Annotated in this window: 51 protein-coding genes and 1 pseudogene (1 of these 52 only partly in view); 17 read left to right on the top strand and 35 right to left on the bottom strand. The window is 69.1% G+C overall.

Annotation, left to right across the window (positions count from 1 at the left end):
* Positions 1 to 996, top strand: partial view of a UbiH/UbiF family hydroxylase gene (locus tag ABLE93_RS05620; protein WP_348838542.1) — the 3' portion only. 183 nt of this gene lie to the left of the window's left edge; only the last 996 of its 1,179 coding nucleotides appear in the window; its start codon lies beyond the left edge, outside the window; the stop codon is at positions 994 to 996.
* 10 nt (positions 997 to 1,006) lie between these two features.
* Here ABLE93_RS05620 and ABLE93_RS05615 read toward each other — a convergent pair whose 3' ends face one another.
* A complete protein-coding gene (locus tag ABLE93_RS05615; RefSeq protein ID WP_348838541.1) occupies positions 1,007 to 1,966 on the bottom strand; it encodes an AEC family transporter in 960 nt (319 codons plus the stop codon).
* Between the two features lie 88 nt (positions 1,967 to 2,054).
* Positions 2,055 to 2,870, bottom strand: a complete 816-nt coding sequence (locus ABLE93_RS05610; protein ID WP_348838540.1) for a gamma-glutamylcyclotransferase family protein — start codon at positions 2,868 to 2,870, stop codon at positions 2,055 to 2,057.
* A gap of 138 nt (positions 2,871 to 3,008) precedes the next feature.
* On the opposite strand from ABLE93_RS05610, the gene ABLE93_RS05605 reads away from it, so the two are divergent.
* Both ABLE93_RS05605 and hspQ read left to right on the top strand, forming a co-directional pair.
* Complete coding sequence (locus tag ABLE93_RS05605; RefSeq protein ID WP_348838539.1) at positions 3,009 to 4,049, top strand: HpcH/HpaI aldolase/citrate lyase family protein; 1,041 nt, start codon at positions 3,009 to 3,011, stop codon at positions 4,047 to 4,049.
* Positions 4,050 to 4,237: 188 nt separating this feature from the next.
* Positions 4,238 to 4,561, top strand: coding sequence for a heat shock protein HspQ (hspQ, locus tag ABLE93_RS05600; RefSeq protein WP_348839327.1), 324 nt, complete (start codon positions 4,238 to 4,240; stop codon positions 4,559 to 4,561).
* 170 nt (positions 4,562 to 4,731) lie between these two features.
* Here hspQ and ABLE93_RS05595 read toward each other — a convergent pair whose 3' ends face one another.
* On the bottom strand, positions 4,732 to 5,553 hold the full coding sequence (locus ABLE93_RS05595) for an invasion associated locus B family protein (protein ID WP_348838538.1): 822 nt from the start codon (positions 5,551 to 5,553) through the stop codon (positions 4,732 to 4,734).
* Positions 5,554 to 5,876: 323 nt separating this feature from the next.
* Between ABLE93_RS05595 and ABLE93_RS05590 the strand changes: the two genes are divergently transcribed.
* Complete coding sequence (locus ABLE93_RS05590) at positions 5,877 to 7,703, top strand: extracellular solute-binding protein (RefSeq protein WP_510182980.1); 1,827 nt, start codon at positions 5,877 to 5,879, stop codon at positions 7,701 to 7,703.
* A 4-nt stretch (positions 7,704 to 7,707) separates the two neighbouring features.
* Here ABLE93_RS05590 and ABLE93_RS05585 read toward each other — a convergent pair whose 3' ends face one another.
* Positions 7,708 to 8,199: a hypothetical protein gene (locus tag ABLE93_RS05585; RefSeq protein WP_348838537.1), complete on the bottom strand. Its 492-nt coding sequence runs from the start codon at positions 8,197 to 8,199 to the stop codon at positions 7,708 to 7,710.
* Positions 8,200 to 8,576: 377 nt separating this feature from the next.
* Between ABLE93_RS05585 and ABLE93_RS05580 the strand changes: the two genes are divergently transcribed.
* On the top strand, positions 8,577 to 9,692 hold the full coding sequence (locus ABLE93_RS05580; RefSeq protein ID WP_348838536.1) for an SH3 domain-containing protein: 1,116 nt from the start codon (positions 8,577 to 8,579) through the stop codon (positions 9,690 to 9,692).
* A gap of 10 nt (positions 9,693 to 9,702) precedes the next feature.
* Here the strand turns inward: ABLE93_RS05580 and ABLE93_RS05575 are convergent, their stop codons facing one another.
* Both ABLE93_RS05575 and ABLE93_RS05570 read right to left on the bottom strand, forming a co-directional pair.
* Complete coding sequence (locus tag ABLE93_RS05575) at positions 9,703 to 10,989, bottom strand: DNA polymerase IV (protein ID WP_348838535.1); 1,287 nt, start codon at positions 10,987 to 10,989, stop codon at positions 9,703 to 9,705.
* A gap of 26 nt (positions 10,990 to 11,015) precedes the next feature.
* On the bottom strand, positions 11,016 to 11,342 hold the full coding sequence (locus tag ABLE93_RS05570) for a DUF3572 domain-containing protein (RefSeq protein WP_348838534.1): 327 nt from the start codon (positions 11,340 to 11,342) through the stop codon (positions 11,016 to 11,018).
* Positions 11,343 to 11,437: 95 nt separating this feature from the next.
* Between ABLE93_RS05570 and ABLE93_RS05565 the strand changes: the two genes are divergently transcribed.
* Positions 11,438 to 11,821, top strand: coding sequence for a response regulator (locus tag ABLE93_RS05565; RefSeq protein ID WP_348838532.1), 384 nt, complete (start codon positions 11,438 to 11,440; stop codon positions 11,819 to 11,821).
* A 538-nt stretch (positions 11,822 to 12,359) separates the two neighbouring features.
* Here ABLE93_RS05565 and rpmG read toward each other — a convergent pair.
* From rpmG to rnr, 5 genes are all read right to left on the bottom strand, one after another.
* Entirely contained in the window at positions 12,360 to 12,527 is a 168-nt protein-coding gene (gene rpmG, locus ABLE93_RS05560) for a 50S ribosomal protein L33 (RefSeq protein WP_203192095.1), read from the bottom strand.
* Between the two features lie 183 nt (positions 12,528 to 12,710).
* On the bottom strand, positions 12,711 to 13,886 hold the full coding sequence (locus ABLE93_RS05555) for an MFS transporter (RefSeq protein WP_510182979.1): 1,176 nt from the start codon (positions 13,884 to 13,886) through the stop codon (positions 12,711 to 12,713).
* Between the two features lie 10 nt (positions 13,887 to 13,896).
* Positions 13,897 to 14,631 carry an NUDIX hydrolase gene (locus tag ABLE93_RS05550; RefSeq protein WP_348838530.1) on the bottom strand — a complete coding sequence of 245 codons (735 nt, stop codon included), beginning with the start codon at positions 14,629 to 14,631 and terminating at the stop codon, positions 13,897 to 13,899.
* Between the two features lie 6 nt (positions 14,632 to 14,637).
* Entirely contained in the window at positions 14,638 to 15,153 is a 516-nt protein-coding gene (locus tag ABLE93_RS05545; protein ID WP_348838528.1) for a DUF983 domain-containing protein, read from the bottom strand.
* A gap of 42 nt (positions 15,154 to 15,195) precedes the next feature.
* The gene (gene rnr / locus ABLE93_RS05540; RefSeq protein ID WP_348839324.1) at positions 15,196 to 17,514 is read right to left on the bottom strand and encodes a ribonuclease R; all 2,319 of its coding nucleotides are present in this window, start codon (positions 17,512 to 17,514) and stop codon (positions 15,196 to 15,198) included.
* Positions 17,515 to 17,808: 294 nt separating this feature from the next.
* Between rnr and ABLE93_RS05535 the strand changes: the two genes are divergently transcribed.
* The gene (locus ABLE93_RS05535) at positions 17,809 to 18,762 is read left to right on the top strand and encodes a hypothetical protein (RefSeq protein WP_348838527.1); all 954 of its coding nucleotides are present in this window, start codon (positions 17,809 to 17,811) and stop codon (positions 18,760 to 18,762) included.
* Here the strand turns inward: ABLE93_RS05535 and ABLE93_RS05530 are convergent.
* Positions 18,759 to 19,112: a hypothetical protein gene (locus ABLE93_RS05530; protein ID WP_348838526.1), complete on the bottom strand. Its 354-nt coding sequence runs from the start codon at positions 19,110 to 19,112 to the stop codon at positions 18,759 to 18,761. The two genes, ABLE93_RS05535 and ABLE93_RS05530, sit on opposite strands and share 4 nt — an antisense overlap.
* 186 nt (positions 19,113 to 19,298) lie before the next feature.
* Between ABLE93_RS05530 and purB the strand changes: the two genes are divergently transcribed.
* Positions 19,299 to 20,606: an adenylosuccinate lyase gene (gene purB, locus ABLE93_RS05525; RefSeq protein WP_348838525.1), complete on the top strand. Its 1,308-nt coding sequence runs from the start codon at positions 19,299 to 19,301 to the stop codon at positions 20,604 to 20,606.
* Between the two features lie 426 nt (positions 20,607 to 21,032).
* Here purB and ABLE93_RS05520 read toward each other — a convergent pair whose 3' ends face one another.
* The 3 genes from ABLE93_RS05520 to ABLE93_RS05510 form a co-directional block, all read right to left on the bottom strand.
* On the bottom strand, positions 21,033 to 22,304 hold the full coding sequence (locus tag ABLE93_RS05520) for a lytic murein transglycosylase (protein WP_348838524.1): 1,272 nt from the start codon (positions 22,302 to 22,304) through the stop codon (positions 21,033 to 21,035).
* A gap of 16 nt (positions 22,305 to 22,320) precedes the next feature.
* The gene (murI, locus tag ABLE93_RS05515; protein WP_510182992.1) at positions 22,321 to 23,181 is read right to left on the bottom strand and encodes a glutamate racemase; all 861 of its coding nucleotides are present in this window, start codon (positions 23,179 to 23,181) and stop codon (positions 22,321 to 22,323) included.
* 246 nt (positions 23,182 to 23,427) lie between these two features.
* Positions 23,428 to 23,565 carry a hypothetical protein gene (locus tag ABLE93_RS05510; protein WP_348838523.1) on the bottom strand — a complete coding sequence of 46 codons (138 nt, stop codon included), beginning with the start codon at positions 23,563 to 23,565 and terminating at the stop codon, positions 23,428 to 23,430.
* Positions 23,566 to 23,835: 270 nt separating this feature from the next.
* On the opposite strand from ABLE93_RS05510, the gene ABLE93_RS05505 reads away from it, so the two are divergent.
* Entirely contained in the window at positions 23,836 to 24,189 is a 354-nt protein-coding gene (locus tag ABLE93_RS05505) for a winged helix-turn-helix domain-containing protein (protein WP_348838522.1), read from the top strand.
* Here the strand turns inward: ABLE93_RS05505 and ccmB are convergent, their stop codons facing one another.
* Both ccmB and ccmA read right to left on the bottom strand, forming a co-directional pair.
* On the bottom strand, positions 24,190 to 24,858 hold the full coding sequence (gene ccmB, locus ABLE93_RS05500) for a heme exporter protein CcmB (protein WP_348839322.1): 669 nt from the start codon (positions 24,856 to 24,858) through the stop codon (positions 24,190 to 24,192). It lies immediately after the preceding gene.
* A 172-nt stretch (positions 24,859 to 25,030) separates the two neighbouring features.
* Positions 25,031 to 25,645 (bottom strand): heme ABC exporter ATP-binding protein CcmA, encoded by a 615-nt coding sequence (ccmA, locus tag ABLE93_RS05495; protein ID WP_348838521.1) that lies wholly within the window; start codon positions 25,643 to 25,645, stop codon positions 25,031 to 25,033.
* Positions 25,646 to 25,821: 176 nt separating this feature from the next.
* Between ccmA and acnA the strand changes: the two genes are divergently transcribed.
* The 3 genes from acnA to ABLE93_RS05480 all read left to right on the top strand — a co-directional run bounded on the left by acnA (position 25,822) and on the right by ABLE93_RS05480 (position 30,222).
* Positions 25,822 to 28,518, top strand: coding sequence for an aconitate hydratase AcnA (gene acnA, locus ABLE93_RS05490; protein WP_348838520.1), 2,697 nt, complete (start codon positions 25,822 to 25,824; stop codon positions 28,516 to 28,518).
* 203 nt (positions 28,519 to 28,721) lie between these two features.
* Positions 28,722 to 29,453, top strand: coding sequence for a DUF1223 domain-containing protein (locus ABLE93_RS05485; protein WP_348838518.1), 732 nt, complete (start codon positions 28,722 to 28,724; stop codon positions 29,451 to 29,453).
* A 397-nt stretch (positions 29,454 to 29,850) separates the two neighbouring features.
* Complete coding sequence (locus ABLE93_RS05480; RefSeq protein ID WP_348838517.1) at positions 29,851 to 30,222, top strand: DUF2794 domain-containing protein; 372 nt, start codon at positions 29,851 to 29,853, stop codon at positions 30,220 to 30,222.
* Positions 30,223 to 30,381: 159 nt separating this feature from the next.
* Here the strand turns inward: ABLE93_RS05480 and irrA are convergent, their stop codons facing one another.
* Positions 30,382 to 30,867 carry an iron response transcriptional regulator IrrA gene (gene irrA, locus ABLE93_RS05475; protein WP_510182991.1) on the bottom strand — a complete coding sequence of 162 codons (486 nt, stop codon included), beginning with the start codon at positions 30,865 to 30,867 and terminating at the stop codon, positions 30,382 to 30,384.
* 346 nt (positions 30,868 to 31,213) lie between these two features.
* Here irrA and ABLE93_RS05470 point away from each other — a divergent pair, with 346 nt between their 5' ends.
* The gene (locus ABLE93_RS05470) at positions 31,214 to 31,702 is read left to right on the top strand and encodes a disulfide bond formation protein B (protein ID WP_348838514.1); all 489 of its coding nucleotides are present in this window, start codon (positions 31,214 to 31,216) and stop codon (positions 31,700 to 31,702) included.
* Between the two features lie 8 nt (positions 31,703 to 31,710).
* Here ABLE93_RS05470 and ABLE93_RS05465 read toward each other — a convergent pair whose 3' ends face one another.
* The 3 genes from ABLE93_RS05465 to ABLE93_RS05455 form a co-directional block, all read right to left on the bottom strand.
* A complete protein-coding gene (locus ABLE93_RS05465; RefSeq protein ID WP_348838513.1) occupies positions 31,711 to 32,292 on the bottom strand; it encodes an HNH endonuclease in 582 nt (193 codons plus the stop codon).
* Between the two features lie 129 nt (positions 32,293 to 32,421).
* Positions 32,422 to 33,123 (bottom strand): alpha/beta hydrolase, encoded by a 702-nt coding sequence (locus ABLE93_RS05460; protein WP_348838512.1) that lies wholly within the window; start codon positions 33,121 to 33,123, stop codon positions 32,422 to 32,424.
* A 17-nt stretch (positions 33,124 to 33,140) separates the two neighbouring features.
* Positions 33,141 to 33,791 (bottom strand): DNA-3-methyladenine glycosylase family protein, encoded by a 651-nt coding sequence (locus ABLE93_RS05455; RefSeq protein ID WP_348838511.1) that lies wholly within the window; start codon positions 33,789 to 33,791, stop codon positions 33,141 to 33,143.
* Between the two features lie 51 nt (positions 33,792 to 33,842).
* Here ABLE93_RS05455 and gluQRS point away from each other — a divergent pair, with 51 nt between their 5' ends.
* Positions 33,843 to 34,793: a tRNA glutamyl-Q(34) synthetase GluQRS gene (gene gluQRS / locus ABLE93_RS05450; RefSeq protein WP_348838510.1), complete on the top strand. Its 951-nt coding sequence runs from the start codon at positions 33,843 to 33,845 to the stop codon at positions 34,791 to 34,793.
* Here the strand turns inward: gluQRS and ABLE93_RS05445 are convergent.
* From ABLE93_RS05445 to rpoZ, 3 genes are all read right to left on the bottom strand, one after another.
* Positions 34,772 to 35,713 carry an AEC family transporter gene (locus ABLE93_RS05445; protein ID WP_348838509.1) on the bottom strand — a complete coding sequence of 314 codons (942 nt, stop codon included), beginning with the start codon at positions 35,711 to 35,713 and terminating at the stop codon, positions 34,772 to 34,774. The two genes, gluQRS and ABLE93_RS05445, sit on opposite strands and share 22 nt — an antisense overlap.
* A gap of 10 nt (positions 35,714 to 35,723) precedes the next feature.
* A complete protein-coding gene (locus ABLE93_RS05440) occupies positions 35,724 to 36,032 on the bottom strand; it encodes a hypothetical protein (protein WP_348838508.1) in 309 nt (102 codons plus the stop codon).
* Positions 36,033 to 36,346: 314 nt separating this feature from the next.
* Positions 36,347 to 36,736 carry a DNA-directed RNA polymerase subunit omega gene (gene rpoZ, locus ABLE93_RS05435; RefSeq protein WP_348838507.1) on the bottom strand — a complete coding sequence of 130 codons (390 nt, stop codon included), beginning with the start codon at positions 36,734 to 36,736 and terminating at the stop codon, positions 36,347 to 36,349.
* Positions 36,737 to 36,951: 215 nt separating this feature from the next.
* Between rpoZ and ABLE93_RS05430 the strand changes: the two genes are divergently transcribed.
* Both ABLE93_RS05430 and ABLE93_RS05425 read left to right on the top strand, forming a co-directional pair.
* On the top strand, positions 36,952 to 37,560 hold the full coding sequence (locus ABLE93_RS05430) for a LabA-like NYN domain-containing protein (protein WP_348838505.1): 609 nt from the start codon (positions 36,952 to 36,954) through the stop codon (positions 37,558 to 37,560).
* Between the two features lie 7 nt (positions 37,561 to 37,567).
* Positions 37,568 to 38,248 (top strand): uracil-DNA glycosylase, encoded by a 681-nt coding sequence (locus tag ABLE93_RS05425; protein WP_348838504.1) that lies wholly within the window; start codon positions 37,568 to 37,570, stop codon positions 38,246 to 38,248.
* On the opposite strand, the gene ABLE93_RS05420 is transcribed toward ABLE93_RS05425, so the two are convergent.
* From ABLE93_RS05420 to dapA, 4 genes are all read right to left on the bottom strand, one after another.
* Complete coding sequence (locus tag ABLE93_RS05420) at positions 38,230 to 38,823, bottom strand: peroxiredoxin (RefSeq protein WP_348838503.1); 594 nt, start codon at positions 38,821 to 38,823, stop codon at positions 38,230 to 38,232. The genes ABLE93_RS05425 and ABLE93_RS05420 overlap by 19 nt on opposite strands.
* A 1-nt stretch (position 38,824) precedes the next feature.
* Positions 38,825 to 39,223 carry a VOC family protein gene (locus ABLE93_RS05415; RefSeq protein WP_348838502.1) on the bottom strand — a complete coding sequence of 133 codons (399 nt, stop codon included), beginning with the start codon at positions 39,221 to 39,223 and terminating at the stop codon, positions 38,825 to 38,827.
* A 14-nt stretch (positions 39,224 to 39,237) separates the two neighbouring features.
* Positions 39,238 to 39,714: an SsrA-binding protein SmpB gene (gene smpB / locus ABLE93_RS05410; RefSeq protein ID WP_348838501.1), complete on the bottom strand. Its 477-nt coding sequence runs from the start codon at positions 39,712 to 39,714 to the stop codon at positions 39,238 to 39,240.
* Between the two features lie 315 nt (positions 39,715 to 40,029).
* Positions 40,030 to 40,929: a 4-hydroxy-tetrahydrodipicolinate synthase gene (gene dapA, locus ABLE93_RS05405; protein ID WP_510182978.1), complete on the bottom strand. Its 900-nt coding sequence runs from the start codon at positions 40,927 to 40,929 to the stop codon at positions 40,030 to 40,032.
* A gap of 377 nt (positions 40,930 to 41,306) precedes the next feature.
* Between dapA and ABLE93_RS05400 the strand changes: the two genes are divergently transcribed.
* A complete protein-coding gene (locus ABLE93_RS05400; RefSeq protein WP_348838500.1) occupies positions 41,307 to 43,616 on the top strand; it encodes a lytic transglycosylase domain-containing protein in 2,310 nt (769 codons plus the stop codon).
* Positions 43,617 to 43,890: 274 nt separating this feature from the next.
* Here ABLE93_RS05400 and ABLE93_RS05395 read toward each other — a convergent pair whose 3' ends face one another.
* The 7 genes and pseudogenes from ABLE93_RS05395 to ABLE93_RS05365 form a co-directional block, all read right to left on the bottom strand.
* Entirely contained in the window at positions 43,891 to 44,559 is a 669-nt protein-coding gene (locus ABLE93_RS05395; protein ID WP_348838499.1) for a helix-hairpin-helix domain-containing protein, read from the bottom strand.
* Between the two features lie 100 nt (positions 44,560 to 44,659).
* On the bottom strand, positions 44,660 to 46,843 hold the full coding sequence (locus ABLE93_RS05390) for an OmpA family protein (protein WP_348838498.1): 2,184 nt from the start codon (positions 46,841 to 46,843) through the stop codon (positions 44,660 to 44,662).
* A gap of 260 nt (positions 46,844 to 47,103) precedes the next feature.
* Positions 47,104 to 48,560, bottom strand: a pseudogene (locus ABLE93_RS05385) (carbohydrate porin).
* A 475-nt stretch (positions 48,561 to 49,035) separates the two neighbouring features.
* On the bottom strand, positions 49,036 to 50,502 hold the full coding sequence (locus ABLE93_RS05380) for a porin (RefSeq protein WP_348838497.1): 1,467 nt from the start codon (positions 50,500 to 50,502) through the stop codon (positions 49,036 to 49,038).
* Positions 50,503 to 51,131: 629 nt separating this feature from the next.
* Positions 51,132 to 52,757, bottom strand: a complete 1,626-nt coding sequence (locus ABLE93_RS05375; RefSeq protein WP_348838496.1) for a gamma-glutamyltransferase family protein — start codon at positions 52,755 to 52,757, stop codon at positions 51,132 to 51,134.
* 266 nt (positions 52,758 to 53,023) lie between these two features.
* On the bottom strand, positions 53,024 to 54,553 hold the full coding sequence (locus tag ABLE93_RS05370) for a class I adenylate-forming enzyme family protein (RefSeq protein ID WP_348838494.1): 1,530 nt from the start codon (positions 54,551 to 54,553) through the stop codon (positions 53,024 to 53,026).
* Positions 54,550 to 55,350, bottom strand: coding sequence for a VOC family protein (locus ABLE93_RS05365; protein ID WP_348838493.1), 801 nt, complete (start codon positions 55,348 to 55,350; stop codon positions 54,550 to 54,552). Before ABLE93_RS05365 ends, ABLE93_RS05370 begins: the two co-directional genes overlap by 4 nt.
* Between the last annotated feature and the right edge of the window lie 39 nt (positions 55,351 to 55,389).

The following is a 55,389-nucleotide window of genomic DNA, read 5'->3' as shown; positions in this document are numbered from 1 at the left end:
CTGTGGTCGCTCATCGCCGAGCGCGCCGCGCCGCTGCGCGACATGCGCATCGCCGACGCCACCCGCCGGCTGGTGCGCGCGCCCGAGGTGACGTTCCGCTCCGCCGAGATCGGCCTTGAGGCCTTCGGATACAACATCGAGAACGACGCCCTTCGCGAGAGCCTGCTCGCCGCCGCCATGGAGCAGAGCGGCCTGCATATCGCCCGCACGGCGCTGGAGCGGCTCGATCTTTCCGGCGAGGCCGCGACCCTGCACCTCGCCGACGGCCACACCCTGCGCGCCCGCCTGGTGGTCGGGGCGGACGGGCGCCAGTCCACGGTGCGCACGGCGGCGGGCATCACCATGCGCACCCGCGCCTATCCGCAGGTCGCCTTCACCGCCACCGTGCGCCACACCCGCCCGCACGAAGACACGTCCACCGAATTCCACACCGAAAGCGGCCCTTTCACACTGGTCCCCCTGCCGGGCGACCGCTCGTCCATCGTCTGCGTCGTGACCGACCGGGAGGCCGTGCGCCTCCTTGGCCTCGACGATGCCGCGCTGGCGCGGGAGCTCGAGGCGCGCGCCTCGTCCGTCCTGGGACGATTCGAGATGGTGGGCGGGCGCGGCGCCTTCCCGCTGGCGGCTGAGACGGCAGAGACTTTGGTGGGCGAGCGCGTCGCCCTGGTGAGCGAGGCCGCCCACGTGATGCCGCCCATCGGCGCCCAGGGTCTCAACCTTGGCCTGCGCGATGCCGGAGCCCTGGTGGAGATCGTGGCGGGCGCCGTCGCCGCCGGCCGCGACCCCGGCAGCGCAACGGTGCTGGAGCGCTATGCCGCCCACCGCAAGCGCGACATCTCCGGCCGGATGACGGCGGTGGACCTGCTCAACCGCTCGCTCCTGTCCGATCTCGTGCCGGTGCAGGGGGTGCGCGGCTTCGGCCTCTATCTGCTGGACCGCGTCGGCCCCCTCCGGCGCAAGCTGATGCGCCTCGGCATCGGCGAGCGGGCGGCCTGAGGCGCTTGGCTCAGGGCAGCAGCGAGAGCGGAATGAGCTGCTCGCGCAGCAGATAGAGCATCAGCGTCACCGTCACCACCGACGACAGGGTGCCGAGCAGCACCGCTGTGGAGGCCTCCTCCACGAACACATGGTACTGCCGCGCCAGCACGAAGGCGTTGAGGGCGGGCGGCAGCGCCGCCATCAGCAGCAGCGTCTGCGCCCATACGGGGGAGAAGGGCCCGAACAGCGACAGGCTGACAAGGGCGATGGCCGGGTGGACGAGGAGCTTCAGCGCGAGGAGCGGCCCGAGCTCCACCGGCACGCGGGTGAGCGGCCGCAGCGCCACCGTGACCCCCAGAGTGAAGAGCGCGCAAGGGGCGGCGGCATTCTTCAGGAAATCCAGCATGCGTGAGAGCGCGTCCGGCTCGCGGAACTCGATGGCCGCGGCCAGCACCCCCAGCAGCGTGGCGATGTTGAAGGGATGGGTCAGTACCCGCTTGGCGATGAGGCCGAACGTGTGGAGAAGGCTCTCCCCCTTGCCGCGCATGGCCATCAGCAGCGGCACCAAAGTGAAGAAGAAGACGCTGTCACAGGCGAAGATGAGGGCCGCCGGCGTCGCCGCCTGGGCGCCGAGCGCGGCGAGGGTGAGGCCCGGCCCCATGTATCCCACATTGGCATAAGCGCCGACGGTGGTGGCGATGGCCGCCTCGCCGATATTGCCCCGCCGCGCCCACAGGCCGATGCCGAGGGCGACCATCGCCGTGGTCGCGGTGGAGGCGACCACCGCAAGGATGAAGGCCGGGTTTGCCAGTTCGTGGAACGGCGTCTGCGCCACGATGCGATAGAACAGCGCTGGCAGGGCCACATAGATGATGAAGAAGGACAGCCACGCCAGCCCGGCCTCCGGCAGCCGAACCCGGCGGCCGCAGAAATAGCCGAGGAAGATCAGGCCGAAGAAGGGAAAGGCGAGGCCGAAAAGGTCGCTCATGGGGGCCGAAGGTCAGGACGGAGGAGGCAACGCGCCACCGCCCCTTCCTAGTCAGGCGGGCGCGCGATGAAAAGCCATGGCGTGTGCCTCAGCGGGGCACCGCCGGCTGGGCGGCCATGAGGTGACGGGCGGCGTAGAGCTCGGGATAGAGGCGGTTGCGGAACTGGCTCGCCGCCGGCTCCACCGTGGCGAGCAGGCGGTCGATGGCCCCGGCGTCCTCGGTCTCCGCCCAGGGCCGGCGCGGGATGGGGCGGTCGTTGAGCCAGAAGGGGCTCCAGTCGAACGACGTCTCGATCAGTTCGCGCGCGAAGGCCGGCCCCTCCGCCAGCGCGCCCTGGAGCACCACGTCCACATAGGACTGCACCAGGGGATAGTCGGCATCCGCCACGTCCGACCCTTCGCCGGCATCGCGCCGTGCCCGCGGCTGGTAGATCCAGACCCGCCCGCCCCGCGGCAGGCCCTGCCAGCCGACGGGCTCGACGAGGGCGGGGTCCAGCTCCACGCGGTCGTAACCCGATTCGCGCCGGTCGAACGCCGCCATCTCGTCGGCGCCCGCCACGGGGAATATCACGCCGTTGATGCTGGACGCCGCCTCTCCCGCCCGCGGGGGGCGCAGGCCGAGGGCGGTGAAGCCCACCCCGCCATGCCCGCGCGCCACGAAGCCGCGGATCAGGCCGAAGCGGGACGAGATGCGCGCCGGCACCGCGCTCACCCGGCGGCCCGAGGTGGCGGTGCGCGACGGCTCGCTGATGAGGGTGCCGTAGCCGAACAGGAAATCCGTGGGCTGGCCCGGCATGGCCTCGCCCCAGAAATCCCGGGCCGCGGCCGGACCACTGGCGAGGGAAGGAGCGGCGGCGAGGCCGAAGCTGGCGAGCCCTAGGAGTGCACGGCGTCTGGAGATCATCGGCTCTCGCTCACCTGCTGTCGTGGGTCGCTCGGTTCCGGCGCGGGTCAAGTTGCACCGGGAGGCGAGCTATGCTGCATTGCAATCAAGAAGTCCTGCGGCTGGCACCGGCCGGCCGCATGAACGTTCGGGGGACACATGAAGCTGCCGCGCCAATTCTTCAAGCCGCTCGCCATCGGCGCACCCGCACCTTACCGCGAGCTGCCGGTGCGGCTGGAACGGATGATCCATTTCGTGCCGCCGCACCTGGAGAAGATGCGCGCCAAGGTGCCGGACATCGCCAAGCAGGTGGACGTGGTGCTGGGCAATCTGGAGGACGCCATCCCGTCCGACGCCAAGGAGGCGGCGCGCAAGGGCTTCATCGAGATGGCCAAGGCCACCGATTTCGGCTCGACCGGCCTGTGGACCCGCATCAACTGCCTCAACAGCCCGTGGGTGCTGGACGATATCGTCGAGACGGTGAGCGAGATCGGCAACAAGCTCGACGTCATCATGCTGCCCAAGGTGGAAGGCGCGTGGGACATCCACTACCTCGACCAGCTGCTCGCCCAGTTGGAGGCGCGCCATTCCATCGAGAAGCCCATCCTCATCCACGCCATCCTCGAGACCGCCGAGGGCGTGAAGAATGTGGAGGAGATCGCCAGCGCCTCCCCGCGCATGCACGGCATGAGCCTCGGCCCGGCCGACCTTGCCGCATCCCGCGCCATGAAGACCACCCGCGTCGGCGGCGGGCATCCCGACTACAAGGTGCTGGCCGATCCCGACGGCGACAAGCCGCGCGTCGGCTACCAGCAGGACCTGTGGCATTATACCGTCGGCAAGATGGTGGACGCCTGCGCCGCCAACGGCATCAAGCCTTTCTACGGCCCGTTCGGCGACTTCGCGGACCTCGCCGCCTGCGAGAGCCAGTTCCGCAACGCCTTCCTCCAGGGCTGCGTCGGCGCCTGGTCGCTGCACCCGACCCAGATCGAGATCGCCAAGCGCGTGTTCTCCCCCGATCCGGGCGAAGTGTCGTTCGCCCTCAAGATCCTGGAAGCCATGCCGGACGGTGCGGGCGCGGTGATGATCGACGGCAAGATGCAGGACGACGCCACCTGGAAGCAGGCCAAGGTGATCGTCGATCTCGCCCGCATTGTCGCAGCCAAGGATCCGGAAATGGGCAAAGCCTACGGATTGTGAGACACTTGGGTAACGATCGTCCGCGGTGACGGGTGCCGCGGCGCCGTCCGGGACCGGACAGGAACAGGATGAGGCGGGATATGGCAAGTCAGGAGAAAGCGCACGCAAAGCCCGCCGGCGCCGCGCCAGTGCTCGACGGGACCCCCGGCGAGCGGCTGCCGCCGGCGGCGGCGGACCTCGGGTCCGGCATGAGGCAGGCGAAGTTTCGCATCGGCGAGGTGGTGCGCCACAAGCACTTCCCCTTCCGGGGCGTGGTGTTCGACGTGGATCCGGTGTTCGACAACACCGAGGAATGGTGGCTCTCCATTCCCGAGGAGATCCGCCCCCACAAGGACCAGCCCTTCTACCACCTGCTCGCCGAGAATGCGGACAGCGAATACGTCGCCTACGTCTCCGAGCAGAATCTCGAGCGTGATCTCTCGGAAGAGCCGGTGCGCCACCCCAAGGTGACCGAGGCCTTGTCCGACGATGGCGCCGGCGGCTGGCGGGTGCGGCCCGATCTGGTGCACTGAGTCGCAGGCGTTTCGCCGGACGTTCGCGTCCGCGGGGTTCGCGGCGGCGCGTGTAGGCATCTGGGGCTCGCTTCATCCGAACCCGGGCAGATACAAAAAAGGGCCGGCTGCATCAGCCGGCCCTTTTTGCTGGGGAGAGGGGCTGGAGCCCTCTCCCGATTACCTGAGGATCACTGGCCGCCCTGCTTGGCGCGCTCCAGCTCCTGGCCCTTCTTGAGGAGGGCCGCCTTGCTCTGCTCTTCCTGCTGCTGCTGGGCGGCGCGCGCCTCTTCCATCCGCTTGCGCTCCTGCTCGAGCGCCACCTTGGCGTCCATGCCCGGGCCGTCATAGGCCTTGCCGAAATCGGCGTTGGAGATGGGCAGGGAGAGCGTGCGGCCGGTGCCGTTCACCATCTGCAGATAGACGGCATTGGCCTTGCGGAACTTGGCGACGAAGGCGCCGTCCACTTCCAGGTCGCCGATGCAGGTGGCGCCGCCGCCCTGGATGGGCTGGCACAGCACGAAGGGGATGTTCACCGGATCCTTGTCCAGGGTGATGCGCAGGCCGGGCTGGAGGCGCATGCCGAGCGGCACCGAGATGTTGACGCGCTTCTTCGGCTCGTCCTGAAGCTCGATGATGTCGACCTTGGCGATGGCCTGGTTCTCGACGCCGAGCACCTGGGTCAGAACGCAGACCTGCTTCTTCCGCTCGGGGATCTCCTGGCAGATCTTCTGCCACGGCGAGGCGGAGAACTTCACGTCCTGCTCACCCTGGGGCTGACCGGGCTGGGCCTGCTGCGGAGCACCGGCAGCCGGGGCGGCGGGCGCCTGCGCGGCCGGCTTGGCCGGAGCGGCCGCAGGCGCGGCGGGCTTGGCGGCCGGCGCCGCAGGCTTGGCGGCGGGTGCGGCGGGCTGCGGCTGGGCCTGGGCAAAGGCCGGCCCGGCGAGCGCCACGGTGATGAGCGTCGCGGCGACAGAGGCCGATAGACGCGCGATGGATTGGGTCTTGGTCATTGTGGCCTTTCCTGTCGTCTCAGCCGCCGGGCTCCAGCCCGCCCGCGCGCATGCGCACGCCGGAGCGCCCCGCCCCCCTCTCGGACACCGGCTCTCTCAAGCCCAATTAAGGCGAGAAGGTGACGGAACCGGACAGCGGCTTCATATCGGGCGACGTGTGCTACCTTGCGGACGAATACGGCCAACTAACGGCGCGGCCAGCGGATTGCGCGAATTCGTGCCGCTACGGCACGCCGATCCACACCTCGTGCGCGCCCACACCTTTCATGAACCGGCGGCAGCCCAAGCTGGGCCGGGGGCGGCGCGAAGCGGGGACGGGGTCCATGAAATCCTTCTGCAGCCTGAGATTGCGGCGGGCGTCCTGCCTGCTGCTGCCGGCTGCGCTCTGGCTGGCCGCGGTCGGACCCTCCGCCGCGCAGGCGCTCGACAGAGCCCCGGCCATCTCCATGCGCGGGGCGCCGGACCTCGCCCCGGACTTCACCGCCTTGCCCTATGCCAACCCGGACGCACCGCAGGGCGGGCGCCTCACTCTGTCGCTGCTCGGCACCTTCGACAGCCTCAACCCCTTCATCGTCAAGGGTTCCGCACCGCTCTTCCTGCGCGGGTCGGTGACCGAGAGCCTGATGGCGCGCTCCCTCGACGAGCCCTTCACCCTCTATCCGCTCATCGCCCGCACGGTCTCCACCGATGCCGCGCGCTCCTACGTGGAATTTGAGCTCGATCCCGCCGCGCGCTTTTCCGACGGCAGCCCGCTGACCAGCGCGGACGTGATTTTTTCCTTCGCGCTGATGCGTGACGCCGGCCGCCCCAACCACCGGCTCTATTATGGCAAGGTCGCTAGGGCGGAGGCGCCGGACGCGCACCGGGTGCGCTTCACCTTCACCGAGCCGGACCCGGAACTGCCGCTCATCATGGGGCTGCTGCCGGTGTTCTCGCAGACGGCCACCGAACGGGAGCGATTCGAGGAAACCTCGCTCACGCCCCTGCTCGGCTCCGGGCCGTATCGGGTGGCGCAGGTCAATGCGGGTGCGACGGTGACGCTGACGCGCAATCCCGACTATTGGGGCCGGAACCTCGCCTTCAACCGCGGGCTCTATAATTTCGAGCGGCTCGACTACATCTATTTCCGCGACGCCAACAGCGAGTTCGAGGCCTTCCGCAAGGGCCTGGTGGATGCCCGTTTCGAGGGCGATCCGGGCCGCTGGGAGACCGGCTACGACTTCCCCGCCGTGCGCTCGGGCGAGGTGGTGAAGGAGATGATCCCCACCGGCACGCCCAAGCCCTATTCCGCCTTCGTATTCAACACCCGCCGCCCGCTCTTCGCCGACATCCGGGTGCGGCAGGCGCTGATCGAGCTGTTCGATTTCGAGTGGCTGGACCGCAATTTCTACCATGGCCTCTACCGCCGCACCGCGAGCTTCTTCGAGGGCTCCGAGCTCGCCAGCACCGGTCGGAGCGCCGATGCGCGCGAGCGGGCTCTGCTTGCCCCCTTCCCCGGCTCGGTGGTGCCCGACGTGCTCGCCGGCACCTATCGCCCGCCGGTGTCCGACGGCTCCGGCCGCGACCGCACCCGCCTCAAGGGCGCCCTCGGCCTGCTGGAGGCCGCCGGCTTCGTGCTGCGCAAGGGCGCCCTCGTGGAGGCCGCCAGCGGACGCCCGTTCGCCTTCGAGCTGATGGTGGTGACGCGCGACCAGGAGCGCCTCGCCCTCGCCTGGCAGGCGCAGCTGAAGCGCGCGGGCATAAGCCTCGCGGTGCGCATCGTGGACGCGGTGCAGTTTGATGCCCGACGCGGTGCCTTCGACTTCGACATGATCCCCTATGCCTGGGGCCAGTCCCTGTCGCCCGGCAACGAGCAGGCCTTCTATTTCGGCTCGGCCGCCGCCGACACGCCGGGCACGCGCAACTACATGGGCGTGAAGTCGCCGGCGGTGGACGCGGCCATCGCTGCCCTGCTGGCCGCGCGGGAGGAGGAGGACTACATCGCCGCCGTGCGGGCGCTGGACCGGGTGCTGATCTCCGGCGCCTATGCGGTGCCCCTCTTCCACACCCCCGGCCAGTGGCTCGCCCGCTGGACACGGATCGAGCGGCCCAAGCGGGCCGCCCTCTACGGCACCCTGCCCGACACGTGGTGGCACGCGGACGGCCGCTGACGTCTCAGGCCGGCAGGCGGGTGACCGGGCGGCTGCGCACCGCGACGAAGCCGAACCAGACGAACAGCGCCAGCACGATCGCCTGCGCGATGGCGAACGGCGGCTCCGATTGGGTGGGCGCGGCGGCGGCCAGCGCCGGCACCTTGGCGAACGCCTGCGCCACCGCGACGAATACCAGAAGATAGAGGCTCGCCACCGCCGTGCCGGCATAGATCCCGCGCCAGACCCCGGCCCGGGCCGCCCCATAGAGCGCATAGGCCGCCACCGCCAGCACCGCGATGGCGATGCCCCCGACCACGTGCGACGGCTTCAGCCCATTGAAAGGAAAGAGATATCCGGTGGCGCTGGTGAGAAAGGCGAGACCGAGGAAGGCGCCCGTAAGGGCCGGCCCCGCCATGCCGCCGCGCATCAGCGCGAGGGTTACCGGTATGCCAAGCACAATGGCGATCAGGCTGAGCCAGGTGTGAAAGCCCACGAGCGTCGTCGGATCGAACATGCCAGCCCCCGCTGTGTTTCAGCAATCATGCGCGCCGGTAAGGCAATTTGCACCCTTGAAATGGAACAATGCGACGTGCGTTCGACCGTGGTGCGATGACATGGATCGCACGGGCCGAGCGCGGGGCCCGAAGATCGACGCGCGCTTGATTCGCTGGCGCGTGCCGGTAAGCTGAGCGGGATGCCGCAAGGGCAAATAACGGCCGCATTTCGCGGTCAGTCTCCGCGCCGCTTTATGCGGTCATGTCGGCGATGTGCGCCGGCGAATGGAAGGAGTTCGGCCGGGATCGTCAGGAAGGGATGGTCCCCCCGCTCTGGTTTTCAGCCTCGGCCCCGCGCCAGAACTGGCGCTCGCGGTCCGACGGGGAGGTGAAATCCATGGCTCGCCTTGGACACGCGGCGCGCAGACGGAACGAATTCGAGGGCGATCCGCGCGATTACGCGCAGGCGCCGCGGCCGGACGTGGTCGAGTTCAATCCCAAGCGGATGGACGGTGCCCCCACGGCTGGGGCGCGACCCGACGCCCGACCTTCCGCTCCCGCCGCGGCCCAGCCTTCGCCGGCCAAATACGCCGCAAAATACGCTCCGGCGCGGCAGGCGCCGACATCCCCCGCGACCAAATCCCCGGCTTCGAAATCCCCAAACCCGCAAGGCTCGGCTTATGCCGCCACCTATGTGGCCGCACGGCGCATGGATGCCGTAAGGCTGGATGCCGACCGCGTCGAGACGCCCCGCGATCACGCGCAGGACCATCGCCCCACCCTCCCCTCCCGCTCTGGCGCGGCGGAGCGGGCCCGCCGTCCGTCCGTGCGCAAGGCGTCCGAGGGCCTCCTGCTGTGGCGGGTGCTGGGCGTCTCCGCCGCCGTCATGATCCTCGGCATGGGCGGCGTGCTGGCATTTCATCTGGTCACCCCCGGTGGTCCCGGCATCACCGTCGCGGCGCCCACGCCGGCCCCGGCACCCCGGCCGCGGCCGATCGCCGACGCCGTTCACACCCAGTCTGCCATGAAAGTCGCGTCCATCCTGGGCTCCGCCGGGGACGCGTCGGCCAGGCCCGTCAGTCCCGCCGCTGCGTCCACGGCGGCTGCCACGCCCGTTGCCGGCCCGGCCGCCGCGCCGGTCGATGCCGGCCCCACCGATGCCGACTTCGCCCGCCCCGCCTTCCTCGAGCCCCTTGCGGGCGACGAGCCGGAGGAGGCGGCTGCCGCGCCGACCACGGTTGCCCTCGCGGACGTGGAGCCGCTTGAGGACGCCGTGCCCCTGCCGACGCCGCGGCCGTCGAAGATGACGCCGGCGAACGACGATGACGACGACGCACGCTCCGCCCGCATCCGCTCGGCGGTGACGCTGCGCTCCGGCCCGCGCCGCTCCGCCTCGGCCATCGGCACGCTCGCCGCCGGCACCAAGGTGAAGCTCTATTCCTGCAAGACCTGGTGTGAGGTCGCCTCCGCCGACAAGCGCGGCTACGTCTATCGCGCCTCGGTGTCGCGTTAGACCAGCGCCTTCAGCGTTTGCGGTTGCGCCGGTCGGTCGTCGCGTCGAGCAGGATGCCCCGTGAGACGGCAGCCCTGCCGAATTTCGCCCGCAGGCTGTCCATGGCCGCCTCCGTCGCCTTGAGCCGCTGGGTGGTGGTGTCCACCAGGTCCGCCGGGTCGGCATCGGCAATGGGGCCGAGGTCGGAGACGCCGACGCCGATCAGGCGGAACGCCGTGCCGTCCGTCTCCTTCACCAGCAGCTCGTGGGCCGCCGCATGGATGCGCGCCGCCAGGCAGGTGGGCGCCTCCAAGGTCCGCGATCGGGTGCGCAGGCGGAAATCGGCGGTCTTCAGCTTCAAGGTGACCGAGCGGCCTGCGATGTCGGCGCGCTTCAGCCGCTCGCTCACCTCCTCGGCAAGGGCGTAGAGGGTCTGCTCCAGCGGCCGCAGGGCTGCGATGTCCTTGTCGAAGGTGGTCTCGGCCGACACGCTCTTCGCCTCGCGCCGCGGCTCCACCTTGCGGGTGTCGAGGCCGAAGGCGAGCCGGGCCAGGCGCAGGCCTTCCGCCCCGTAGCGCCTTGCGAGGTCGGCCCGGTCGGCCCGCTGGAGATCGCCAATGGTGGCGAAGCCGTCGCGCGCCAACCGCCCGCCGAAGGCCGCGCCGACGCCCCAGATGAAGGTCACCGGACGCGGCGCCAGAAAATCCGCCGCCTCCGCCTGCCCCAGCACCGAGAAGCCGCGGGGCTTGTCGAGGTCCGAGGCGATCTTGGCGAGGAATTTGTTGGCCGCCAGACCCACCGAGACGGTGATGCCCACCTCGCGCTCCACGTCTCGGGCAAAGCGCGCGAGGGTGCGGGCCGGGCTCATGGCGTGCAGCGCCTGCGTCCCCGACAGGTCGAGGAAGGCCTCGTCGATGGAGAGCGGCTCCACCAGCGGGGTCAGCGCCTGCATGCGGGCGCGCACCTCGCGGCCGACGCGGACGTACTTCTCCATGTTGGGCTTCAGCACCACAGCCTGCGGGCACAGGGCCAGGGCCTTGAACATGGGCATGGCCGAGCGGACCCCGTGGATGCGGGCGATGTAGCAGGCCGTCGACACGACCCCCCGCTTGCCGCCCCCGATGATGAGCGGCACGTCGGCAAGGCTCGGGTCGTCGCGCTTCTCCACCGCGGCGTAGAAGGCGTCGCAATCCACGTGGGCGATGGAGAGGGTGTCGAGCTCGGGATGGCGCGCGATCCGCGGGCTGCCGCAGGCTGAGCAGCGCAGGCCGTTCGGGGCGTCGGCCAGGCAGTCGCGGCAGAAGCCGGGCCCCGTCATCGCGCCTGTCTCACGACAGCCGTGCCCTACATGGGCCGGCGCAAGGCGGCGTCGGGATCCGCCGGCGGGGCGAGAATGTCGTGGGCGCCGACCACATGCTTCGGCTCCAGCCCCTTCTCGGCGGCGAAGGCGAGCAGCATGGGCTCATCGGAGATGAGGAAGGCGAGCACACCGGCGCCGAAATCGCGACGGCCCGCCGCCTCCCGCAGGGTGGCAGGGCTGAGGCCCGTCTCGGCGAGGAATCGCACCAGGCGCTCGCCGTCGGCGGCGATGAAGGCGAGAGCCGCCACCGCCACCTCCTGCGCCGCCTCGCGCTGGGCCTTGAGGCCTCTCGGTTTGTCCTGAATGGGCATTTGCGCTTCCGCAAGGATTGGGGTCTAGCTGTCGTTCGCATTCCAGCACGTTCGCAGCGTGCTGCGAAGGGCAGGCGGGGGTCGGGGGACGGGCGATGGCCGCAACAGGCACGACCAAGACAGTGATGATCGTGGAGGACAACGAGCTCAACATGAAGCTCTTCCACGACCTGCTGGAGGCGCACGGCTACCGGACCGTCGAAACCCGCTCGGGGGTGGAGGCGGTGGAGCTCGCCCGCGCCAACCGTCCCGATCTCATCATCATGGACATCCAGCTCCCCGAGATCTCCGGCCTCGACGTGACGCGCAAGCTGAAGGCCGATCCCGAGCTGCGCGCCATTCCGGTGGTGGCAGTGACCGCCTTCGCCATGAAGGGCGACGAGGAGCGGATCCGCGCCGGGGGCTGTGAGGCCTATCTCTCCAAGCCCATCTCGGTGGCGAAATTTCTCCAGACGGTGCGCCAGTTCGCCGGCGGCTGAGGGGCCCCTTCGCAGCCGGGAGAAGGTCCGCAGGGCGAATCGCCGGCCTTCCCCTTTCGGCGCGTTGTGCTAGTCTTCAAGCCTTGCAGATGCGAAGCGGAAGACGCGCGGTCACTCTCGGCCGCGACAAGAATGCCGGCCCCTCCTCACGTCGGGATGCGGGGCTTTGGCGTCTTCCGGTTCCCGACAACCCTACGGAGTGCTCAGGTCCGCCGCATCTCCTGGGTCCGTGGGGTTTGGCCGGTGGGTGAGCTTTGCGGGAGGCCTCCCCGCTTGCTCCCCGCCGGCCATCCTACCCCTGCCGGCTAGCCGCTTCCGATCGCGCTACAGATCTTCGTCCGGCCTTCCCGTCCGAGACTCAAGGCCGATGGATCACGCGTCGACGCGTGATGGGGCCCGGCAAACTCCTGACCTCTCGCGCAAAAAAGAAGGGCGCCTTGCGGCGCCCGTCAGTCACGATGAAGTCTGGCCACTCTCGGCGGCAATCATGGCGATCGCGCGGCACGTCCCCCCGTCGGGGATCACGCGCCGCCGCGGCTCACTTGATCTTGGTCTCGCGGAACTCGACGTGCTTGCGCGCGACCGGGTCGTACTTCTTCAGCACCAGCTTGTCGGTCTTGGTGCGGGAATTCTTCTTGGTGACGTAGAACACGCCCGTGTCCGCCGAGGACAGGAGCTTGATCTTGATGGTAGCAGCCTTGGCCATGTCTTGATCCCTGGGTGCCGCGTGCGGCGCGCGACCGTCCGGTTGAGCGAGGACCCCGAGGTCACGCAAACCTTGAGGTTGCGAAAAGAAGAACGGACGCGCTGCCGGTCCCGGCGGCTCGTGGGGGCGGAAACTCTCCCAACGCGCCGCCAATGTCAAGGCCTGCAACCCATCCAGGCCAGCTCAGGGCGCCCGCGGCCCGCGCATCGCCAGCCGCACCGCCACCACGGACGCATACATGGCGAGGATGCCAAAGATGACGAAGGCGAAGCCGTACGGGTTGTAGAGCTTCATGCCGAAGCCGGCTGCGGGCGGCCCGACGATGAGGCCCACCGAGTAGAGCATCACGAAGGCCGCATTCGCCGCAGCCAGATCCGCCCCGTGGAAGCGTTCGCCGAGATGGGCGAGCCCCACGGTATAAAGCGAGCCGACGACGCCGGTGGAGAGGAAAATCATGCCCAGGAACAGCGGGCTGGAGACTTCCACGAACGGCAGGATCAACGCCCCCAGCGCGCCCCCCAGCGAACAGATGAGGAGCAGCACGCGGCGATCCACCCGGTCGCTGATGAGGCCGAGCGGGATCTGGAAGGCGACGTTGCCCAGCACCGCCGCGGTCAGCAGCAGCGCCGCGTTGGTGTCGGTCAGTCCCAACCGCAGGCCATAGAGCGGGAGGAAGGTCATCACCGCAGTCTCGATGGCGCCGAACACCAATGCCGCCAGCACCGCCGAGGGCGAGCGCCGGACAAAAGTGAGCACGCCGTGGTGGTCGCCATTGTGGATGCGCGGGGTGATTCCGTGGGCAAGCAGGATGGGGATCGCCCCGGCCAATAGCACGACGGCACCGGCGAGATAGGGCGCCCAGCCTGAGGCGCCGAGCACGCTGAGGATGGTTGGGCCCAGCGCCGCCCCAAGGGACAGCGCCGTCGCGTAGATGCCCATGATGAGCCCGCGCCGTCCCGGCGGAGCCAGGGCATTGATCCAGAATTCGGAGACCGCGAACAGGATGCACAGCGCCGCCCCAAAGGCGAAACGCAGCGGAAACCACAGGACGAACGACGGCGCCGCCTTGAAACCCACGAGGCTCGCCGCGGCGAGCACGATGGCCCCCACCAGCAGCGGCCGCAGGCCCAGCTTGCGCACCAGCAGCGGCACGAACGGCGCGGTGGCGATGGTGGCGACGCCGGCCACGGCCGTGTTCACGCCGATCCAGAAGCTGGAGATGCCGCGCGATTCCAGCTCGAGGGCCAGAAGCGGGATGGAGAGGCTGATCCCCACCCCCACCACGGTGATGGCGGAGATGGCGGCGGTGATGGAGGCCGTCCGGCTCATGTGGCTGAGCGGCCTGTCGGGAGCGTGCATCGTGTCGGTATCAGTCCAGAAGGGTGCGGACGAACCGTCCGTGGCGCCAGGCGTAGAACGGAACCGGCAGGTGTGCACCAAAGCCGGCGTCGATGCGACCGGCCAGTTCCTCCAGCACAACGCGCGTCACGGCCGGAAGGTCCTGCGTCTCGGTTTCCTCGAAGGTGAGCCAGGCGAGCTCGATGAGTTCGGAGTTTTCACCCACCAGCCCCGGCACCTCGTCACAGACCGCGCCGGCATCGGCCGCGAAGAACCGGGTGTCGAAGCGACGCGGGCGGCGCGGCGGGGTGATGGCCCGGGCAACGTAGCTCAGCGCGCCGAGATCGGGGAACACACCGCGCTCCTCGAACACCCGCCACTCGTCGCAGGGCGCGCTCGGCGCGCCGAGCTCGCGCGTGCCCACCAGAAGGCCGGTTTCCTCATACATCTCGCGGATTGCCGCTGCGGCAAGGCCACGGGCGCGGCTGAACGTCGGGCGCTGCACCTTGGCCATCAGGCGCCGCTCGCTGTCGGCATCGAGCACGCCATAGACGGGCATGGCCCGGTCGGCCTTTTCCAGCCGGCCGCCGGGAAAGACGAACACGCCGGGGAGGAACTTGAGCTTGGGGTGCCGCCGCCCCATGAGCACGCGGGGCTTCTTCGCCTTGCGGTCGATGAGGATCAGGGTGGCGGCGTCGCTGGGGCGGACGTTCGGGAAATCCTGACGGCGCTCGCTCTTGGTCAGGCGGGTGGCAAGGTCGGTCATGGGGTCTCAGCGGGTGGGACGAACGGCGCGGACCACGGGCCGGACCACCCCTTCCGGAGGCGCCTCCCGCTCGGCGCTCAGGGGATCGAAGCCATGCATGCGCAAGGCCCATTGCAGGTTCACCAGCATGGCCTTGAGCGGCGGCAGCAGCACCAGCGACAGGATGAGCGTGAGCGGCAGCCACAGGACGAGATGAACCCACACATCGGGGCGGAACATCTCCTCCACCAGCACCATCAGCGGCACCACGATATGGCCGACCGCGAAGATCACGGCATAGGGCGGCGCGTCGTCGGCCCGGTGGTGGTACAGCTCCTCGCCGCACGTGGCGCAGAACGGAGTTACCTTGAGGTAGCTGGAAAACAGGCTGCCGGCGCCGCAGGCCGGGCACAGGCAACGGGCGCCGCGCATCAGCGCGCCCTGCACCGGCCGGGCAGGCAAAGGCGCCGCCGGCGCTTCGGCGATGATGCCGTCCGCCTGCCCCAGCTTCTTCGTCACCGTCATGCTCGTCGGCGTCGTCACGTCGCAACCTTTCAGACGCCCAGCCGCGCGGCGGGCTTGATCCTACTTGCCCGGCCGTCCGCCAGGCTTGCCCTTTCCGGACCGGTTCCAGCCCGCCGGGCCCTTGGGCGGACCGCTGCGGCCCGGGCCTGCCGCCCGGCCCGCGGCACCACCCCGCCGCAAGGGTCCGGGGCGGCCGCGCGGACCCTTTACATAGGAGCCTTCGCTCAGAAGCTCAAACCGGAGCGCGCCGGCCACCGGCGCCGCCTCCACCAGCCTCACCTCCACCCGGTCGCCGATGCGGTGCATCTCGCCGGTGCGGTCGCCCACCAGCGCCTGCCGGGTCTCGTCGAAGCGGTAATAGTCCTGCCCGAGGGTTGAGGCAGGAATGAAGCCGTCGGCGCCGGTGACGTCGAGCGCGACGAAGAGTCCCGCCTTGGTCGCCCCGGTGACGCGGCCGTTGAAGGTCGCGCCGATCTGATCCGCGAGGTGATGGGCGATGAGGCGGTCCACCGTCTCGCGTTCGGCCGCCATGGCTCGACGTTCCGTAACGGAAATGGCGGCCGCCACCTCGCCGAGGCTCTCCACCGTCGCCTCCTCGGGCAGCCCGTCCTTGCCGAGGGCGAGGGCCCGCACCAGGGCGCGATGTACCACGAGGTCGGCATAGCGGCGGATGGGCGAGGTGAAATGGGCGTAGCGGCGCAGGTTGAGGCCAAAGTGGCCGTAATTCTCCGCCGCATACTCCGCCTGACTCTGGCTGCGCAGGATCACCTGGTTTACCAGCGGCGCGGAGTCCGTGTCCTTCACCTCGGCGAGGATCCGGTTGAAATGGGCCGGGCGCACCTGGTCGATCTTCGGCAGGGCAATGTCGAGGGTCTTGAGGAAGTCGCGCAGGTTGGAGAGCTTGGCCAGCGTCGGACCGTCATGGACGCGGTAGATGAGCGGGGTGCGCCGCTCTTCCAGCGTCTCGGCGGCGGCGACGTTGGCGAGGATCATGAACTCCTCGATCAGCCGGTGCGCGTCGAGGCGTTCCGGCACCACCACCCGGTCCACCGTGCCGTCGGGCTTCAGCAGGATCTTCCGCTCCGGCAAGTCGAGGTCCAAAGGCTGGCGGGCGTCCCGCGCCTTCTTCACGCAGGCATAGGCGGCATAGAGGGGCTTCAGTACGCCCTCGAGCACCGGGTCGGTCACGTCATCGGTGCGGCCCTCGATGGCATTCTGGGCCTGGGCATAGGCGAGCTTGGCCGCCGAGCGCATGAGGATACGGTGGAAGCTGTGGGAGCGCTTGCGCCCGTCGGCGCCGATGAGCATGCGCACCGCCAGCGCCGGCCGGTCCTCCTTCGGGCGCAGCGAGCACAAATCGTTGGAGATGCGCTCGGGCAGCATGGGCACGACGCGGTCAGGGAAATACACCGAATTGCCGCGGATGAGCGCCTCGCGGTCCAGCGCCGAGCCGGGCCGCACATAGGCCGACACGTCGGCGATGGCGACCGTGACGATGAAGCCGCCGTCGCCGTCGGCCACGGCGTGGACGGCGTCGTCATGGTCCTTGGCGTCGGGCGGGTCGATGGTGACGAGCGGCAGGTCGCGCCAGTCCTCGCGGCCGCGCACGGTGATCTTCTTCGCCGCCTCCGCCTCCTTCAGCACCGCCTCCGGAAAGACGTTGGGAATGGAGTGGGCGTGGATGGCGATGAGGCTCACAGCCTTCTCAGACTTCAGCGAGCCCAGCCGCTCCTTCACCCGCGCGGTGGGAAGGCCAAAGACCCGCTGGCGCATCAGCTCCACGGTGACGAGGTCACCGTCCTCGGCGTCCTGCTCGGCGCCCGGAGGCACCTGGAGTTCGCGGCCGAGCTGCTTCTTGTCGATGGGGATGATCCGGCCTCCGCCCTTCTGGGGCGAGCCGGGCGGCGCGGCGCGGAAGATGCCCATGGCCTGCCGGCGGGCCTTCTCCAGCACCTTGATGACGCGGCCCACATGCGGCACCGCATGCTCGATGGAGCCTTCCACGATGCGCAGCAGCACCCGGTCCGACAGGCCGGGCGCGGGACCCGATGTGCGGCGCGACCCGCCGCGCGGCACCTGCACGAGGATGTGCGGCGCCTCGCCCTGCGCCTCCGTATCCCATTCCACCGGCACCGCGATGAACTCGCCGTCGGCGTCGCGCGAGACGATGTCGGCGAGCACCACCCCGGGCAGCGCGCCGGGCACATGCAGGCGCTTGCGCTCGCGGCTGACCGTGCCCTCCTCGGCGAGGTCGCGCAGCAGCGCCTTCAGCTCGATCTTCTGGGCGGCGTCGAGGCCGAAGGCCCGCGCGATCTCGCGCTTTCCCACCTCGCCGCTCTGGGAGGCGATGAAGGCCAGCACCTGATCCTTCGTCGGCATGGCGCCGGTGGCGTGACGGGCGACGACGAGGGCCTCGGCCTGGGCATGGCGCGCCGCCGCCTCCTTGCGGGCGGCCCGCGACTTGGTCGCGCGCGGGGCTCGCGCAGGCGTTTTGTCGCCCGTCTGGGCCGCCTTTGACTTGGAGGGGCGCTGGGGAGGCTTGGTGGGGCGCTTCGGCAAGGGGTCCGTCCGGTTTCCCGTGGACGCTACCCGGAACGCGGCCCCGGGGCTAGAGAGCCGGCCGCGCGCCAGCCTTTCCTCCCGCCCTGCGAGCGGCTAGAAGGCGCATCTCCGATGCCGTTCCCCCTCGCCTCCTCCCTGCCCGCCCGGGCCCTCGCCGCGCTCGGCCGCCGCAGTGCGCCGGCGGTTGCCGCGAGCGTGTTCGTCGGCCTCGCCTTGCCGCAACTCGCCGCGCTGGCGAAACCGCTGGTGGTGCCGACCATTCTGGCGCTGCTGGTGCTCGCCTTCGTGCGCATTTCCCTCGCCGGGGCCTTCACCACCCGGCGCGCGGGGGTGGCGGCGCTTGCGATCGGCTGGATCATGGTGGCTCTGCCGCTGGCGTTGGGACTAGTCCTGCGGTTCCTCGGCGAAGCGGGTGCCGTGCCCCTCGCGCTGGTGATGCAGGCGTCGGCGCCGCCCATCATGTCCGCGCCGGCCTTCGCGCTGCTGCTCGGCCTCGATCCGCGTCTGGTGCTGGTGGCGATGCTGGGCGGAATGGCGCTCACCCCGCTGACCGCACCGGCGCTGGTGTTCCATTTCTCCGGCGGCGCGCTGGCCATTGATCCGCTGGCGCTGGCGCTGCGCCTTGCCGCGGTGGTCGGCGGCACCATGGGCGCGGGCCTGCTCGTGCGGCGCTTGCTCGGCGTTCCGCGCGTCGCCGCCATGGGCGCCCATCTCGATGGCGCCAACGTGCTGCTGCTCGGCCTGCTCGCTGTGGGGCTCATGGACGGCGTGACCGAAGCCTTCTTGTCGGAGCCGGCCTTCATGGGCGGGCTGATGGCGCTGGCCTTCGCCGTCTCGCTGCTCGGCTTCGGCCTGACGGCGCTGGTGTTCCGCGCCGTCGATCCGGGCGATGCGCTGATGCTGGGCTTTGCCGGCGGCCACCGCAACGTCGCGGTGCTGATCGCCGCCACCGGCGCCACGCTGCCGCCAGAGGCCTGGCTCTACGTGGCCGCCTCCCAGTTTCCCATCTACCTGCTGCCGGTGGTGCTGCTGCCCCTGGCGCGGCGGATCCGAACGCGCGCCTAGCGCCGCCCGCCCAGGGGCGTGAGCAGTCCGGCCAGCGCCCCCACGGAGGCCGACGCCAGCGCCACTATTCCGTCCGGGATCGCCACCTGCAGGTTCGCGCCGTTGCCGAACTGAAAGATGGTGTAGATCGAGATGCCGGCGATGGACACCACCGACAGGATCACGCTCAGTCCAAGCATCTGGACCACCGTCTTGTAGACATTGGCATCCAGCACCATGCCACGGCTTTCGAGGAGCCTCTGCTCTTCGGAATCGGCGGTTGCAACCGCCTCGGCCGCGAGCGTCTTGAGCTGGCCGGGATCGGCCTTCAGGCGATCGGCCGCCTGCGGATCGGTGGCGAGGGTTTCCACAAGCTGGTCCGCAAAAACGCTGGCAGACCGCAACGGTGTGAGTGCCATCTTATGCCCCCATAAGTTGAATATTGCGATGATGCACCATTTTGGTGGCCTCGCAAGACCCTGACCCGCGCGGCTACCCGGCGCCCCCCGCATCTGCTAGACGAGCCGCCTGCCCTACATTTTCACGAGCGCTTGCCCATGATCCCGCGTTACAGCCGGCCGGAAATGGCCTCCATCTGGTCCCCCGAGGCCCGCTTCCGCATCTGGTTCGAGATCGAGGCCCATGCCGCCGACGCCATGGCGGAGTTGGGGATCGTGCCCAAGGAGGCCGCGGCCAAGATCTGGGAGCTGGGCGGCAAGGCCGAGTTCGACGTGGAGCGCATCGACGCCATCGAGCGCGAGGTGAAGCATGACGTCATCGCCTTCCTCACCCACCTCGCCGAGTTCGTGGGGCCGGAGGCGCGCTTCGTCCATCAGGGCATGACCTCGTCCGACGTGCTGGACACCTGCCTTGCCGTGCAGCTCGCGCGGGCGGCGGACCTGCTGATCGCCGACGTGGACAAGCTCTTGGGCGTGCTGGAGCGCCGGGCGTTCGAGTTCAAGCTGACGCCCACGGTGGGCCGCTCCCACGGCATCCACGCCGAGCCCACCACCTTCGGCGTGAAGCTCGCCATCGCCGCCGCCGAATTCCAGCGTTCGCGCGCCCGCCTCGTGGCAGCGCGGGAGGAGATCGCCACCTGCGCCATCTCCGGCGCGGTGGGCACCTTCGCCCATATCGACCCGGCGGTTGAGGCCCATGTGGCGCAGAAGATGGGGCTGAAGGTGGAGACCGTCTCCACCCAGGTCATCCCGCGCGACCGGCACGCCATGTTCTTCGCCGTGCTCGGCGTGGTCGCCTCCTCGGTGGAGCGGCTCGCCATCGAGGTGCGGCATCTCCAGCGCACCGAGGTGCTCGAGGCGGAGGAGTATTTCTCCCCCGAGCAGAAGGGCTCCTCGGCCATGCCCCACAAGCGCAACCCGGTGCTCACGGAGAACCTCACCGGCCTTGCCCGCATGGTGCGCGCCTATGTGACGCCGGCGCTGGAGAATGTGGCCCTGTGGCACGAGCGGGACATCTCCCACTCCTCCGTCGAGCGCATGATCGGCCCCGACTCGACCGTGACCCTGGACTTCGCCCTCTCCCGCCTTACCGGCGTGATGGACAAGCTCGTTGTCCACACCGACAACATGCAGAAGAACATGGACAAGCTGGGCGGCCTCATCCACTCCCAGCGCGTGCTCCTCGCCCTCACCCAGAAGGGCGCCAGCCGCGAGGACAGCTACCGCCTCGTGCAGCGCAACGCCATGCGGGTCTGGCGCGGCGAAGGCGACTTCCGCACCTTCCTCTTGGAAGACGCTGACGTGCGGAAGTATTTGTCCGAGGACGACATCAACGAGAAGTTCGATCTCGGCTACCACTTCAAGAACGTGGACAACATCTTCAAGCGGGTGTTCGGCCGGGCCTGAGGCGAAGGCCGGCGTGGCGCACCGGCGCAGCGCTCCGGCCATTCCTCCCGCCATTCCCGCCGTCGTGCTCCGGCTTGACCGGAGCACCCGTCTCCCCGCCCCGAACCACGGCCCCGTCGTGACATGGGCCCTCCGGTCAAGCCGGAGGGCGACGGCGGTTTGGGATGGGGGAGGCGGGGAATCGCGGTTTTAGGGCGTGACAGGTAGGTTTGGTGTGACGGCGGAGCGCTGTTCACGCTCCTCCCGCCGTCGTGCTCCGGCTCGACCGGAGCACCCATCTCCCCGCCCCTGCCGTGCCATGGACCCTCCGGTCAAGCCGGAGGGCGACGTTGGTTTGGGATGAGGGAGGCGGGGTGCTGCGGTTGCCGAGGTGACCGGCTCGCGAGGCGCGCTTGCTCGCGCCGTTCGCGGAGCGCGGATCCTCCGCTATCGTCCCTGCCGCAGCGCGCTGAGGACGGCGAGGGAGGCGTAGCCGTCGGCAGGGTCGATGCCGGCCTTCTGCTGGAAGGCGCGCACGGCGCGCATGGTGTCGGCGCCGACGCGCCCGTCCGTGCCGCCGGTGTCGAAGCCGGCGGCGGTGAGGCGCTGCTGGATCTCCTGGATCTCCGAGATGGTCAGCGCCCGCTCGCCGCCGGGCCAGGAGGCGACGAACGGCCCCTCCCCCATCACCCGGTCGCCCAGATGCACCACGGCTAGCGCGTAGTTGGACGAGGGATTGTAGGAGCGCACCGCATAGAAATTGTGGAGCAGCAGCAGCGCCGGACCACCGGCGCCGCCCGGCAGCCACAGGCGCGCCGGCTCGTCGTAGCCCGACAGGGACTGCCCTTCGATGGTGGTGATGCCGAGCTCGCCCCACTGGGACAGCGGGCGGCGGCTCTTGTTGTCGGCAAGGTCGGTGTTGAAATTGCCCGGCAGCTTCGCCTCGAAGCCCCATGGCTCGCCGCGGCGATATTTGCCGCGCTTCACCAGATAATTGGCGGTGCCGGCCAGGGCATCATCGGGCTTGCCGAAGGGCGAGACGCGGCCGTCGCCGTCGAAATCGACCCCCATGTTCAGCCACACCTCGGGCATCCACTGGGTGTGGCCCATGGCGCCGGCCCAGGAGCCGGTCATCTCCTGCGGCGTGCCCCATCCGCGCTCGACGATCACGAGGGCGTTGAGCAGCTCCGTCTCCCAATATTTGCGGCGGCGGGCATCGCCCCAGGCCAAGGCCGCGAGGGAGTTGAACACCGGCTTCATGTGCTTGGGATTGTCGAGCACCTCGCCATAGGCGCTCTCCATGCCCCAGTAGCCGAGCATCACCCGCCGGTCGACGCCGAATGTCTGCTCGATGCGGTCGAGAAGCCCGGAATATTGCTTCGCCTTCTGCTTGCCCGTGGCGATGCGCCAGTCGGAGACGCGGCGGTTGAGATATTGCCAGGTCTGCTCGGTGAACTCAGCCTGGTTGCGGTCCTGGGCATAGACCGAGGTGTCGGGCTTCAGGCCGCCGAAGACGCGATTGTAGGTGGCGTCGGAAATGCCGCGGGCCCGGGCGCGGGCGCGGAAGGTTTCGACCCAGCGGGGAAACGGCTGGCCCGCCTGCTGGGCGAAGGCCGGGGGAGCAAGAAGCCCCGCGCCCGCGAGGAACGAGGCGCCCGCGAGACCAAAGGTGAAGGCGCGGCGGCCGATGGCGGGGCAGGATCGGTCGTCGTGGGGCATGGCTTTCCTTGAAAGATCAGCTGGTGACGGCGAAGGGTCCGGTGGTGGCCAGCACCTCCGGCGCCGCGACCTCGCGGCCGACGATGGCGCGCACCCGCGCCGGCTCGAAGGCGCGCAGGGTGGAGAGGACCCGCACCGGCGCCGTATCGGGCGGCGCGGTGGCAGGGCCGATCAATTGCGTCACCCGCCGGGCAATGGCGGGCGCGGGGTCGATGAAAGTCACCGGCCACGGCGCGAGGACGGTGAAGCGGTCCACCAGCAGCGGATAATGGGTGCAGGCGAGGACCACCGTATCGGTGCGCCGGCCATCGGCGGAGACGAAGCAGGGCGAGATCTCGGCGGCGATGTCCGCGTCGTCCACGGGATCCCCCGCCATGGCGGCCTCGGCAAGACCGGCGAGGCGGTCGCTGGGCACGAGGGCGACGTCGCAGCCCTGGGCGAATTCACGAATGAGCGCGGCCGTATAGTCGCGCCGCACCGTGCCGGGAGTCGCCAGCACGCTCACGCGCTTGGTGCGCGAGGCCATGCACGCCGGCTTGATGGCCGGCACGGTGCCGACGAAAGGCACCACATGGCGGGACCGCAGGGTCGGCAGCGCCAGCGTCGAGATGGTGTTGCAGGCGATGACCACGAGATCGGGCGCCACAGCGCCGATGAGCCGCTCCACCACATGGGCGACCCGCTCCACCAGGACGTCGTCGGCCAGCGCGCCATAGGGAAAGGCGGCGTCATCCGCCGCATAGACGAAGCGCGCATCCGGCCGAGCCCGCGCCACCTCACGGAACACCGACAGGCCACCCACACCCGAATCGAACACGAGAATGGTGGGCGTCGGCGCCGCGCCGTGTTCGTTCGCGAGCAGGGGGTCGGGGGACAAGGGGGCGAGGGACGTCACGGCGTTGCTTTCGATGGCGGCAGCGGCAGATGCGAAGGCTTATCCTCAATGGCGCGGGCGAGATTGTGACGCCCGCACCGTAAAGGAAGCATGAGCGCCAGGCCTTTGCGCGCCCGACGCCTGCATCCACTCCGCCGCCCGCGCCCCTCCCCTCTTGGGCTACCGCCGGCGGAGCGACGAGAGAGGACCGCTTGGCATGCACAATATCTGAGCGAATATAGCTCCGACTCAGCCGGGCCGGTGCGAGGCCTCCTCCATGCAGCGTACGACATCATCGGCGAGGACCTTCTGGCCCGAGGTGGCGGTGGACGGCAGCCGCTTCCGCTTGACCTTCAGCAGGCCGGACGGCTGCAGCGCCGCCCTCAACCTGCCGTCGAACGGCCTGCGCGCCCTTGTGATGAGCCTGCCCAAGATGAGACCGGCGCAACGCGCGCGGAACCAGCTTCAACTGAGCCTTGACCCTTTTTCCCCGTTCGAAGTCCGTCAGCATGCGTGGCGTCCGAATCGGCGGCACTGGAGGCCTCGCGCCCCCGGTGCCAAATTTTTCCTGGCCGGCGACAAGGCGCGGCCGGGTTTGGTAGGGTGGTGGCGCCCTTCAGCCGGTGTTCCGGCGGGCATCGCCGGATACCCGACTCAATGGTCTCGCTCAGCGTGCGCATCGACCTCGGGCCGCATCGCATCGGCCCCGGCAAGATCGAGCTTCTGGAGAAGATCGACGCGCTCGGCTCCATCTCCGCGGCGGGCCGCGCCATGGACATGTCCTATCGCCGCGCCTGGGAGCTGGTGGAGGCGCTGAACGGCCTTTTCCCCGCGCCTCTGGTCTCCCCCCGGACCGGCGGCCGGCAGGGCGGTGGCACCGCCTTGACCGACCTCGGGCAGGCCGTGGTCGGCCATTATCGCGCCATCGAGAAGGCGGCGACCGCGGCGACGCGGTCCGAGCTTGCGGCCCTCGAAGCAGAGCTCGCGCCTGTCACCAGCGCCGCCCAATAGTCAGGCCCGCGCCGCCCGCAGCGCCGCGGCCGCGGCGACCGGCCCCAGAACCAGCGCGAACAGGGCTAGGCCCGCCAGCACACGGAAAGGCGTGCCGAAGGGCACCGGCCCCACCACAGCCGCCTGGGTGGCCGAAACGGCGAAGATCAGCACCGGAATGGCAAGGGGAATCACCAGCACCGCGATCAGCAGCCCGCCCCGCCGGAACGCGCCGGCGAAGGCCGCCCCCACGAGGCCGAGGAAGGTGACAGCGGGCGTTCCCACCAGCAGGGTCAGCACCACGGCGCCGATGGCCGCCGGCTCCAGATTGAGCATGAGCGCCAGCACAGGTGCGGCGAGCACCAACGGCAGGCCAGTGGCGAGCCAATGGGCGAGGCCCTTGGCCGCCGCCACCAGCTCCAGCGGCAGTGCGGCAAGGGACAGGGCGTCCAGCGATCCATCCTCCGCGTCGGCGGCGAACAGGCGCTCCAGCCCGATGAGGCTCGCCAGCAGCGCGCCGATCCACAGGATGGCCGGGCCGATGCGCGCGAGAAGCGCGAGGTCCGGCCCCACCGCGAACGGCACCACCGTGACTACGCTGAGGAAGAACACCACCCCGAGCCCGGCCCCTCCACCGGAACCGAGCGACAGCGCCAGATCCCGGCGAACGATGGCGAGGAAGGCGGCGATCACGGGCGGCCTCCGCGGCGATGGCTGCACGGCACATGCTGGCACCTGCCCGCCGCACCGCCTTTGAACCGTCTTGCCTTGCGAGAGAGGAGCGAGGCGAGGCGTCTCTCCCCCGCCCCCGCTCCCTTGGGGAGGGACGAGAGAAACGCGGGGGTGGGAAGCCGAACCATCGTCACGCCCCCGCCCCTCCGAGCCGCAGCTCGTCGGTCGGGCCGAGGTCGAGCGGTGCATGGGTGGCGGCGATGAGGAGCCCGCCGGCCGCCAAGTGTGCCCGGCCGAAGGCGGCGAAGCGCGCCTGCGCCTTCACGTCGAGGGCGGTGGTGGGCTCGTCCAGCACCCACACCGGGCGGCGCGAGACCAGCAGGCGGGCAATGGCGAGGCGCCGCTTCTGGCCGGCGGACAGCACCTGTGCCCGCAGCCGGCCGAGGCCGGCGAGCCCCACCTCCTCCAGCGCCTCGTCCACCGAGATGCCGGTCGGGCCGAGCACCGTGCGCCAGAAGCCGAGATTGGCGGCGACGGTCAGCGCGCCCTTCACCGCATCCTCATGGCCGAGATAATGGATGTGCTCGCCAAGGGCGGCATCGCCCGCCCCTTCCAGGCGGACGCCGCCCGCCGTGGGGGCGAGCAGGCCGGCGAGGATCCGCAGCAGCGAGGATTTGCCCGCGCCGTTGGGGCCGACGACCACCAGCGCCCGCCCTGCCGGTGCGGCAAGATTCAACCCCTCGAACAGGAGCTTGAACCCACGGCGGCAGGAGAGGTTGTCCCCCACCAGCGTCGACACTGCCATGCGTTGCCGCCCCCTGCCTTTTGGTGCATTGCACATTCGCTGCTGTTATCGCATGACCACGCTTTGAAATGGCTCTATAAAGCCCGCAGCCGCGCAGTCCAAGGTGGTGGAGACGAGACCTCCGCCGTCTCGGTCCGTGCTGTTTCGGTCGATCATCGAACCGGAGTTTTCGCGCCGTGACCTCCCTCGACAGCTTCAAGTGCCGCACCACCCTTACGGTAGACGATAAGGAATACGTCTATTACAGCCTCGAGCTGGCGGAGAAGAACGGCCTTCCAGGCGTTTCCGCTCTGCCCTTCTCCATGAAGGTGCTGCTCGAGAACCTGCTGCGTTTCGAGGACGGCCGGTCTGTCACCAAGGACGACGTGATCTCGGTCGCCGACTGGCTGAACAATCGCGGCAAGGCGGAAAAGGAAATCGCCTACCGCCCCGCCCGCGTGCTGATGCAGGACTTCACCGGCGTCCCGGCCGTGGTGGACCTTGCCGCCATGCGCGACGCCATGGTGGCGCTGGGCGGCGACCCGGAGCGGATCAACCCGCTGGTACCGGTGGATCTCGTGATCGATCACTCAGTGATCGTGAACTTCTTCGGCGACAAGTCCGCGTTCAAGAAGAACGTGGATGAGGAATACAAGCAGAACCAGGAGCGCTACCGCTTCCTGAAGTGGGGCCAGAACGCGTTCGACAACTTCCGCGTCGTCCCCCCCGGCACCGGCATCTGCCACCAGGTGAACCTCGAATACCTCGCCCAGACGGTGTGGACCCGCAAGGAAGAGATGGGCGGCAAGTCCGTCACCGTGGCCTATCCCGACACGCTGGTGGGCACCGACTCGCACACCACCATGGTCAACGGCCTGGGCGTGCTCGGCTGGGGCGTCGGCGGCATCGAGGCCGAGGCGGCCATGCTCGGCCAGCCCATCTCCATGCTGATCCCCGAGGTCATCGGCTTCAAGCTGTCTGGCAAGCTGAAGGAAGGCATCACCGCCACCGACCTGGTGCTGACCGTCACGCAGATGCTGCGCAAGAAGGGCGTGGTGGGCAAGTTCGTCGAATTCTACGGCAACGGCCTGGACCATCTCTCTCTCGCCGACCGCGCCACCATCGCCAACATGGCCCCCGAATACGGCGCCACCTGCGGCTTCTTCCCGGTGGATCGCGAAACCATCGACTATCTGGAAGAGACCGGCCGCAAGGACAGCCGCGTGGAGCTGGTGGAAAAGTATTCCAAGGCCCAGGGCATGTGGCGCAAGAAGGAGACCCCGGACCCGGTCTTCACCGACACGCTGGAGCTCGACCTCGACACCGTGCTGCCCTCCATGGCCGGCCCGAAGCGCCCGCAGGACCGCGTGCTGCTCTCCGAGAGCAAGACCGGCTTCCTCGCCGCGCTGGAAGGCGAGTTCAAGAAGCCCGGCGAGGCTGAAAAGCGCATCCCGGTCGCCGGCACCGACTACACCGTCGGCCACGGCGACGTGGTGATCGCCGCCATCACTTCCTGCACCAACACCTCCAACCCTTCGGTGCTGATCGCCGCCGGCCTCCTCGCCAAGGCGGCGGTGAAGAAGGGCCTCAAGTCCAAGCCGTGGGTGAAGACCTCGCTGGCGCCTGGCTCGCAGGTGGTGGAAGGCTATCTGAAGGCCGCCGACCTGCAGGACGACCTGGACAAGCTCGGCTTCAACCTCGTCGGCTTCGGCTGCACCACCTGCATCGGCAATTCCGGGCCGCTGCCGGAGGCCATCTCCGAGGCCATCAACAAGAACGATCTCGTGGCCGGCGCCGTGATCTCCGGCAACCGCAACTTCGAGGGCCGCGTGAACCCGGACGTGAAGGCGAACTACCTCGCCTCCCCGCCGCTGGTGGTAGCCTATGCGCTGGCCGGCTCGCTGCAGGTGGACCTCACCAGCGAGCCGCTCGGCACCGACAAGGAAGGCAAGCCGGTCTACCTCAAGGACATCTGGCCCACCAACAAGGAGGTCGCCGAATACATCCGCGAGAACGTCACCAAGAAGATGTTCAAGGAGAAGTATTCGGACGTGTTCAAGGGTGACGAGAACTGGCAGAAGATCGAGGTGCCCACCGGCCAGACCTATGCCTGGCAGGACAGCTCGACCTATGTGCAGAACCCGCCCTATTTCGTCGGAATGACCAAGGCGCCCGAGGCGGTGAAGGACATCATCGACGCGCGGATCATGGGCCTGTTCCTCGATTCCATCACCACCGACCACATCTCGCCGGCCGGCTCCATCAAGCAGGCCTCGCCCGCGGGCAAGTATCTGATCGACCATCAGGTACGGCCGGTGGACTTCAACCAGTACGGCACCCGCCGCGGCAACCATGAAGTGATGATGCGCGGCACCTTCGCCAACATCCGCATCAAGAACCAGATGGTGCCGGGCGTGGAAGGCGGCGTGACCACCCACTATCCGGACGGCGAGCAGCTGCCGATCTACGACGCGGCCATGAAGTACAAGGCCGAGGGCGTGCCGCTGGTGGTCTTCGCCGGCAAGGAATACGGCACCGGCTCCTCGCGCGACTGGGCGGCCAAGGGCACCAAGCTGCTCGGCGTGCGGGCCGTCATCGCCCAGTCCTTCGAGCGCATCCACCGCTCCAACCTCGTCGGCATGGGCATCGTGCCGCTGGTGTTCAAGGACGGCGAGAGCTGGCAGACCCTCGGCATCAAGGGCGACGAGATCGTCACGCTGAAGGGCATCGAGGGCGACCTCAAGCCGCGCCAGACCATGACCGCCGAGATCAAGTTTGCCGACGGCTCGGTGAAAAATGTCGATCTCATCTGCCGCATCGATACGCTCGACGAGCTCGACTACTTCCGCAACGGCGGCATCCTGCCCTACGTGCTGCGTTCGCTCGCGGCGTGATCCGGCGACGCGGCGTCCCGCGGGGATGCTTTGCCGCCTGACGAAGAGGTGAACACCGCCGGTCCGGCCCTTGCCGGGCCGGCGTTTTACATTTGCGGTCGGGCATATGATACCGTCCGACACCCCTTTGTGACTGGTCTGCGCCGGGCGCCTCCGGTATTTCGAAGACCGCATTCCCTGTCCCGTCTAACCCATTGCGCTCCATGAGATTGATCCGCCCCGCCCTTGCGCTCCTCGTCGCCCTCATCGCCGGTCCGGCGCTGGGGCAAAGCCAGCCGAAGGTCGTGGTGGAGCTGTTCACCAGCCAGGGCTGCGCTTCCTGTCCCCCCGCCGACGCTCTTCTCACCGAGCTGGCGCGCGATCCTCAGGTGCTCGCGCTCACGCTGGCGGTCGACTATTGGGACTATGTGGGCTGGAAGGACACGCTGGCCCTGCACGGCCACTCCATCCGCCAGAAGGCCTATGCCGACCAGCGGGCGGACAAGAAGGTCTACACCCCTCAGATGGTGATTGACGGCAAGCTCGCGGCCAAGGGCAGCGATCGGGCGGCCGTGCAACGCGCCATGATGACCGCGCGCACTGCCGGCGGCCTCGTGGTGCAGGTGGAGGCCCGGCGCGAGGGCGACGGGATTCAGATCGTCCTGCCCGCCCACGCCGCCGTCGAGGAGGGCGCGGAGCTGTGGGTCTGCCCCGTGGCGCGCAGCCAGTCCGTCTCCATCAGCCGGGGCGAGAACGTCGGACGGAACGTGACGTATGCCAATGTGGTGCGCGGCTGGCACCGCGTGGCGCGCTGGCAGGGCGAGGGCCGCAGCTTCACCGTTCCGCTGCAGGATCTGAGGCTCGATGGCGTGGATGCGGTGGCGGTGCTCGTGCAGACCGGCACCCCCGCCAGCCCCGGCCAGATCATCGGCGCGACCCTCGTCCCCTTGCGCTAAGCAGAGATCGCTCCTCGCGCCTGCCCCGTCGTCGTGCGGGCGGCGTGGCGCGCACACGGCACAAAAAAAGAGGCCATCCTTGCGGATGGCCTACATCGGGGGTCTGAAGTCGGTGCGTAGCAGTGGCCGGTTCGGATGCACCCCGGGGGGCTGGGGGGCTGGGATAGACCGGAGCGCCTCACGAACCGGCCCTGCTACGCGAAGCAATCTCGCCTTGGGCCGCGGCGTGCGATTGACCGAATTCCGGCGAGACTGTGATTTGATTGACGTTGGCGTGATAGGTATTTGGATGCAGAATAAGCGTCCTTACCAGTCGGCTACGGAAGCCCCTTGAAAGGCTCGCGGCGGCGGGGGATCATAGTCGTCGGAGAAGCACGGAAAGCGGCGAGGAGGCCCGATGGGGGACATCGAACCCATATTCCTGTCGCAGCGGGGCACCGCGCCAGTCCAGCCGACGACGCCTGCCCCCGCCCCCCTCAAGGTGACGTTCGACCGCCGAGAGCTCGACCGCATTCTTGATCTCTACGGACGCATGGTGGCGCAGGGCGAGTGGCGGGACTACGCTATCGACTTTCAGCGCGACAAGGCGGTGTTCGCCATCTTCCGCCGTGCCATGGACGTGCCGCTCTACCGAATCGAGAAGGACCCGCGCCTCGCCCGGCGCCAGGGCATGTATGCTGTGGTCTCGCAGACCGGCCTCATCCTCAAGCGCGGCCACGAACTGCCGCGCGTACTGGCCGTGCTGGAAAAACCTCTGCGCACCATCTGAGTCGCGACGCGCGTTTGCGGCGGAGCGACGGTCCGCGTGCCGTTTCACGACGCGCAGGCAGGCCGTTCACCGCCAATCCCATCCCCGCCCCAAACGAAAATGGCCGGGACAGGCCCGGCCATTGGAATTCAATTGGGCAAGCGCGCTCGCAGTGCGGTCTCAGCCGCGGTTGGACCCCTTGCGGCGGAGGCGGACCACCACGTCCACCCGCGCCACCTCGTAGCCCTCGGGGGGCTCGGGCAGCAGGTGGACGGCCACGTCCGAGGCCGGGATATCGACGAGGTCGTTCTGGCCCTCGACGTAGAAATGGTGATGGTCGGAGGAGTTGGTGTCGAAATAGGTCTTCGAGCCGTCCACCGCGACCTCGCGCAGCAAGCTCACTTCCGTGAACTGGTGCAGCGTATTGTAGACGGTGGCCAGCGAGACCGGGAAGCGCGCCTTGATGGCTTCCTCATGCAGGATTTCGGCAGTGACGTGCCGGTCGCCCTTGGCGAACAGCAGCCAGCCGAGGGCGAGACGCTGGCGGGTGGGGCGCAGGCCCACTTCCTTCAGCATTTCGCGGACGTCGTGAAAGGGGCAGCCGGTGCGACGCGCCGTGTTGATGTCCCGCAGCTGGGCGACAGGGAGAATCGGTTCGTCCTGCATATCGACACCCTGTGTCAGCGAGGCACCGAAGGCGGAGCGGGAGCGGGGCATCTCGTTCATTTCGGCTGCAATCTATGTAGCTAAAACCAAAATATGCGCCATCAGAAGAAACGCAATGCGAATGCCTCCGAAGACGACTAGCAATTTATACCTCATGCTGCAGAGCAACGCCATACGGCCGGGCCTGAGTAAGAACATTTCCAAGGTAGGCCCGCACCGCTGAGTTCAGCGGCGGCCCCGCTCACATGCGCGGCACCGCCCCGCCAAGCCATGGACAAAGCAGCTTCGGGCGGTCTATCGCGGGTCCGCGCACCAAGCTGGGTGCTGCCGCTGAACGAGATGAGCCTTGTCCCTGCGCCTCCCGGAATCCGCCGCCCTGCTCCTCGTGGCAGGCTCCGCCTTCGCACTTGCAGCAGCGTGGTATTTCCAGCTGGTGGTGGGTCTCGCCCCCTGCCCGCTCTGCCTGGAGCAGCGCCTCGCCTATTACGCTGCGATCCCGTTGGGTCTCATTGCCTTTGCCGCCGCGCGCAGCGGCCGCACGGCCCTCGCCCGGGCGATTCTCGCCGTGCTGGCGCTGGCGATGCTCGGCAACATGGGCCTCGCCATCTATCACGCGGGTGTGGAGTGGCAGCTTTGGACCGGCCCCACAGCCTGTACCGGCGCCCCGACCGTCACGGGCAACGTGCTGTCGGCGCTGAAGGGCGCCCGCGTGCCGCGCTGTGACGAGGCCGCGTGGCGGCTGTTCGGCCTCTCCATGGCGGGGTGGAATGCACTGATCGCCGCAGGGCTTGCGGTGGTGGGCGCAATCGGCGCGACAACCGGTCGCAAAGCCTGAGCCAGCCCCTAGGGGTCCAGTTCGGTATCCCAGTAGAGATAGTCCATCCAGCTTTCGTGCAGGTAGTTCGGCGGGAAGTGCCGGCCGTTCTGGTGCAGGTCGTGGACGGAGGGCTGGAAGGGCATTTGCGCGGGCCACATTCCCGCGTCCGCCGGCATGTGGCCGCCCTTGCGCAGATTGCAGGGTGAGCAGGCGGCGACCACGTTTTCCCAAGTGGTCTGGCCACCCTTCGAGCGCGGGATGACGTGGTCGAAGGTGAGATCCTCGCGGGAGCCGCAGTACTGGCAGGAGAAGCGGTCGCGCAGGAAGACGTTGAAGCGGGTGAAAGCCGGCTGGCGGGTCGGCTTCACGAAGGTCCGCAGGGACACGACGCTGGGCAGCCTGATCTCGAACCCCGGACTTCGCACCGCCTTGTCGTAATATTCGACGATGTTCACCCGGTCGAGAAACACCGCCTTGATCGCATCCTGCCAGCTCCAGACGGACAGCGGATAGTAGCTCAAGGGACGGTAGTCCGCATTGAGTACGAGCGCTGGCCAGGCACCTGGTGACAAAGCAGTGGTCAAGGACCGAACTCCTCGTCTGCGCATCCGAATCGCGCCTGACGATCCCGATGCGCGGCGGATACTCTATATGGTCCGTGTCATTCTTGTGAAGCCGCGCCCCAAATCACCCTAGCCGACTGTTCAATATTGGCGCCGAATCGTCCGCGCCCGGGATTACCGGCGCGGCGCCAGAAATTCGGCCAGAAATGCCCCGCCATGGGCAAGACCGCCCTCGTCGATACCGTGGCCGATGCCCTGGCTGAGATGCCACTCGACCGGCACACCGGCGGCGGCGAGCCCCTGCGCCGAAGCGAACAGCGCCTGGGCGGGAATCAGCTCGTCCTCGGTGCCGTGCACCAGCAACACCGGCGGGCGGACGGGAAGCGTGATCTCGGCGCCGCGGCCGCCCATCGCCTCCACCCACATGCCGGAATAGCCGACCACCGCGGCGGGGGCGACGGGAGCTGTGGTCGCGATCTTGAGCGCCATCATGGCGCCCTGGCTGAAGCCGACCAGGGCGAGCCGCTCCGGCGGCAAGGCGTATTTCTCCAGCTCGGCGTCGAGGAAGTCGCGCAGGAGCGGCGCCGCGCCCTCGACGCCCCGTGCCAGCTCGTGGGGATCGCGGAAGGTGAGCGGGAACCATTGCCGGCCCATGGGCGCCCCCTCACAGGGGTCGGGCGCGTGGGGCGAGACGAAAGCCGCGCCGGGCAGCAGGTCGGCCCAGGCGTTGCCGATGTCGATCAGATCGTTGCCGTCGGCGCCATAGCCGTGCAGCAGCACCACGAGGCAGTCGGGATCGCGCCCCGTGCGCGGGCGCAGACGCGGCCCCTCCAGGATGGGATCGTCCAGCGAGACGCCGTCGAGGGGAAAATGCATGGTCGGGCCGGCTCCAGTCAGGCCGGCGCGCCCAGGCGCGACCGGCGGGCGCCATAATACGCCCACAGCAGATGGGCCGCCACGCCGCGCAGCGGCCGCCAGTCCTCCGCCACCGCCTTCAGGCCCTGCGGCGTGCAGCGGCCGCCGAGGGCGAAGCCATCTCCCAGCGCCACCTGCAGCGCCAGGTCGCCGTGGGGAAAGGCATCGGCCCGGCCGAGGCAGAACAGCAGATAGATATCTGCGGTCCAGAGCCCGATGCCCGGAAGCCGCGTCATCACGTCGGCGGCGGCGTCGGCGGGCATGCGCGCGAGGGCGTCGAGGTCCACCTCGCCGGCGTCCAGAGCGCGGGCGATGCCCGTGAGGGTGCGGATCTTCGGCGCCGAGAGGCCGGCGGCCCGCAGACGCTCCACCGGTGCCGCCAGCATGGCCTCCACCGTCGGCACGCCGCCCAGCGTCGCCTCCAGCCGGGCGGTGATCGCGCGGGCGGAGGCCACCGACAATTGCTGCGCCACCACCACCGCGCACAGGCCGGCAAACCCCGGCTCCCGCCGCCGCAACGCCGGCCGCCCAGCCACCTGCGCCAGCGGCACGAGGCGCGGGTCAAGGGCGAGCAGAGCGTCGAAGGCCCGGTCGAAGGCCGGCTGGTCGGCGAGCAGCGGTTCGTTCATGGGGTGCTCCCTCATCGTCCGTCTTGTCCGAAGCGGGCGGATGCGGCTGTAATGGCTGACGCCATGTTCCAAAGCCCTGCCTTCGTCTGCCGCTTCGCGCCCAGCCCCAATGGCCGGCTGCATCTCGGGCATGCCTTCTCCGCCCTCGTCAATGCCGAGGCGGCCGGCCGCACCGGCGGCACCTTCCTGTTGCGCATGGAGGACATCGACGCCACCCGATGCCGCCCGGAGCACGAGGCGGCGATCCTCGACGATCTGGGCTGGCTCGGCATCGTCCCCGCCGCCCCGCCGCGCCGGCAGTCCGAGCATTTCGCGGAGTATGCCGCGGCCCTCGCCCGGCTGGAGGGGATGGGCCTCGTCTATGCCGCCTTCGAGAGCCGATCCGACATCGCCCGCGCTGTCATCGAGGGCGAGGCGGCGAGCGGCCGGGCGGCGCAGCGCGACCCGGATGGCGCGCCGCTCTATCCCTTCCGGCGCGCCGGCGTAGGCGTCGCGGAGCGCGGTCGCCTCAAGGCCGCCGGCACGCCCTATGTGATGCGCCTTGACATGGCGGCGGCGCTGGAGGAGGTGGGCGGCGCCCTGTCCTGGCCCGAGGCGCAGGACGCACCGGAAGGACCGTGCGCGGCCATCCCCGCCGATCCCGCGCAATGGGGGGACGTGGTGCTGGCCCGCAAGGAGGTGCCCACCTCCTACCACCTCTCGGTGGTGGTGGACGACGCGGCCCAGGGCATCACCCATGTCATCCGCGGCATGGACCTGTTCCACGCCACCTCGGTCCACGTGCTGCTCCAGCGCCTGCTGGGGCTGCCGACGCCCATCTACCATCACCACCGGCTGATCCTGGACGAGAGCGGCCACAAGCTCTCCAAGAGCAATTCCGCCACCAGTCTCGCCGCGCTGAGGGCCGGCGGCGCCACGGCGCAGGACATCCGCCGCTGGCTGGATCTGCCCGCCTCCGCACTCTTTCCCGCCGACAGCCCCTACCCTACGCCGAGGATGTAGAGCCACACCGCCACGGTGAACACCGCAAGCCCGGTGGAGAGGGAGACGGCGCTGGTGGAAGCGGCGACGCCGACGCCGTAGCGCTGGGCCAGAAGGTAGCCGTTGATGCCGCTGGGCATGGCCGCGAACAGCACGGCGACGCCGGCCCACACCGGCGGCATGGTGAAGACGAAGGTGAGCGCGAACACCGCCGCCGGATGCACGATCAGCTTCAGCACGCTGATGAGAGCGGACGGAACGATATCGCCTCCCGCCATGCCGTAGCGTTTCAGCGACAGGCCGAGGGAGATCAGCGCGCAGGGCGTGGCGGCCGCGGCGAGCAGGTCGATCATCTGCTTGGGCACGCCGGTGGCCTGAATGCCGAGCACCCGGGCGAGCGCCCCGGCGTAAATGCCCAGCAGGATGGGATTGAAGGCCAGCGCCTTGGCGAGCTTCAGCACTGTGGCGCGGGAGAAGCCGCCGCTGCCCTCCAAAAGGATGGTGGCGGCCACCAGCATCACCGGCAGGTGGATGGCGATGAGCAGGAACAGCGGCACCGCACCCGCATCGCCATAGGCCTTCAGGATCAGCGGCACGCCGACGAAGACGGTGTTGGCCTGCCCGGCGGCGAAGCCGTGGATCACCGCCTCCGGCCGGCTCCGGCCGAACAGGCGCTGCGCCGCCAGCATGGCGAGGCCGAAGACGAAGAAGGCGCCGGCGAAATAGGCGATCCAATAGCCCCAGGGCTGGGCCTCAGGCAGCTTCGATTCGCTCAGCGTCTTGAAGATGAGCACCGGCACCGACAGGCTGAACACGAACTCGGCCAGCCCGTCTGTCGCCCGCTCGCTGACGAGGCCGATGCGGGCGGAGAGGTAGCCCACAAGCACCATGCCGAACACCGGCAGGACGATGACGGCAATGTCCGAGAGCGTGTTCAGCATGCAGGATCCGTCAGGCGGCGCGCCATGCGGCCGCGCGGGCATGGCCGACGGTGGCGAGGGCCGCGTCGCGGACCCCCACCATCACCGACAGCCGCTGGTGCAGCCGGATCGCCAACGCCTCCGCGGCGGTGAACTCCAGCTCCACCGAGAGGCCGTCGCCGGTTGCGGCGCAGTCGATGCGGCTCGGCAGGACATCGTGGATCACGAAGGGCTCGAGAAGGCGCAGGAGAAGGTTGGTTTCGGGCTCGGCCTCCACCGCAAGGCGGTAGAGATCGGCGCCCTCGCGCCGAAACGGCGGCTCGGGACAGGCGGGAGACATGGGGAACGTTCCGAACTGATGCGGGCAGCGCCACGCGGGGACCTCAGGGCTTTCGCCCAGGTGAGGAGCGCGCCGCTGGCCAGACGTCCCGGCGGCGCGTCAGTCTACCCGGCCGACAGGGTCGACCGGGCGAGGAATTCGCCGCAGGGCCAAGCGAAGCGCCGGCATATGGGTTTCGGAACGAGGCATGGCGGGACGTTAGGCCTCGGGCTCGGCAGCGTCAACCGTCGGTCGAATCGGTTCAGCGCCCGGCCCTGACATGAGAACGGCCGGGCATGGGCCCGGCCGGAACTTCGCGACTCGATGAGATGGGCTCAGCCCTCGTCGTCGTCATTGTGCTCCGGGGGAACCAGGCCCTGGAGGCCGGCGAGGAGCTCCTCCTCGGTCATGCGGTCGAGCATGACGTCGGCATCGTCGCCGCCCGAGCTGTCGCCGGAGGCGATCATCGGCACGGCCTCGGGCTCGGGCTCGTCCACCTCGGTGTACTTCTGCAGCGAGTGGATGAGGTCTTCCTTCAGATCCTCGGGGCTCACCGTCTCGTCGGCGATCTCGCGCAGGGCGACAACGGGATTCTTGTCGTTGTCGCGATCGACCGTGATCTGGGCGCCGGACGAGATCATGCGCGCCCGGTGGGCGGCGAGCAGCACGAGCTCGAACCGGTTGTCCACCTTGTCGATGCAGTCTTCTACCGTGACACGGGCCATGGGCTCGTCACTCCGTCATGCGCCAGCGCGCAGAATACAGGCCTTGAGAAGAGGGGGTCGATACAGCAATTCCTCGGGACGGGCAAGCCCGGGGACCCCCGCCTTCGCCTTTTTCGCTTGCCTTGAACGGTTCTTCGTCGGAGAAAGGCGGCTGGACGATGTGGTTTGCAGCCGTTCCTCGTTATGCCCATCCCATTCCACCGGCGGACCTTTGTATGCAGGGCCTTGAAAAGATCGCTCTTCTCATAGATGGCGCCAATCTTTATTCCGCCACCAAGGCGCTCGGCTTCGATATCGACTACAAGCGGCTGCTGAAGGAGTTTCAGAGCCGCGGGTATCTGTTGCGCGCGTTCTACTACACGACCCTCATCGAGGATCAGGAATACTCCTCGATCCGCCCGCTGCTCGACTGGCTGGACTACAACGGCTATTCCGTCGTCACCAAGCTCGCCCGCGAGTTCACGGATGCGCAGGGTCGCCGCCGGGTGCGCGGCAACATGGACATCGAGATCGCGGTGGACGCCATGGAGCTCGCCGAGCACGTGGACCATATCGTGCTGTTCTCGGGCGACGGCGACTTCCGCTCCCTGGTGGAGGCGCTCCAGCGCAAGGGTGTGCGGGTCTCGGTGGTCTCGACCATCTCCACCCAGCCGCCGCTGATCGCCGACGACCTGCGCCGCCAGGCCGACATCTTCATCGACCTCGTGGAGCTGCAGCCGAAGATCGGCCGCGACCCCTCCGAGCGTCAGGGCCGCATGCAGGAGACCCCGCGCTTCCTGGAGCGGCGCAACGCCGCGACCGCGGCCGGCGACGGCAACGACTGACGCCTCCATGCCGCCGAGAACGCGTCCCGCCGGCGGCGCATCCGCGCCCCCCGGCGCGGCCGAGCCCGGCCGCGACTGCCCCCTCTGCCCGCGCCTCGCGGCGTTCCGCACCGAATGGCGGGCGGCGGAGCCCTCCTGGCACAATGCGCCCGTGCCCGCCTTCGGCCCGCGCGATGCGCCGCTGCTCATCGTCGGCCTCGCCCCCGGCCTGCGCGGCGCCAACCGCACCGGGCGGCCGTTCACGGGCGATTATGCCGGCGACCTGCTCTACGCCACGCTGATCGAATACGGCTTCGCCCGCGGCACCTACGCCGCCCATCCGGAAGACGGACTGACGCTGGAGGGCGCGCGGATCGTAAATGCGGTGCGCTGCGTTCCGCCGCAGAATAAGCCGACGACGGAAGAAATCCGCACCTGCCGGCCCTTCCTCGCCGCCCCCATGGGTGAGATGCCGCGCCTGCGCGCCATCGTGACCCTCGGCAAGATCGCCCATGATTCCACGCTCAACGCTTTGGGCGAGCGGGCCTCGCGGCTGAAGTTCGGCCACGGCGCCAGCGACACCGTTGGATTGGTGCGCCTGTTCGCGAGCTACCATTGCTCGCGCTACAACACCAATACCGGCGTTTTGACGCCGGCCATGTTCCGCGCCGTGTTCGCCTCGGTACGCGCCTATCTGGACGGGGAATAGATCGCCTTCGCCGCCTGCACATGGGCGAGCACGTCCGCGGCGTTCCGGTCCGGCGGGAACACCGGATAGAAGACGTGGGAGATCGCCCCCTCCTCGATCACCAGCGTGATGCGCTTGAGAAGGACTGCGCCCTCCACCGTGAAGGTGGGCAGACGAAGGGCGTTTGTGAGCGCGTGGCGATGGTCCGAGAGCAGCGGGAACGGCAGATGAAGCCGTTCGGCGACCTCCCGCTGATAGTCCGTATCCTGCAGGGACAGGCCGAACACGTGCTCCACGCCGGCCGCCTTCAGGTCGGCATAGTGGTCGCGGAAGGCGCACGATTGCGGAGTGCAGCCCCGCGCGCCGGGGATCTGATCCCAGCCTTCCGGCATCGCCCGGCCGGGGACTCCCGTGCGGGGATAGGCATAGACGACGGTGAGGCCCGAGAGCGACGACAGGTCGACGTGCCGTCCGTCCGTCGCCGGCAGACCGATGATCGGTAGCTCCAGGCCGGGGAGATGGCTGGCGAGGCCGTCGTCCTCCGGCGCGGGAAGATTGTCGGGCAGGCCCGCGTAGCCGGGCGTGTCGTTGCTCATGTCAGGCTCCCTCCGCCCCATCATAGGAGATGAATTCGAGCAGCGACCCGTCGGGATCGCGGAAGTAGACGCTGGTCCCCTGCCCCTTGGCGCCGAAGCGGCGCACCGGACCGAGTTCCGGCGTGATGCCGTTGGCGGCGAGGTGGGCGATCGCGCCGGCGATGGACCCTGCCCAGCGGAAGCACAGGTCGGAATTGCCGGGCTGGACGGGAAGCCGCGCCACCGGCGTCGCGTCCACACCGGGACCATGCAGGTTGAGCTGCCGGTCGCCGAAGCGATACGCGAAGCCCCGGCCCACCTCCACCACCTCGGCGCCGAGCACGGCGGCGTAAAAGTCATTGGAGCGCGCAAAGTCGCTCACATGCACCACGCAATGGTCGAACGCGATCCTGCCGTCCACGCCGTCCTCCCGCCTCAGCCCCGCTCGCGCATGAGCCGCGCCTTATCGCGCGCCCAGTCCCGCTCCTTGGACGCCTCGCGCTTGTCGTGCGCCTTGCGGCCCTTGGCGAGGGCGAGCTCCACCTTGGCGCGGCCGCGGTCGTTGAAATAGATCTTCGTCGCCACCACCGTCATGCCCTCGCGCTCCACCGCCTGGCCGAGCTTAGCGATCTGCCGCTTGTGCAGCAGCAGCTTGCGGGGGCGCCGGGTCTCGTGGTTGAAGCGGTTGGCCTCGAGATATTCCGGGATATAGGCGTTGTAGAGCCACATCTCGCCGTCCTTCTGGGCGGCATAGCTCTCGCCGATGGTGGCCTTGCCGGTGCGCAGGCTCTTCACCTCGGTGCCGGTGAGGGAGATGCCAGCCTCGAAGGTCTCACCGATCTCGTAGTCGAACCGGGCGCGCCGGTTGTCGGCGGCGATCTTGCGGGGGACGTCGTTCTTCTTGTCGCTCATAGCCTGGAATGTGGTCGTGGCGCCTTGCCGAAGCAAGCGGGATTGGTCATGGCCGCTGCTGCGCGCAGGGTTAGATGCCGAGCACGGACAAGAGATTGCCGCCCGGCTCGATGCGAGAGTCGACAACGACGGCGCGACGCATCGCCCGTCACAGGGTTCCGCGCACCGAAGCCGCCCGGCCCGAAGGGGCCCCGGCTTCAGCTGCTCGACGGATCGCCCTTAAGGCGGCGATGACGCGAGCCTCCACCGCAGCGAGCAGAAGAACGGCGGCGCGGCCTGCTCGGTGATGGCGCCGAGGATCGCAGACACGCCGCCTCAGTTGATGAGGCCGGCGTGCACCATGGCGCTGCGCACCACCGCCCGCGTGGTCTCTGACACCGGGACCATGGGCAGGCGCGCGTCCTCGGTCATCTTGCCGAGCAGCGAGAGGGCGTACTTGGTGGGGCTCGGATTGGTCTCCACGAACAGCGCCGTATGCAGCGGCATCAGCTTGTCCTGGATGGCGAGGGCGGCCTTGAAGTCGCCGGCGAGGCAGGCGGTCTGGAATTCCGAGCACAGGCGCGGCGCGACATTGGAGGCCACCGAGATGCAGCCGTGCCCGCCGTGGGCCATGAATCCCAGCGCCGTCGCGTCCTCGCCGGACAACTGGATGAAGTCCGGCCCCAGCACCTGCCGCTGGAGCGAGACGCGGGCGAGATTGGCGGTGGCATCCTTCACGCCGGCGATATTCTTGATCTCGAACAGCCGCGCCATGGTCTCCACCGACATGTCGATGACTGAGCGGCTCGGGATGTTGTATATGAACACGGGCAGGTCCACCGCGTCGGCGATGGCCTTGAAGTGGCGGTAAAGGCCTTCCTGGGTGGGCTTGTTGTAATAGGGCGTCACCACCAGCAGTGCGCTCGCGCCCACCTTCTGGGCATGCTCGGCGAGGGCCACCGCCTCGGAGGTGTTGTTGGAGCCGGCGCCGGCGATCACCGGCACACGGCCGGCGGCCTGCTCCACCGTCCATTCCACCACGCGATTGTGCTCGTCATGGCTCAGGGTCGGGCTCTCTCCGGTGGTGCCCACCGGAACGAGCCCGTGGGTGCCCTCGGCGATCTGCCAGTCCACGAAGGCGCGGAACGCCTTCTCGTCCAACGCGCCGTCGCGGAACGGCGTGACGAGAGCGGTAAACGAGCCGCGAAAGCGCGACGCAGACGAAATGGGCGACATGGCGAACGCCTTGGTTCCTGGAGCTTGTCGATAGGCCCGGACGCGGCCGCGGGGGCGGACGGTTCGGGCAGGCGCCGGCTCGGGCGAGCGGCGGATCCCTTGACCCTTATCCTTTTGCCGGCCCGCCGGAAAGGGGGAGGATCTCCGCCTCCGCCCGCCCGCATGCCGCAAAGCCGGTGGTAGGCCCCTGCGCCGCTGCGGTACCGGAGGGCGCAAATGCCGTCCCCGCAACCTCCGGCCGCCGCAAGCCGTGGTTTCGCCCGCTTTTCGGACTTCATTGAGGTTAGGGTTTCGTCAACGCCGGTGACGGAACATGTCCGGGGGATTCCCAGCACGCCAAGCTCGCCCGTGAGCCAAGCACGCCCGAGAGGAAGCTGATGTCGTCTGTCTCGAGCCTGATGTCCGTGAGCGTCGTTGCGCTTGCCCTCGCCTGGAGCGGGGCGGTGCCGGCCGCCGCGGAATCCACTCCGGCGCCTCCGTCCAAGCCCGCAGCACCGGCTGCCAAGCCCGCGGCAAAGGACGCAAAGGACGCCGCCAAACCGGCGGCCAAGGACACCACCAAGGGCGCCAACGCCAAGGCTGCAGCCACTTCGAAATCCGGCGCGCCGGCCAAGGACGCCAAGGACACCAAGCCCGCAGCAGCCGCGGCTGCGAAGCCCGCTGCGGCCAAGCCCACCGCGGCCAAACCGACGGCGACGAAACCGGCCGCCGCGAAGCCCGCCACCGCACGCGTCAGCCCCGCCGCGCCCCAGGCGGCGCCCACGGTGGGGGCCTCGGCCAACATTCCCGGCGGCGACCTCGCCGCGCTGAAGGTGGCGGTGACCGCCGCCCGCAACGGCCGTGCCGCCGAGGCGATGGCCGCAACCCAGCAGCTCGACGATCCGGTGGCGCGCACGCTTGTGACCTGGCTTGTCATCCGCCACGCGCCCAACGACCTCGGCTTCGAGGCCATCAACCAGTTCCTGCACGAAAAGCCCGGTTGGCCCACCCAGTCCACCCTGCGCCGCCGCGCCGAGCGGGTCCTGTTCCAGGAAAACAAGGACCCGGCCAAGGCCCGCGCCTTCTTCGCCGAGCAGGGTCCCCTCTCCGGCGAGGGCAAGGTGGCGCTGGCGCGCTATCTCGTCTCCGTCGGCAACCGCTCGGACGCCGCCGACTGGGTGCGCGAGGCGTGGCGCGACGACGATCTCAACGAGCTGTTCGAGAACAAGATTCTCGATGAATTCTCGGGCTTCCTCACGCGCACCGACCACAAGCTGCGCGCCGACCGCTTCAGCTACAAGCCGGACACCGACCGCGCCATGCGCGCCGCTGGCCGCGCCGGCAGCGACGTGGTGGCCCTCACCAAGGCCCGCCTCGCCATCGCCCGCAAGGAGCCCAACGGCGAGAAGCTCCTCGCCCAGGTGCCGTTCACGCTTGCCAACGATCCGGCCTATCTGTTCGCCAAGTCGCAATTGCTGCGGCGGGCCGACAAGCCCCAGGAAGCCGCCCGCGCGCTGCTCGCCGGCGCCACCTCCGACCAGGTGCGCGCCGACCCCGACGAATGGTGGATCGAGCGCCGTCTGGTGTCGCGCGAGCTTCTGGAGGCCGGCGACTTCCAGACCGCCTACAAGGTCGCCGCCACCGGCGTGCCGCCCCAGGCCGACAACTACCGTGCCGAGCAGCATTTCACCGCCGGCTGGATCGCTCTGCGCTTCCTGAAGGATCCGCGCACCGCCGCGCAGCACTTCGCCAAGATCGACGACGAGCAGAAGCACCCCATCACCCTGTCGCGGGCCTATTACTGGCAGGCCCGCGCGGCTGAGGCCCTGGGCGACAGCGGGCGCGCCCGCGCCGGCTACGAGGCCGCCGCGCGATTTTCTGCCACCTATTACGGCCAGCTCTCGCGCACCCGCCTCGGCATGGCACCGGTGGTGCTGAAGGGTCCGCCCTCGCCCTCGTTCGACTCGCGCAACACCTTCGCCCGCCTCGAGCCGGTGAAGGCCATCCGCATGCTCTACGCCATCGGCGCGCGCGACATCCCGCTGACCATCTATTACGACCTCGCCTGGCGCATGGAGGATTCCGCGCAGCTCGCCATGCTCGCCGACCTCGCCGAAGCCAATGACGACGCCCGCGGCGCGCTGGTGGTGGGCAAGGAGGGCCTCGCCGAGGGCCATCCGCTGGAGGCCGAGGCCTTCCCCACCTTCGGGCTGCCCGGCTACAGCCCCATCGGCGACCCTGTGGACAAGGCGGCGGTCTATGCCATCGCCCGGCAGGAAAGCCAGTTCAACGCCTCCACCCTCTCCAGCGCCAAGGCCATGGGCCTGATGCAGGTGACACCGGCCGCCGGCCGGCAGGTCGCGAAGGTGACCGGCGTCGCCTACGACGAGGGCCGCCTGATGCGCGACCAGTCCTACAACGTGCAGTTCGGCGCCGCCGAGCTGGGTGAGCTGGTGGCGCAGTATGGCGGCAACTACGTGCTGGCCTTCGCCGCCTACAACGCCGGGCGGGGCAGCGTCGCCAAATGGATCGCCCGCTACGGCGACCCGCGCGATCCCGATGTGGACGTGGTGGACTGGGTGGAATCCATCCCCTTCTCGGAGACCCGCAATTACGTGCAGCGGGTGATGGAGAACTACCAAGTCTACAAGGTGCGCTTCAACATCCCCACCAAGCTGCAGATGGAAGCCGACCTCCGCGGCCGCTAGGCCCCGCAGTCCGATCCAGTCGCGCCGAAACTCTCGGCGCGGCGGGACCCTCTCGCATCCCGCGCCCGCCGCCCTCGCTCCCGCGCTCTGTCGGCCCCCGCTTATCCGGGCGATCGGCGCCCGGGCCGGGTGCCACCTGCCGGAAGGGCGATGCGACAGCTGCTGTCCTTGGTCAGGCAGACCGAGGACCCTCCTCGTACCAAGCACCCCGAACAAACCACAAGGCGGCCCCACCGCCCTCCCCTGGCGCCAAATCCGGCGCTCGCGCCTGCCTTCAGCGGCGGCGGCTCCGGGGCCCCGGCGGCGGGGCGCCGCCTTCGAGAATGGCTTTCGCCTGACCGACCCAGTTCTCCCGCTCGATGCGGCCGGGGAAGGCGAGCGAGCTGCCGATCCAAGCGGCCTCCTGCGGCGTCCAGGCGGCGATCTGGTGGAAATGATAGATGCCCAGCGCATTGAGGCGCTGCTCGTTCTGCGGGCCGATGCCCTTCAGGCGCTTCAGGTCGTCGGGCCCCTCGCCCTCGGGGGCGGCAAGCGCCGGCGGGCGCGTGCCGGGATGGTGTTCCGGGGCGCGCCGGCGCGGCGGCGGCCGGGGCGGCGGCTCGTCATCGTCCTCCGGCGGCAGGGGCACGGTGCCGTTGATGATGCCGAAGCGCGAGAACAGGTCCGGCTCCGGTGGGGGCGGGGCGATGGGCGGTGGCGGGAGGGCCGATTGCAGCGGCCGCGGGACATACTCGGCGCTTGAGGCGGGCGCACTCTCCGGCAGCGGCCGCTCAGCCGCCATCGGGCGCACGGCCGGCGGGACAGGTGTGGGCGGGGCCGCCCCGTTTGCGGCCGGTCCATCCGCCCGGGCGCGCCGCCGCGGCGCCAGCCGATAGCCCACCGCCAGGGCCAGCAGGAACGCCGCGGAGAGCAGAAGCGTAACCTCGACGGCAAAGGCGGTCATGCCCGTTCCTCCCGCCCGGAGCGCCCGAGGGCATAGCCGGTGACGAGCCCGAGCGCCGCCGCTGCCGCGACGTAGGGCCAGAGGGAAAGGGCGAGATAGATCACGGTGCGCGCTCCTTGACCTCGATCTCGATGCGGCGGTTCAGAGCTTTGCCGGCCTCGGTGTCGTTGGGCGCCACCGGCTGGCCCGAGCCGAAGCCGGCCGCGCTCAGCCGGTCCGAGGCAACGCCCGCGGCGGACAGATAGGCGACCACCGCATTGGCGCGGGCTTCCGACAGGCGCAGGTTGAATTCCGGGTCACCCATACCGTCAGTATGCCCTGTCACGCGCACGACCGCATCCGGGCAGCGTCGCAACACCTGTGCGATGCGATCGACGAGCCCGCGGCTCTGCCGGTCGATCTGCGCGCTGGCGGTGGCGAAGCGGATGACGCCCCGCGACAGGAGATCGCCCGTGAGGCGGCCGCACTCCATGGTGTTCACGGGCGGCAGGTTCACGGCCGGCTGGAAGATGGTCTCCAGCGAGAAGGCCGGCCGCACCACCCGCCGCAGCTCGGCCTCGATCTCGGTGGCGGCGTTGGGATTGAGCACCGTGCCGGTAAGGCGCAGCTGGCCGTCGGTGACGCTGAGCTCGCCGCTGCCGAGCCGGGTGAGCTCCGCGAGCCCCGCCAGAACCGCCACCTGGAAGCCGGCCGGCGCGCCGCCGCCCACCGCAGACACGTCATTAACCTTGGCGCGCAGGAAGTCGCGCTCCAGCGCCGAGCGGATGGCGGCATGGACCTCCGCGTCGGGATAGAAGCCGGAGACGGTCAGCTCGTCCGCCTCCCGCCGCACCGAGAAGACGTAAGGCGAGATGGTGGGTGGGCGCACCTCGGCCGCATCCACCGTGACCCCCGCCGGGGGCGTGCGCACCGCCTGCATCACCAATAGGTAGCCGGCGGAATCGCTCGCCTCCCCCTCCAGGATCACCTGCGTGCCCAGCACGTGGGCGGTGCCGGTGCGCATGCGCGAGAGCTGGGACACCGCGAAGCTGGCGGCGCTCGCCCACAGTTCCGGCGGCGGGCCGCCCGACGCCAGCTGCATCTCATCCACCACCTGGACGCCCTGGAAGCCGGAGCGCGCCGCATCGAGCAGCAGCCGCCGCGCGTCCTCCGAGGGGGCGAAGCCGGTGAGCCGAGCCTGCTCGGCACCGCGCTCGATCTGCCAGGTGAAGGGCGAGGCACGCGGGGGCTCCACGGCGAAGCGGACGATCTGAAAGCCCTCCGGCGTCTGGCGGCGGAGCGTGAGCAGGATGTCGAAGGCGGTGAAGCTCGGCGCCGCGCCTTCCACAGCGATGGTGGTGTCGGAGAGGGTGACGCGGCCTTCGGGCAGCTGCGCCAGCGCGCTGCCGGCGAAGCGCACTGCGCGCATCCAGAGTTCGGTCGCGGGCGCCCCATCGGCGAGGCGGGTGTCGTCCTTGATGCCGATGCCGGGGACCGCGGCGGAGAGCGCCGCCGCCACGTCGCTCCGCGCCTGGGCGGAGGGCACGTAGCCGCTCAGCCGCAGCACCGTGCCATCACGCACCGCCGACCAGAGGAACGGCGCCGCCACCGGCGGGCGGACGGCGAAGCGCGCCAGCACCATGCCGCTCGGCAGTGGTCCGTGGAGCGTCTGCGCGAGTTCGTCGAAGCCGGCGAGATCGCGCGCCCGGCCCTCCAGGCCCATAGCGCCGTCGGCCAGCGTCAGGCGGCCGGTGGGCAGCTTCTTCAACTGGGCGAGGCCATAGATGACGAGGGCGGCGAAATCCCCCGGCGGCGCGCCGCGCGCCCGCACCAGACGATCCTGCCCCGTCACCTGGTCGCCGCCGCTGCGGGCAGCGGCGATGATGCGGGCCAGCGCATCGGCCGACGGCACGTAGCCGTCGAGGGCGATGGTGCGGCCGTCCTTCACCGCGCTGAAGGTGAAAGGCCGACGCTCGGGAAGCAGGGTGGTCGCATCGCGCACGACCCGTACGCCGAACATGCCCTCCAGCGAGGCGCGCACCTTGGCGCGTGCCTCCTCGGCCAGAGCCTCCCCCTCCATGGTCGCGTCGCGGCCTTCAAATCGGGCGGAGGCCCAGGATTCGCCCGTGCGGGCAAGGATGTCGCGCGCTGCCGCATCGAGGTCGGCCTCGATGGGCTCGCGCGCGGTGGCGAGGGTGAAGACCACGAGCAGGGCGAGGGCGAGGAGGCCCGCGATGAGCGGCCAGAGACGCCCTACGGTCCGTTTTGCTCCCATTCCGGCTGTGCGCCGGTCCTCGTCCTCCATCCGCCCGCCTCTTCCTTGCACCACGTCTCGCGCCGCTGCTGGGTCCGCGCGGGCAGCCTCCCGACCGCCACCGGCCGCAGGTAGCCGGCCTCGGCCCGCGTGGTTCCGGAGGGGACTTCAGCACACTTTCATGGCCATGCGAAAGCGCCCGCGCGCTCCGGCTGCGCCGAGGGGGCGGGCGGAGGGCGCGGGCGCAGGGCCTGCGAAGGAGGAGAGAACGGCGAGGCGATGCCGGGGGGAGGAGCGAGCCGCCCCACGGCTCAGTAGTTGAGGGTGGTCCGTACGCCGAACACGGCGGCATTGGGGATGGTGCTGATGGCCAGCGGATCGCTCGGGTTGAGCACACCGCCGCCGGGATGCCAGATGTACTGGAAGTCGGGCTGGATGGTGAAGCCGGGCGTGATCTCGGCCGAGTAGGTGATTTCCAGCACCGTCTCGCTGCTCCGGACCGGATAATAGGTGCCGCTGTAGAAGGCGACGTCCCGATCGGCGGCGCGGGCGGCCGAGCTCACGCGGGCGGTGCCGAACGCGATGCCGAACGAATCGGCCTCGCGGCCGGGGACCAGTCCCTTGAAGTTCAGGCCCGCGTCCGCATAGAAGCTGAGCTGGTTCCGGTCGTTCGGTGCCGCCATGATGCGGCCGAAGAAGCCCACGCCCCGGTCCTTGCTGCCCGGCACGCGATAGATCATCTGGTCGAGGATGGCATAAGCGGAATAATCGCCGCGGCTCTGGCGGGAATGCCGTTGGACAGCGGGCTCGCCAGCGGAACGCCGAAGACGTCGAAGCGCTGGTCGTCGAACGAGTTGGAATTGTACCACGCGCCGACTTTGATGGTGCCGGGCAGCCAGGGCGAATTGTCCTGCGTGTTGTAGCTGTAGGCGGCCTCGCCGATGACGAACACGCCCTGGTCCACGAGGAAGTTCAGGCCGTGCTTGTTCTCGATCTGCGGGTCGCCGCAGCACGGCGCCGGATTGCCGTTGAAGATGCCCAGCATGAAGCTGTAGTCGCCGGGCGTCAGCTTCAGCCGCAGGCCCGGGGTGGCCAGGGGATAGGCCGGGCCGCCGCTGGGCAGATCGGCGGCGAACAGGGCGGGCCAGCCGAAGGTGGAATTGAGGAACAGACTGCCGTTCTCGCTGATGGCGAATTCCGAATCGGCGGAAAGCTGCCCGATGCGGAAGCTGCCCATCTCCCCGGAGAATTCCTGCTCGATATAGAGCTCGAACAGGCGGGTGCTCGACAATGCGTCGATGTTGCTGACGCCCATGATGTTGCCAAGGTACTCGCCGGAGAAGCCGGAGCCCTGGATCTGCAGCGCGCTGACATGGAAGGTCGCGCCCTCCCACTTGAACAGCTTCTCGAGATCGGCATCGAGGGTGAACTGGAAGCGGCCGTTATAGGCAGTGCCGGTGCCGATGCCGCCGCTGGTGTTGCGCCAGACCTCGCCGATATAGTTTACACCCACCGTGATGCCGGCCTCCGCGAGCTTGGGGCGCACCCCGCCCCAGTTGCCGAGCCAGCCGAGCTGCGGCGCGATGGAGGGCTCTTCCTCCTCCGCGGGCTCCTCGGCCGCCGGCGCCTTGCCCGCCACGTCCGCCGCAAACGCCGCCGGACCGTTCAGAACCGGTCCCGCCGTCAGCGCAACAAGAAGCGCGCGTGCCCAGAAGGCTCCCGATATCGGCCGAAGCTCGGCGATCCATTCAAGAGCGGCAACACGCATTCCAGCCTCCTTTGCACGTCCTGCCCCGTCCGGGCCATGCCCATGACGGAAGCAGCCGGATCGCAGACGACACTGACTCGCGCCAGATCAGACTCGCGCCAGTAATGCAATCTCGAACCAAGAAGAAAATTGATCGACATCACATCAGACAGAACTTCAGCGATGTGATCGAGCAGATATACTTAGATTTTCATCATCATTACGTTACGGCACCAAGCGATCGGACCGGAGATGGAGTTCCGTTGCAGCCGATCCCAGAGCCTTATGCGCATAGCTCGGATCAAGCTCAGCTTATCACTTTCGCGAGGAGATTCATCAGGCAAAATCGTCGATGACGGCTGATGATGTCAGTATTGAATTATTATAAATCAAGAACCCATCGGGCGCGTTGAGGCTAATCCAAAGAACAGCGCCTGCAAAAGCAAAAGGCCCCGGTGGTTTCCCACCGGGGCCTCTCGTCAGAGGATCGAAGCGATCAGAAGTTGCGCTGCATGCGGATGCCGCCCGACCAGATGTCGGTGGAGCCGCCCACGAGCGAACCCTGCACGCCGCCGGTCGGGGTGACCGAGGCATACTGGTTGAGCGGCACGGAGCCGTCGACCTTGGTGTAGAGAACTTCGGCGCCGATATCGAGGTTCTTCACCGGCGACCAGATGGTGTTCAGACCCACCTGCCACATGTTGAAGTTGAAGGCGGCGACGATGTTGTCCGGAACCTCGTAGGCCACGTAGCCGGCGTAGATGGCCGAACGCAGACCGGGGGTCCAGTAGTGGCGGAACTGACCCTGGAGGGCCCAGCCGGAGGTGAGGCTGTAATCGCCAAACAGGTTGGTCGCGACAGCGTCAGCCACGGTGTAGAACGCGCCGGTGGCGAAGAGCGAGCCGCCGACCTGCTTCAGGTCGAGGGAGCCCACGCCCACGGAACGGCCCTGCGAAGTGCCAGAGAGGCCGAGGTAGGAGGCAGCGCCTTCCGCGTAGCCGGCCTGGATGAACAGGCTGTCGCCGGCGGCAAGCATCGGGAGCTTGAACTCGACGTGACCGCCGATGGCCCAGCCCCAGCTGTCCGTGGTGCCCATGCCCGGGAAGAAGCCGGCATAGAGCGGCATCGTCGCGGTGACCTGGTGCAGCGCGCCCGAGAGCTGAGCCGTACCCCAGGCGCCGTCGAGGCGCAGGTTGGCGACGATATCCGGGACTTCCTGACCAGCCTGGTAGTTGGTGTAGGTCAGGCCGGTCGTGGCGGTGGCGACGTTGAACACCGGCTGCGCGGTGGAGCCGACCATCTGCACGCCGGTGGTGCGGTTGGCCGCATCTTCCAGGGCCAGGGTGGCCGAGAAGCCGCCGCCGAACTGCGCGGTGTAGGCCAGCATGCTGGTCCACTGGTTGGAACCGGCATACGGGGTGGTCAGCATGTAGCCAACGCCCGGGTCGAAGAACGACTGGGTGTAGCCGAAGGTGAAGCCCGCGAACTGGATGAACGCGCGCTCGAAGTAGGGGTTGTTGGCCGGGCCGGCGCCGGCGCCCGAGGACGAGTTCCACTCGATGCCGAAGCGCACGTAGGACCGCAGGGTGCCGTAGTCGGTCTGGGTGCGGGCGTCCATGTCGAACACGCCGCGGGCGCGGGTCAGGTAGTCCGGATCGTCACCATCCTTGAAGGGATAGGCGAAGGTGCCGACGCCGGGACCGTTGAAGTACGTGCCCGTGGTAGAAGCGATCGCGGGGTTGAACGTACCCACCGCGTTCACGTAGGTGTCCATGCGGGCGTAGCCGCCGATCTTGATGCAGGTGTCAGTGCCGGGGATATAGAAGTAGCCCGCGCCGTAGGCCGAGCAGATCTTCACGTATTCAACCGGCTTCGCCTTCACAGGCAGATCGGCGGCCTGGGCTCCAGCGACCGCGACGAGACCCGCCGCGCTGCCGAGGAGAAGGCTCTTCACCATCTTCATCGTGACCTCCAAGTTGGTTCCGAGGGAGCGAGTTCCGCTTCGCCGGTGCGGCTGCACCCCGAGAGGGTTCTTGCCCCGATTCCCATTTCCGCGCTCAGACCCCCCGAGCACGTAATGGGCGACCGGGGACTGCCCCCCTTCGTCGCAAAGCCAACATACAAAAGGCCGACCTGTGATCAATCCAAACAGTACCGTTCACGGCCTCGCGAGCGTGCTTTTCCCACGGGTGTTGCAGGAATGGCACTACAGGGTTTGACCTACCATAGCACCATTATTCAGTACCGCCCGTGCTCGGGCCGCTTATGGCTAACCAATTATGCCTTCGACGATTTCCAGAAATTCGCCTGCGCTGCCATCAACTTGGTCACGGCCATTCGCAATCTGAGAAATGAGCGGATGTGACCATCGGGAAGCCCGCGGCGCCGGAGAGCGGTCCGAGGGCGACTCTCGGCAGCATTGTGGACGCGCTCCGCCACAGCTCTGCCGTACCTTCGTCCCGCCGATCATTGCGGCGCAACACTTGCGCGGCGCCACAATGGGTAGAAGCCCGTCCAAATTGCCCCACCGGTGGCGAATGGGCGAATCTGGCCGGTCTACCGGCGATGCTTCCCTTGCGGGAATCGCAGCTCTCAGCCCACCACCGCCTGACCGTCGCGGCGAGGGTCGCTGGCGGCGGCATAGCCCTCGATCGCCGGATCGCCCATGCGCCAGATGAACTGGGCGGCGCCGAAATCCTGGTAGGTGTCGTTGAGGATGGCCGCCTCGTGGCCGAGCGCCGTGAGGCCGTCGAGCAGAGCGGCATCGGCGCCGGGCTCGATATTGATGGTGAGCCCCTGGTCGAAGCGCCAACGGGGCGCATCGCAGGCCGCCTGGGGATTCTGCTGAAAGTCCAGCATGCGCACCAGCGTCTGCACGTGGCCCTGGGGCTGCATGTTGCCGCCCATGACGCCGAAGCTCATCACCGGCGCCCCATCCTTCATGAGGAAGCCGGGGATGATGGTGTGGAAGGGCCGCTTGCCGGGAGCGACCACGTTGGCGCGGGTCTCGTCCAGGGTGAACCCGAATCCGCGGTTCTGCAGCGAGACGCCGTAGTTCGCCTCCACGACACCCGAGCCGAAGCCCATGTAATTGCTCTGGATGAAGCTCACCATCATGCCCGAGGCATCGGCCGCGGTAAGATAGATGGTTCCCCCCTTGACCGGATTGCCCGGCGCGAACCGCTGGGCGCGGGCCGGGTCGATCAGGCGGGCGCGGTCGGCGAGATAGGCGTCGTCCAGAAGCTCGGCCGCGGTCATGGCCATGGCCGCCGGATCGGAGACGTAGCGGTAGACGTCGGCGAAGGCGAGCTTGATGGCCTCGATCTGCAGGTGCTGCGCCGCGGCACTGTCCACCGCGAGGCCGGCGAGGTCGAAATTGGCGAGGATGCCGAGCGCCATCAGCGCGGTGATTCCCTGCCCGTTGGGCGGAATCTCGTGCACTGTGTAGCCGCGGTAGGCCTTGGCGATGGGCTCCACCCACTCCGGGCGGTAGGCGGCCATGTCCGCGGCGGTGAGGGCGCCGCCATTGGCGCGGGCACTGGCCTCCAGCGCCTCTGCAATCTCGCCGCCGTAAAGCGCCGCGCCCCGCGTCTCGCCGATGGCGCGCAGGGCGCGGGCGGCGCCGGGCATGGCGAAATGCTCCCCGACGAAGGGCGCCCGCCCCTTTGGCAGGAACACCTCGCGGAATCCCGGCTGGCGCACCAGGTCCGGCAGCGTCGCCGCGGCCGCCCATTTGTGCTGAACGTTGGTGGAGACGAGCCAGCCCCGTTCGGCGATCTCGATGGCCGGCGCCAGCAGGTCCGCGAACGGCAGGCGGCCGAATCGCTCCGAGAGCGCCACCCATGCTGCGACGGCGCCCGGCACCGTCACCGCATCCCAGCCGCGCATGGGCAGGGTGCGGGCATCGGCGCCGTACTTTTTGCGGAAATACTCCGGCGTCCAGGCCGCGGGCGCGGTGCCGGAGGCATTGAGCCCGTGCAGCTTCTGCCCGTCCCACAGGATGCAGAAGGCATCCGAGCCCAGGCCGTTGCTGCACGGCTCCACCAGCGTCATGGCGGCGGCGGCCGCGATGGCGGCGTCCACGGCGTTGCCGCCCTGCCACAGCATCTTCAGGCCGGCCTGTGCCGCCAGAGGATGGGAGGTGGACACCACATTGGTGCCGAACACCGGCAGACGGCGGGACGGGTAGCCGGCGGCCCAATCGAAGGAAGCGTGCATGAGATATTCCCGCATGGCGCCGGATCGCTCCGGCCGGTGCGGCGCGGCGGCTTCGCCGGCGCCGGAATATGAGCCTGTCGCCAGCCCGCCCGGGGCCGGCCGAAGGCCGTCCTGTCAAGCTGCGCCGCACGGCGCGGCCCGGGTGGCGGCACAGGCGATGGCATAACGGACGCCGCCGGGTTCAGCCAGCGGTCCCCTCACGCCGCGCGCCTACGCCCGCGGATGGAAAGCCGATGGTGCGCCGGCAATGCGCGCACGCACGGGCCTCAGGCGCCGTTGAGCTCGGCCTCGGCGCGGCGCTTCAGGCCGGCCCGGTCGATCTTGTTGGTGGAGGCCAGCAGCATCTGGTCGAGGAACCACACCCGGCGCGGATGCTGATAGGCCGGCGCATTGGCGAGGGCGTGCTGCTTTAGCGCCGCCTCGTCCAGCGCGGTTCCGGGACGGCGGACCACGAACGCCACCGGCTTCTGCCCCTTGATGTCGTCCTCCACCGGCACCACGCAGGCCTGGAGCACGTCGGGATGCGCTTCCAGCACCGCCTCCACCTCGCCGGGGAAGATGTTCTCCCCGCCGCAGACGAACATGTCGTCGGAGCGGCCGACGAAATAATAGAAGCCGTCGGCATCGCGCCGGAACACGTCGCCGGTGCTGTAATAGCCGTCCGCGGTGATGGGCGAGCGCACGTCGGGGCGGTTGTGATAGCCGAGCATCACCGCCGGGCTCTTCATCTCCAGCACGCCCGTCTCGGGCGCCCCCTCCCCCACCAGCCGCACGCTGACGCCGGGATGGGGGCAGCCGACCGCGCCCACGGGGGTCGGCAGGCCGCCGGGATGAGCAGCGGAGAACACGACCGGACCGCCTTCCGTCGTGCCGTAGGCGTTGATGATGCGCGCGTTGGGCAGCAGCGCGCGGATCTCGCCCGCCAGCGCGTCGTTCACCGGCGCCGAGCCCATGCGCACGGTACGCACGCCGGAGAGGTCCGCGCGCGCCAGCGCCTCCTTCTCGCGCAGCATCATGGCGATCATGGGCGGAACGGCAGTGAGCCAGGTGCAGCCATAGCGGGCGATGGCATCGATATAGGCCTTGGCCTCGAACTGCGGCAGCATCACCGCCGTGGCGCCGGACGCGCAGACCAGCAGCGCCAGGGCCAGCGCGTTCATGTGGTAGAGCGGCGCGGCGATGAGCACGGTCTCGCCGGCAAGGTCGGTCTCGGCCATGCGCACCTCCACCACCCAGCGATGGGCGGCGTGGGAGAGCAGCACCCCCTTGGGCCGGCCGGTGGAGCCCGACGTGTAGAGGCTGAGCGCCGGCTCGCAGGGCTCGGGCACGATGGGGGTGAAGGGGCCGGGATCGAGCCAGGGCGAAAGGCCCGCGGCGCCGGGGGCATCGAAGTCGGCGAGCGCGACGTCGGGCAGGCGCGCCGCGTCGATGGAGGAGGCGCGCGGCGCGTCGTAGACCACGAGGCGTGCGCCGCAATCGCGGATAATGTCGGCGATGCCGGCCGGCGGCAGCTTGAAGTTGACCGGCACCGGCACGATGCCCGCGCGCATGGCGCCCAGCATCAGGGCCACGAAGTCCGGCCGGTTGGCGGAAACGATGGCGATGCGGTCGCCGCGCGAAAGCCCGCGGGCGAGGAGGCCGCGGGCGAAGGCATCCGCCATGGCGTCGAGCGCCGCGCGGCTCATGACCGTCTCGGAGCCGTCGGCGCCGAGGCCGATGATGAGCGGGCGCCCGGGCAAGCCTGAGCGCAGCACCAGGTCGCCGAGATTGGCGGGAAGAGCGGAAGACGGGGTCATGAACTGCTCCGCGAGGGCGCGAGGCGGCAGGTGAGGCTGACGTCGAGCGCCGGAAGGTCGAGGGTGCCGGCGTCGGCGCCATGCCGCCGCCACTCCGCGGGAGGGTGATTTCGGGCGCGCCGCTCGATCTCGTCGAGATTATCGAACAGCAGGTCCGCGGTGACAAAGCGCGGACGCGGCCCATCCACCACGTGGATTTCCGCGCCATCGAGGGGCACCGCCCAGCCGGCCGCGCGACGCTCGGCGCGGCTGTCCGCGAGAAGGGCGTAGAGCGTGGCGTCCGCTGGCGCGTCCGTGCTCTCGACCACGACGCGGTCTATGCCGACGAAGCCGTTGGCGTGGCCCATCCATTCCGGCCGCCAGACGAGGTCGGGCGTCAGGTGCTGGCAGAAATAGATGCGCCCGGCCGGGCTCTGCTCGCGCGGCAGGCGCACCGTGCGGAACCGCGCTGCCTCTTCCCGTCCATTCGTCAGGGCAACAGGGCGGGAGAAGGCAAGCGGCTCCAGCACCGGCAGGCCAGCGGCTGACAGGCGGGCATAAGTCGCATCGGCATCCGTCGCGGCGAACACGAGGCCGGAGAGTCCGGTGGGGCTGTCCAGCACCTCCTGGCGCTGGAGCCCCTCCTCCGGCACGCCGACGAGCTCCAGATAGGGCCCGGCGGTCATCATCAGATGGTTGATGGAGCCGAGGGAGTGATAGCCCCGCGGCGTCAAGGTGAATCCCAGGGCCTCGCAGGTTGCGGCGGCCGCATCCATGTTCCGCAGGGTGTTGATCACCACGTGGTCGAGTGCGGCCACCGTTTGCCTCCTCAGGCCGCGGCGGGGATCATGTAGACC

Source organism: Xanthobacter pollutisoli (genome assembly GCF_040044995.1).
In the GTDB taxonomy this organism is placed as follows: Bacteria; Pseudomonadota; Alphaproteobacteria; order Rhizobiales; family Xanthobacteraceae; genus Xanthobacter.
The sequence above is the reverse complement of the archived record's forward strand: the minus strand, read 5'-3'. Positions and strand labels throughout refer to the sequence as shown.

Excerpts from the sequence above, each read along its gene's own strand:
- rpmG (WP_203192095.1), bottom strand. The coding sequence starts at position 12,527 with ATGGCCAAGGCTGCTACCATCAAGATCAAGCTCCTGTCCTCGGCGGAC.
- ABLE93_RS05595 (WP_348838538.1), bottom strand. The coding sequence starts at position 5,553 with ATGACCAAGACCCAATCCATCGCGCGTCTATCGGCCTCTGTCGCCGCG.
- ABLE93_RS05430 (WP_348838505.1), top strand. The coding sequence starts at position 36,952 with ATGCAGGGCCTTGAAAAGATCGCTCTTCTCATAGATGGCGCCAATCTT.
- ABLE93_RS05455 (WP_348838511.1), bottom strand. The coding sequence starts at position 33,791 with ATGAACGAACCGCTGCTCGCCGACCAGCCGGCCTTCGACCGGGCCTTC.
- ABLE93_RS05565 (WP_348838532.1), top strand. The coding sequence starts at position 11,438 with ATGGCCGCAACAGGCACGACCAAGACAGTGATGATCGTGGAGGACAAC.
- ABLE93_RS05425 (WP_348838504.1), top strand. The coding sequence starts at position 37,568 with ATGCCGCCGAGAACGCGTCCCGCCGGCGGCGCATCCGCGCCCCCCGGC.
- ABLE93_RS05465 (WP_348838513.1), bottom strand. The coding sequence starts at position 32,292 with ATGCGCAGACGAGGAGTTCGGTCCTTGACCACTGCTTTGTCACCAGGT.
- ABLE93_RS05615 (WP_348838541.1), bottom strand. The coding sequence starts at position 1,966 with ATGAGCGACCTTTTCGGCCTCGCCTTTCCCTTCTTCGGCCTGATCTTC.
- ABLE93_RS05380 (WP_348838497.1), bottom strand. The coding sequence starts at position 50,502 with ATGAAGATGGTGAAGAGCCTTCTCCTCGGCAGCGCGGCGGGTCTCGTC.
- ABLE93_RS05390 (WP_348838498.1), bottom strand. The coding sequence starts at position 46,843 with ATGGAGGACGAGGACCGGCGCACAGCCGGAATGGGAGCAAAACGGACC.
- ABLE93_RS05555 (WP_510182979.1), bottom strand. The coding sequence starts at position 13,886 with ATGCACGCTCCCGACAGGCCGCTCAGCCACATGAGCCGGACGGCCTCC.
- ABLE93_RS05445 (WP_348838509.1), bottom strand. The coding sequence starts at position 35,713 with ATGCTGAACACGCTCTCGGACATTGCCGTCATCGTCCTGCCGGTGTTC.
- smpB (WP_348838501.1), bottom strand. The coding sequence starts at position 39,714 with ATGAGCGACAAGAAGAACGACGTCCCCCGCAAGATCGCCGCCGACAAC.
- hspQ (WP_348839327.1), top strand. The coding sequence starts at position 4,238 with ATGAGGCAGGCGAAGTTTCGCATCGGCGAGGTGGTGCGCCACAAGCAC.
- ABLE93_RS05570 (WP_348838534.1), bottom strand. The coding sequence starts at position 11,342 with ATGCCCATTCAGGACAAACCGAGAGGCCTCAAGGCCCAGCGCGAGGCG.
- ABLE93_RS05535 (WP_348838527.1), top strand. The coding sequence starts at position 17,809 with ATGCCGTTCCCCCTCGCCTCCTCCCTGCCCGCCCGGGCCCTCGCCGCG.
- ABLE93_RS05585 (WP_348838537.1), bottom strand. The coding sequence starts at position 8,199 with ATGTTCGATCCGACGACGCTCGTGGGCTTTCACACCTGGCTCAGCCTG.
- rpoZ (WP_348838507.1), bottom strand. The coding sequence starts at position 36,736 with ATGGCCCGTGTCACGGTAGAAGACTGCATCGACAAGGTGGACAACCGG.
- ABLE93_RS05575 (WP_348838535.1), bottom strand. The coding sequence starts at position 10,989 with ATGACGGGGCCCGGCTTCTGCCGCGACTGCCTGGCCGACGCCCCGAAC.
- irrA (WP_510182991.1), bottom strand. The coding sequence starts at position 30,867 with ATGCAGGACGAACCGATTCTCCCTGTCGCCCAGCTGCGGGACATCAAC.
- rnr (WP_348839324.1), bottom strand. The coding sequence starts at position 17,514 with ATGCCGACGAAGGATCAGGTGCTGGCCTTCATCGCCTCCCAGAGCGGC.
- ABLE93_RS05370 (WP_348838494.1), bottom strand. The coding sequence starts at position 54,553 with ATGACCCCGTCTTCCGCTCTTCCCGCCAATCTCGGCGACCTGGTGCTG.
- ABLE93_RS05485 (WP_348838518.1), top strand. The coding sequence starts at position 28,722 with ATGAGATTGATCCGCCCCGCCCTTGCGCTCCTCGTCGCCCTCATCGCC.
- gluQRS (WP_348838510.1), top strand. The coding sequence starts at position 33,843 with ATGGCTGACGCCATGTTCCAAAGCCCTGCCTTCGTCTGCCGCTTCGCG.
- ABLE93_RS05440 (WP_348838508.1), bottom strand. The coding sequence starts at position 36,032 with ATGTCTCCCGCCTGTCCCGAGCCGCCGTTTCGGCGCGAGGGCGCCGAT.
- ABLE93_RS05400 (WP_348838500.1), top strand. The coding sequence starts at position 41,307 with ATGTCGTCTGTCTCGAGCCTGATGTCCGTGAGCGTCGTTGCGCTTGCC.
- ABLE93_RS05550 (WP_348838530.1), bottom strand. The coding sequence starts at position 14,631 with ATGACCGACCTTGCCACCCGCCTGACCAAGAGCGAGCGCCGTCAGGAT.
- ABLE93_RS05580 (WP_348838536.1), top strand. The coding sequence starts at position 8,577 with ATGGCTCGCCTTGGACACGCGGCGCGCAGACGGAACGAATTCGAGGGC.
- ABLE93_RS05480 (WP_348838517.1), top strand. The coding sequence starts at position 29,851 with ATGGGGGACATCGAACCCATATTCCTGTCGCAGCGGGGCACCGCGCCA.
- ABLE93_RS05375 (WP_348838496.1), bottom strand. The coding sequence starts at position 52,757 with ATGCACGCTTCCTTCGATTGGGCCGCCGGCTACCCGTCCCGCCGTCTG.
- purB (WP_348838525.1), top strand. The coding sequence starts at position 19,299 with ATGATCCCGCGTTACAGCCGGCCGGAAATGGCCTCCATCTGGTCCCCC.
- dapA (WP_510182978.1), bottom strand. The coding sequence starts at position 40,929 with ATGTCGCCCATTTCGTCTGCGTCGCGCTTTCGCGGCTCGTTTACCGCT.
- ABLE93_RS05605 (WP_348838539.1), top strand. The coding sequence starts at position 3,009 with ATGAAGCTGCCGCGCCAATTCTTCAAGCCGCTCGCCATCGGCGCACCC.
- ABLE93_RS05460 (WP_348838512.1), bottom strand. The coding sequence starts at position 33,123 with ATGCATTTTCCCCTCGACGGCGTCTCGCTGGACGATCCCATCCTGGAG.
- ABLE93_RS05395 (WP_348838499.1), bottom strand. The coding sequence starts at position 44,559 with ATGACCGCCTTTGCCGTCGAGGTTACGCTTCTGCTCTCCGCGGCGTTC.
- ABLE93_RS05590 (WP_510182980.1), top strand. The coding sequence starts at position 5,877 with ATGAAATCCTTCTGCAGCCTGAGATTGCGGCGGGCGTCCTGCCTGCTG.
- ABLE93_RS05505 (WP_348838522.1), top strand. The coding sequence starts at position 23,836 with ATGGTCTCGCTCAGCGTGCGCATCGACCTCGGGCCGCATCGCATCGGC.
- ccmA (WP_348838521.1), bottom strand. The coding sequence starts at position 25,645 with ATGGCAGTGTCGACGCTGGTGGGGGACAACCTCTCCTGCCGCCGTGGG.
- ABLE93_RS05610 (WP_348838540.1), bottom strand. The coding sequence starts at position 2,870 with ATGATCTCCAGACGCCGTGCACTCCTAGGGCTCGCCAGCTTCGGCCTC.
- ABLE93_RS05420 (WP_348838503.1), bottom strand. The coding sequence starts at position 38,823 with ATGAGCAACGACACGCCCGGCTACGCGGGCCTGCCCGACAATCTTCCC.
- ABLE93_RS05520 (WP_348838524.1), bottom strand. The coding sequence starts at position 22,304 with ATGCCCCACGACGACCGATCCTGCCCCGCCATCGGCCGCCGCGCCTTC.